Here is a 57671-nt window from a genome sequence, read left to right on the forward strand (position 1 = left end):
ATTGACAACAACATAACTACACTTGATTTAGCGTATAACCTGAGTCACGTAAGATTCTGTTCTCTTTAGATTTTCTTTACGAATCAGCTCTAAGTCGCAAAGCCACGTATAAAGCCTGTTCGACTTCTGAATTCAACAACTTTGACTCCTGAATTCTGCTGTATATTCTGAGAGCAACATCTTGAGTGGGTTCGCGTAGCGTCCGCCTTTGGCACTCTGGCTCATTTGATTTCACGCTTGTCTTGGCTATGTTTTGATAAACTCTTTTAGTGATTTCATCCACTATTACTACACATAGCACTTGGTTGCAATCACTACTTTATATTGATTTCTCTATTTTCTCACAAATGATTCTAGATTGGTATATTAGCTTTACTAACACTAAAAAGTTTTCAAATAATTTTGATAAACTGTATATTTGCTGACTTAGCTGACTTAATGTTACAGTATTGATTGTTTTTATAAAAAATTATGTAATTGTCTAGAAAACGCTATAAAAATAATTAGTTAAATGTAAAGTTTAGATGAATTTTAGGAAAAGATTTGGAATTGAGGTGCGGGAATTACTAAACTTTTGAAAATAGCTAACTGTAACAAAAGTATTCATCAAGCTTTCAGTAACTAGGTTCACTCAAAAAAGTCAGCAGATGTTCGGCTTTATTTCCTTCGGTCTTTACACATACTCGTTCTGTAATGTGAAATTATGAGTACAAATCCATCCAATTCGCTATTAACAGTACCAACTGGGCCACTAAAAATTTCAGAGTTGCCCTCTAACCGTATGGGTACTATTGGTGAACCTATCTATCTTTCTCTAGTCATTCCTACTTATAAAGAGCGTGACAACATTAAGAATGTGGTCAGCATATTGACTCAGTTACTGGATGAATCTATTCCAGGAAACTATGAACTGATTGTGGTAGACGATGATAGCCCAGACCGAACTTGGGAGATAGCACAATCCTTGACGCCAGAATATCCTCAGTTGCGGGTGATGCGACGCCAACAGGAACGGGGGCTGTCCTCAGCGGTGATTCGTGGGTGGCAAGCAGCTACGGGGAATGTATTGGGGGTGATTGATGGAGATTTGCAGCATCCACCAGAGGTGCTGATGCAACTGTTGCGTAGTGTTGAGCAGGGAGCAGATTTGGCAGTAGCCAGCCGTCATGTCGAAGGAGGCGGCGTCAGTAGCTGGAGTGTTGTCAGGCGTTTCTTGTCTCGTGGCGCTCAACTGTTAGGCTTGGTGATTTTACCGGGGGTACTGGGCAGAGTTTCCGACCCCATGAGTGGTTATTTTATGGTGCGCCGAAGTGCGATCGCCAATGCAACACTCAATCCAGTCGGATACAAAATTCTCCTAGAAGTAATCGGGCGGGGAAAAGTACACCAAGTTGCCGAAGTTGGGTATGTGTTTTGCGAACGCAAACAGGGTGAGAGTAAGGTGACATGGAAGCAATATATAGATTACATCCACCACTTAGTCCGGTTGCGGCTTTCCACAGGGCGAGTCGGACGATTGAGTAGAAAAGTCAATTTCCCCGTTGGTCGATTCCTCCGCTTTGGGTTGGTTGGCTTTAGTGGTGTGTTTGTAGATTTAACGGTGTTTTACTTGCTGCGTACTGTGATTCATTTAGGTTTAACTCGCAGTACGATTCTTTCGGCCGGAGTGGCAATCATAAATAATTTCCTATGGAATGATTTATGGACTTTTGGTGATATTTCTCAGAGGCAACGTAATCCGCATCAACGCTTCAAGCGATTCTTGAAGTTCAGTGCGATCTGTTTGGCAGGAGTTATATTACAAGCTTTAATAATTAACTTTCTCTATAATGTCTTAGGGATAAATCAGTATTTAGCTAAGTTGATCGCGATCGCAGTTGCTACCATCTGGAATTTCTGGATTAATTTGAAACTTAGCTGGCGGGTCACAGACGTGAAATAATCACAACGAGGGATTTGAGATTTTGATTTTTGTTTTTAGATTTTAGAACGAACTTAAATCTCAAACGTTGAATCTACAAATCTATTCGTGTGAGGCTCGGCAATGAGAGTTCTTTTCCAAGGTGCATTTTATTTTTACAAAAAAATTATCTCGTTGCTACCTGCATCGGCTATCCATTTTCTGCCCATAGTAGATACAAACTCTAGCTCACAACAAAAGCATTGGCATCATTGGCATCATTGGCAAACTCGCCTCCCTCCTTCGTGGGTTGGCCCCTTGCTAAACTTGATGTGGTTGCTCATCGGCATCAGCTTACGCCTAACCAACTTAACTGCAAAGCCTCCTTGGACTGATGAGTTTTCCACCTTGGTGTTTAGCTTGGGGAATACTTTTTTATCAGTACCCTTAGATCAAGCGATCGCACCTGATGTTCTGCTGTCACCACTACAACCAAACCCGGCGGCTAGTGTTGGTGATGTCATTCATAACTTAGTTACACAAGATACCCATCCACCACTGTATTTTGTGCTTGCTTACCTGTGGATGAAATTATTTCCTAGCGAAGGAGGATTAGTATCGCTGTTTGCTGCGCGATCGCTACCAGCTATAATCGGTGCTGCCTCCATTCCATGTGCTTACGTATTAGGTAGGGTAGCGTTTCGTTCGCCATTAATCGGACACTTGGCTGCTGCCATGATGGCAGTATCACCCTACGGCATCTTTTTAGCACAAGAAGCACGGCATTACAGTTTGGCAGCTTTATGGGTAACTGCTTCCCTCACCTGCTTAGTAATTGCTACACGTCATATTCAAAATCGCACACCTTTACCCATGTGGGTAGCATTTTCCTGGGTGGAAATTAATGCTTTGGGTCTTGCTACTCATTACTTCTTCACCCTTACCGTCTGCACAGAAGCTGTAGTTTTGATTTTTCTTGCTTGGCTTCAATTGCAGACCAGCACCAAATTTTCTCTTTTCTTCTCTCCTCCCTGGCGGCGCATCTATGCTGTTGCTATAGGTACTTCTGTGGCGGGTTTAATTTGGCTACCAATCTTTTTAGAGAATAGAAATCGTAGTAATTTGACCGAGTGGATTCAAGGTTCACGCGTCGGACTAGATTGGTTAAGCCCAATTTTTCAAGCTTTAGGCACATTGATTGCAATGATTTCCCTCCTGCCAGTTGAATCTTCACAGATACTGGTTGTGATTCCTTCTGGACTGGTGATGCTGATTTTCTTTATTTGGGCAGTACCAATTTTGCTGCGTGGAATCAAGATTCAACTACAGCAACCAGAAAGCCGGATTATGATTCAGGTGTTTATTGGAGTCGTGATCAGCGCGATCGTTTTATTCTTTATCTTTACGTACTTTTTGGGTATTGACCTTACTAGGGGTGCTAGATATAACTTTGTTTATTTTCCCGCGATCGTTATTTTACTAGGAGCAAGTCTGGCAGTTTGTTGGCATCCTCCCAAGGAATTGATCGGAAGAGAACAAGGGAAAAATGGCATAAAAGAGATAGGCAGATGGGGAATAAACGGGAAAAAAGCCGTGATATTAATTTGGTTAATGGGATTTGTCAGCGCAATCACAGTAATCTGCAATCTCGGCTATCAAAAATATTATCGCCCTGACTTGTTTGTGCAACTAATCCAACAAATATCCCCAGTACCAGTACTGATTGCCACCAGCCACAAAACTCATGTACACACTGGGGAAATGATGGGAGTAGCTAGGGAGTTGAAAGTTGCAAATTCATCCCAAAATCCTCTGTTTCTCCTTGCCCATCAAGACCAAGACCCAAATACTTCCACCATTGCTCTGGAAAATACTTTAAAGAAATTACCACGACCTTTTGACTTGTGGTTGGTAAACTTTCACGCCCCCTTAGCAGAAACTGTCAAAACATGCGTTATGTCTAATACTCAATCTTTGCCAAGGGTGAACGGCTACGAATATGAACTTTATCATTGCCAATAAGCTCAAAAGTGCGAGATGAGGGGACAAGAATAGGACTTACGCAAAAAACCTCTCAAACTCTTATTCCTCCGTGTCGCGCCAGTTGCTAAAGAGCGGGAACGCTAAGAGTGAACAAGTCGGGGAACCGCAAGGGCGCACTGGCTTCTCTGCATACTTTGTGGTTCGATTTTCCGTTGCTTGTGCGTAAATCCTGAAGAAGACAAGGGGACAAAAGTTAGAACTTGCAACAAGTCTTTCCCTTCTCCTTGTCCCCAATTCTCTTTGTCCCCAAGTCATCTTCCCAATGCCCTGCAAAAGCCTTGGACAAAACTTTTGAATGAGTGACTTTTAACTTTTGACTTTTGCCTTGCGGTAATGCATCTTGTGGAAGTTCCTCAAATATCGATATCCATAGCAGACTAGAGAAAGAAGAACAAAATATATCTGACACGTTTTCAAGCAGCTAAGACTGTAAGTAGTTAAGGAGGATTTATGCGTGCAGTACTGATGGCAGGCGGTTCAGGAACGCGGCTTCGCCCGTTAACTTGCGATCTTCCCAAACCGATGGTGCCCATTCTAAATCGACCAATTGCCGAACATATTATCAATCTCCTCAAACGACATCAAATTACAGAAGTTATTGCAACATTGCATTATTTACCTGATGTCTTGCGAGACTACTTTCAAGATGGTAGCGATTTTGGCGTCCAGATGACCTATGCCGTGGAAGAAGATCAGCCTTTGGGTACAGCAGGCTGTGTGAAAAACATCGCCGAACTCCTTGATGAAACCTTTTTAGTTATTAGCGGCGATAGTATCACAGATTTCGACCTCACGGCAGCGATCGCATTTCACAAACAAAATAAGTCAAAAGCTACTTTAATTTTGACCAGGGTTCCCAACCCAATTGAATTTGGGGTGGTGATTACCGATCAGGAAGCACGGATTCGGCGATTTTTAGAAAAACCCTCTAGCAGTGAAATTTTTTCCGATACCGTCAACACTGGCACTTACATTCTCGAACCAGAAGTTTTGGAATATCTGCCAGCAAACACTGAATCCGACTTTTCCAAAGACTTATTCCCCTTACTACTAGCAAAAGATGAGCCAATGTATGGTTACATTGCTCAAGGTTACTGGTGTGATGTTGGTCACTTAGATGCCTACCGTGAGGCTCAGTATGACGCCTTAGATCAGAAAGTGCAACTGGATTATGCCTATAAAGAAGTTTCCCCTAAGTTATGGGTGGGTCAAAATACTTACATCGACCAGACGGCTGTGATTGAAATCCCAGCAGTGATTGGTGACAATTGCCGTATCGGGGCAAGAGTACAGATTGAGGCAGGAACCGTAATTGGTGATAATGTGACTATTGGCGCTGATGCTAATCTCAAACGTCCCATAGTCTGGAATGGGGCATTCATTGGCGAGGAAGCAGCTCTTTCTGCCTGTGTAATTTCCCGTGGTACTCGTGTAGACCGCCGCGCTCAAGTATTAGAAGCTGCTGTTGTCGGTTCGCTTTCTACGGTGGGAGAAGAAGCTCAAATTAGCCCTGGTGTGCGCGTTTGGCCCAGTAAAAAGATTGAATCAGGGGCAATTTTAAACATTAACTTGATTTGGGGGAACACCGCTCAACGGAATTTATTTGGGCAACGTGGTGTGCAAGGATTAGCTAATATCGACCTCACCCCAGAATTCGCCGTAAAATTGGGAGCTGCTTACGGTTCTACTTTAAAACCTGGTTCTAAAGTAACGGTTTCCCGTGACCAGCGTAATGTCTCTCGGATGGTGACGCGATCGCTGATTGCTGGTTTGATGTCAGTTGGTGTTGATATTCAAAACCTTGATGCTACAGCTATCCCCATTGCCCGCACGGTTATACCCACAATGTCAGTAGCTGGTGGTATCCATGTGCGGGTACACCCCGATCGCCCCGACTACATTTTGATTGAATTCATGGATGCCAAGGGGATTAATATCTCCAAAGCCCTGGAAAAGAAAATTGAAGGGGCTTACTTTAAGGAGGATATGCGGCGGGCGCTAATTCATGAAATTGGCGACGTGTCTTACCCCAGCCAAGTGATTGACCGCTACTGTACAGCCTTTGAGAAGCTTTTACATGTTGCCACACTCCGCAACAGCCGGGCAAAAGTGGTGATTGACTATGTTTATGCTGTATCAGGGGCAGTTTTACCCCAAATGTTGGATAAATTTGGTGCTGATGCAGTAGTGCTGAATGCCAGTGTGAATAAAACGGCGATGTCAATCACTGACCGCGAAGGACTGCTGACTCAGTTAGGTCATGTAGTGGAGGCATTGAAAGCTAACTTTGGCGTCCAAGTCTCGGCTAATGGAGAACAGCTGATTTTAGTTGATGAATCAGGCTTCCCAATTCGTGGGGAAATTTTAACAGCACTGATGGTAGACATGATATTAACAGCTAACCCCAGAGGAACAGTAGTAGTGCCAGTTCATGCTTCTAGTGCGATTGAACAAGTCGCCCGCCGCCATGATGGCAGAGTGATTCGCACCAAAGCCAACCCTACAGCCTTAATGGAGGCTTGTCAGAAAAATCCAAATGTGGTGCTGGGAGGTAGTGGAGAGACTGGTTTTATTTTCCCGCAACTGCATCCGGGATTTGATGCCATGTTTTGCATTGCTAAAATAATTGAGATGTTGACTATACAGGAGCGATCGCTTGCTGCTGCTCGGTCAGAATTGCCCCGTGTAATTCACAAAACTTATACAGTACGCTGCCCGTGGACAGCCAAGGGTGCTTTGATGCGTTATTTAGTCGAAACTCACCCAGCCCAAAACCTAGAACTCATCGATGGAGTGAAAATTTGTCAACCCTACGATGACAGTTGGCTGTTAGTTTTACCAGATGCCAGCGAACCGTTGGTGCATTTGTATGCAAATAGCAATGATCGCGATTGGGTAGATGAGACTATGAGGAACTACCGCACCCGTGTCCAGGCGTTTGTCGAAAGACAACAAGAATATCAACCCGCCGAAGTGTAATTCGTAATTCCTAATACTCGCCAAAGGCGAGAAGCAAGCTACGTAATTCGTAATTTAATTTTTTAATTACGAATTACGAATTCTGTTGACCACTCGCCCAACTATCAGAAGGAAAGTAGGCTTTCACCTTTGCCCCTGTAGTGGACTCAAAGTATTAAAACTTAACTTATCCCACGACTACGAAAACATTGCTTGTCTTTCGACACGCTGCGCGAACGCTCGTTTTATTGAATTGCCGTGGCGATATCGAAGTCCTGCCGTCATTAGTACCAATGACCAAGGACGGCAGGACTTTGGAGGCGGGCGGCTATCCCTCCCACTCCTCTTGTTGGGATGGGAGGGATAGCCGATTTTCTTTGACTAAAAATATTGATAATTTCTATATATAAATTGTCCAATTTAAAACAATACCAAAGAAAAAATATAGCAATCCTAAATTATTCATCAAAAGTTAGATCCCGAGAACTTTTACGAAGTCGGGGATCTGGACACCGCGAATTTTCATAAATCAAATAGGATTTAGGACTCAATACGGTTCAGTTAGCGCCAAAAACCTTTCAGGACTTACGGAAAAACTCTCTGGAACTCTTATTCCTTTGTGTCCTTTGCGACGGCAGTCGCTCATGGGGGAAACCCCCATCGCCTTTGGCGTCTCCCTTTGGGAGAAGACCGCGCTGCCTCCCCTTTGTGGTTCGTTTTTCTTAATTTTCGGGTAAGTCCTGCTCTTAACCCAAGCGTATTGATTTAGGACTTACGCATCAAGTACGAAGTGTAGGGGCAATTCATGAATTGCCCCTACGATAAATCAAGGCTTTCACTGCATTTCGGCGTAAGTCCTGGGATTGCTATAGCTGAGTCTCCCAGAATGATTTTAGAGGGGTTCTAAATTCTTATCGAGGACATTCTGGTAAACTTTTTTCAGCGTAATTGCAATCAAAATTAATTAAAGCTTCCCTACTAGAGGTGAATGTTCTAGTTGTGTAGTATGGGTAACTTTTTGGACTTGCTTCATTTAACCAAATTTTTAAATAGTAACCACTACTATCATCGTTAGACCATAATTCATAACGGTAATTACCTCCTGATCCCTCACTATTTAAGTAATCAGCTAGTGCTATATTTGATGTAGACACAAAGCTAAATACAGTCAAAACAGGAATTACAGCTACTTTTAGTATTTGGATTAATTTCATATATCCACAAAAATTTTACTTTCTAGCTTCCTTTACCGATGTGATTTTTTAAATCAGTAATCATGAGGAATATTCTGTGAAGATATCGTAAGGCACTTAGTACAACTTTGCCCAAGTTCGTAGCGAATGGACTCAACTAGCTTTGCGCTCATCTGCGCTATACTCTCCCACTGTTGCTTGCGCGTCTCCCCTAGGAGAAGTTCAGAGCGGCGTAAGCCGCTCCGATTTCTTTGTGCGTTTAAACTTAAACCCTCAATTGGCCCATCGGTGAGAGGTTAAGATAATCTTACTTTTGTCAATTAGAAATTATGCTGAAAATTTGGGATAAACGGAAGTATTAAGTTAACTTTGTACTCAATTTGGAACGCGACAATGAATGATACGGATCAAGATTATGCGATTGCCTGCCTAACAATTCTGTTTTCGACCCCAATTTTGGCAATATTATAAGTACGATTGCTTATTGACAAATGGTATATGACCTTAACCTCTCACGAATGCAATTGGCCTAATTAAGCTACGAGAATTCTTGCTGCCTCCTCTAGTTTTCGGTTTGTTTCCTGAAATCCTTTACAAAAGTTTACTTACATTAAATCATAAAAACTTTTAGTAAGTCTGATAGTATATTTTCAGGTTTCTTGAGATAAATACTCATTAAATCAAAAACGCAAACCTGCTCAAGGGGAACTACCGGAAAATATGAAAACGGCTAAGTCTTGGAGCGAGTTTAATGCTGGCTGGACAGTGGGTAGCTGCGGAGGAGCTTTGTTTGCCTTCCTGCTGTTAACCAATAGCAGTTTATTTTTCTAAGTTGAATCAACTTGTGTGAGGTTTACGTACAGGACGAATAGCTATTATTGCATAAGTCCTTTTGATCACACAACGATTTATTTATCAGGTGTCAATATGTCAAAAAAAATTGGTTTGTTTTACGGTACCCAAACTGGTAACACTGAATCTGATGCTGAAAAAATTCGGGATGAGTTTGGTGGTGATGCTGTAACATTACATCCCATTTACGAAGCGGATACTACTACTTTTGATGAGTATGACTTGCTGATTATTGGCTGTCCCACTTGGGATATTGGTCAACTTCAGAGCGATTGGGAAGGCTTTTTCTCCGATCTGGATAATATAGATTTTAATGGTAAGCAGGTCGCGTATTTTGGTGATGGAGACCAATATGGCTATAGCGATAACTTCCAGGATGCAATAGGAATTCTAGAAGAAAAAATTTCCCAACGGGGCGGTAAAACTGTTGGCTACTGGCCAACAGAGGGGTATGAATTTGATCAATCTAGAGCTGTGAAAAATGGCAAGTTTGTCGGATTGGCACTTGATCAAGGTAGTCAATCTGAGTTAACAGACGAGCGAATTAAAACTTGGGTTGCTCAGTTGAAGAAAGAATTTAATTTGTAGAAAGTACGAGATTACATCTGTGCATCTGTGTCAACTGAAAGTGACAACCACTAAGGGATAAAGCTTTGAGAGATTGCCTGATTAAGAATCTTCGACTCTTAATCCCCACCTGATTAGTGCTATTGTCATTACCCACATTCTTGTAACAGTCAAATTGTTGCCAAACCCATAGTCTGCCTGCGATTCAAATTCTGGGCTGCATAGCATAAGTCAGTTTTAACTGACTTTAGTTAACTCAATTGAGTCGGTTGAAATGGACTTTTGCTATTAGCTTTGGAATTTCTTCCCAGGCTAATAGCAAGGAAGCAAGAGATTGAAAAGATGTGGGTAATGACGAGCCTAATTAGCGACAGAGCCGTAATAAAAGGCATTTCCACGTATAACCTGGAAATGAGATTTGTTCTGGTGTTTTAGCTGAAGTTGACACCAATAACAGATGTAATTTCTTATTCAAAATTGATGATTCAGAAATTATAGGTATGACAGGAATTTATGTCTGATTCATTTGATGTTCTGTGGTTAAATGCTAGTCCTGTATTGAAGCGTTTTGATAAACCATTACTTCAATACTTATCTGGGTATATGAGCATCGCCCAGTGGGAATACCACCAAACTAAAGATGAAGCCAGTTCCATAGATCAAGCTGTGGAGTTGCTGTATGACTTTTTAGAATGGCGCGATCGCCCTGTACATCTGGCAGGTCATAGTATGGGTGGTGCGATCGCCTTAAGCTATGCTCGTCGATTTCCCCAGAAAGTGCGATCGCTCACGCTGCTGGCTGTAGCATGTCAACCCGCCAACAATTGGCACGCTCACTATTACTTTCAACGACAACTTTTTAGCATCAGCCGTGAACTAGTTTTGGCAAGCAACGTTCGCAGTCTTTTTGGAAATCAATCGCCTCATATCACTAAGAAGTTAGTAGCTGCCTTAGATAAAGATTTAGAACAATCTCCCTCGCTACACTCTTTGTTTAAGTTGGTTTATTTACCTAAGGGTGGAGTTTCTATGCCAATGATGGTATGTGGTAGCAAGAGTGATCCGGTAGTCAACCCACCTGCATTGCATGACTGGTTAAATTGGTTTAAGCCAGAAGATAAACTCTGGGAATGCTCAGAAGGGTATCATTTTTTTCACTACTTCTATCCTCAACAGGTTGGTGAACAGATTTTGAGTTTTTGGCAACGCCACCATCCGCATCTACTGGAAGCATCTCCACTATCCCTAAGCACTTCTACATATTCATAAAGCCAGAAGGCAGAATAACCCACACCACGCTTAAAGGGACTTCCAAATAAAAAAATCCCATCCCTGCGGGACGCTACGCGAACGCTCTGAGGGCAGGGGAGCAGGGAGCTCTTAGCAGAGCGAGGAAAAGTCGTTTTGAGTCTAGAAATGGGATAATTTATTTTTTGGAGTTCCCAAAAACTAATATTTGCTTGCAGCCAAGAGTAGTTCGAGTGGTGATAGTTAGCATTGTCGCTCCACTTGTGCTGCCTATTTTTCTTCCAGCTTTGATGATTACATTTTGTAAAGACATCAGCTAAATAATAATTGTTTTCAATAAACTAAATTTGTAATCTCAATAATTGGTAATTAGCTTCAATAAGTAGCGCATGTGTAAAGAAGTCATATCTGACCACAATCGGTAACGCCTGCTGTGAATTAGAAGAAGCCTTTCTCCTTTAGGTAAAAGCTTGGGTTCTACACATGTGCTAGCTGATTTGTTGGACTCACGCGACATTTCACTGCTGAAATAAGAACTAATTAATTGAGTATTATTAGCAACAATTACTAATCAGCTTAACAATGCAGACATACGGTAATCCCAACGTCAAATTTGATTGGTGGAATGGTAACGCCCGCTTCGCCAACCTTTCTGGCTTATTTATCGGCGCTCATGTGGCACAAGCAGCGCTGACGACGCTCTGGGCTGGGGCGTTTACATGGTTTGAAATCTCTCGCTTTAATCCCCAAGTACCTATGGGCGAACAGGGGCTGATTTTGCTTCCCCACTTAGCCACCTTGGGTTTTGGTGTGGGTGCAGGTGGTCAAGTAGTTGATACTTACCCTTATTTTGTTATCGGCGCTTTACACTTAATTTCCTCTGCTGTGCTTGGTGCAGGGGCACTTTTCCACACTTTCAAAGGTCCAAAAAACTTAAAAGACGCCACTGGTCGCCCTCGGAAATTTCATTTTGAATGGGACGACCCGAAAAAACTTGGGTTTATCTTAGGACATCACCTAATTTTCTTGGGATTAGGTGCTTTACTCCTGGTAGGAAGAGCCATGTTCTGGGGAGGACTGTACGACTCGACAATTCACGATGTTCGAGTTGTCACCGACCCTACCCTCAATCCCTTGGTCATTTATGGCTATCAAACCCACTTTGCCAGTGTTAACAACTTAGAAGATTTAGTTGGTGGTCATATCTATGCAGGCTTGTTACTCATTGGCGGCGGTATTTGGCACATCCTCATAGAGCCTTTACCTTGGGCGAAAAAGCTTTTAATCTTCTCCGGTGAAGCCATTCTTTCCTACTCTTTAGGCGGTATTGCCTTAGCTGGATTTGTTGCAGCTTACTTTTGTGCAGTGAATACTTTAGCTTATCCTGTGGAATTTTATGGTCCTATCTTGGAAGTAAAACTCGGAGTTAGCCCTTATTTTGCTGACAGCATTAAGTTAGCTAACGGTGGTTACACTTCCAGAGCATGGTTAGCAAATGCCCATTTCTTCTTAGCTTTCTTCTTCTTGCAAGGTCATCTGTGGCACGCCCTACGAGCAATTGGCGTTGACTTTAGTCAAATTGAAAGGGCAATAAATGCCATAGGTAGCGAATCATAACAAATGCTGAGTTAGGAGTTAGGAGTTAAGAGCAGAGCCGGAGACGCTCCGCCTCCGGTTAGAAATTAGGAATTCTTCCCCTACTCACGACTCCCCACTACCCACTCAGCACGGGCTAAACGCTCCGCTACCGCTAACGGCACTCAGCACTTTTAAAGGTATTTAACTATGACAATTACAACTGATAGAACCTTAGCAGAAGACACAAATTTATCGTGGTTAGTGGGTAATGCCCGTTTAATTGATTTGTCTGGTCAATTATTAGGCGCTCACATTGCTCATGCAGGCTTAATTATGTTTTGGGCAGGAGCAATCACAATATCGGAAGTTACACGCTTTATTCCTAGCGTACCAATGTATGAACAAGGATTGACTTTGTTACCCCACTTGGCAACTTTGGGCTGGGGTGTAGGTGCTGGAGGTGAAGTAGTCGATACCTATCCCTATTTTGTAATTGGCATTTTGCACTTAGTTGCATCTGCTGTATTGGGTGCAGGTGGACTTTTTCATGTTTTTCGTAGTCCGGCGATTTTATATAGTGCCGGTGGACAGGCAGCGAAATTTCACTATGAATGGAATGACCCCAAGCAATTGGGTTTGATTTTAGGTCATCACCTAATTATTCTGGGTTTGGGAGCCTTTTTGTTAGTGCTAAAGGCAACGATTTTTGGCGGGATTTATGATACTAACGTGGAAAATGTCCGCCTGATTAGCAATCCAAATTTAAATCCACTAACAATTTTTGGCTACTTAGTTGGTCTGAAAGATGGTAGCTGGAATCCTTTAGGAATGGCAAGTGTTGATAACTTAGAAGATGTCATAGGTGGTCACATTTGGATTGGCTTTATCTTAATTGCTGGTGGGGTATGGCATATTCTTGTACAGCCTTTTACATGGGTAAGACGAATTTTGCCAATTGAAAATGGTGAAGAAATTCTTTCTTATAGCTTGCTGGGTTTAGCTTTGATGGCTTGGATTTCTGCCGTGTTCGTGGGATATAACACGACAGTTTTTCCGAGAGAATTTTACGGTTATGAACGTCTAGGATTGGCAAATATTCAGTTCTTCCTTGGTGTAGTAGCCTTCTTGGGTTTTGTTTGGCACTATTGGCGATCATCGCATCAAGCTAATAGTTAATTAGATTTCGCTCAACCTTAGCTAAATAAAGTCCTATGCCTGCCGTTAACAGCAGTGGACTGCGGGCATTTTTTTAGAATTTTTCTGAGGATAACTAATGTTAAGTATGATTTTGTGCGCCTTTTGCACTTGGACAATAATGATTCTATTTATTGGTAGTGTCTGGTTAACCCTAAAAAAAGGGATAATTCATTTAAAAACGCTGCATGAAATTCCCTGTTCTGGTTGCGAATATTTCACCAACGACTACCGCCTTAAATGTACTGTACACCCAAAAAAAGCTTGTTCTGAGGATGCGATCGCCTGTATTGATTTTGAGCCTAAAACTTCTGCCTGTAATGCTTGCCAAAAGGGACGGCGAAAGCTTTGTTAAATTTATTTGATTAATTGTTGAGTAAAATACAAGAGTGCGATCGCTAATTAAAGTAAAGATTTTTTGCTATCAGGCACTACGACTCGACTTATAGTTAGGAATAGTCCCGAAAAAACGACTATCACGACATGGGGTTAAGAGCGCCAAAAGTAGAGCATTTAGCCCCTGATTAAGTTGGTGCAGGTAGGTTGAATAGGGTGTGGTGCGTGTAGTAAGTAGATTTTGAGTCGGTTGTTACTTCACACTATAAAATAATCATTTAAAATACTATACGACTCATATGTGATTTTTGAAATATACGTAGGGTGTGTGTTTGCCGGGAGTACAGCACCAAAACCTTCGGGTGGTGCGTTATCGAAGCCGTAACACACCCTACAGATACTTGGATTTTTTCATGCAATCAAATCAATCCGATTGCTATATTGCTGAATTAAGTTACATAATTCAACAAACCTGCTTTATGATTATGTTGTGAGCCAATAAAAGCCATTCAACCTCTCGATAAGTCTTTACTACTTTACTTAATCCTCGCCTTCTGAGACAAAAAGATGAAAACCCCTAACACAGTAGAAGACATAATCACTCGTCGAATTGACAGTAGCGACCGTGATGTCTTTGTGCGTAAGGATTTTGTAGACATTGCTAGCTACACTCAAATTGGGCGTAGTCTTAAGGAATTAGTAAAAAAAGGTAAAATCGTTAAAATCGGTTACGGGCTTTACGCTAAAGCTGCATTTTCTCCTTTGTCAAAGCGTATAGTTCCCCGTAGAGGGTTACGTGAACTAGCTACTGAAGCTCTAAAGAAACTACAAATAGAGGTTGTTGCATCAAGCTACGATCAAGCTTATAGTCAAGGACGTACAACGCAAGTTCCAACCGGGCGAGTTGTTGGCGTTAAAGGACGTGTTTCACGTAAAATTGGTTACGAGGGCTTTACAGTCTTTTATTGCTCAAGGAATGGATCAATCACCAGAAGTTCCTTTAATAGCTTGTGTTTCACCCATAGAAACAGCAGCAGAGAAATTAAGTGCTTTAACTTGGCGAGTGTTATCTAGAAACAGAGGTAGTGAAAAAGATGATCCATCTCTTATTCGCCATTTATATGATTTAACACCATTACGAAGCTTAATTTTTAAATATTCAAATTTTTCTGATTTAGTCGTTAGTGTGATAGCAGAAGATATAGAGCGCCGCAGAAAAAAAATTAAATTGGCTAACTCCGAAATAGAATTGTTGCAAGAAATGGTGCTAACGCTAGAAAATGATTCTTTGTACGGTAATGAATACCAGCAATTTGTTACAGGAATGTCTTACGCCGTAGAAGACGAATGTCCCACTTTTAGTGAAGCTATAGACGCTGTTAAAAGCATAATTAGTATAATTAAATGAAAAAAATAACATTTTAGTTGAACGTGACACTCGACACTATTTAACAATAAAAATCTTATTTTTTGAATGCACTATATAGTTTTGAATTCATCTATTTTATTTTTTATAGCATTATAAGCTTCTTCTTTTGTTGATAAAAACTCTCCTAAAAGAATTGAGTTATAATTTCCTTTACTATTCTCTTTTGTAAAATCTAAAATACTATAGCAAAGTTTTTGAATTGCTATAGAACTCCAATCTTTATCAATTGAGTCAAGAGAAACTATGATAGTCCATCCTTTATAATGCGCCATATGGTTATTATAGATATGCCCAATATTTCCTTCAAACTCTATTAGCTCATCTTCTTCCCACTCTTCAGGCTCTAGTTCTTTATAATCTTGTTTGTTTAAATACTTTTTAAACTTTTGCAAATCATTTTCGGAAGTAATGCTCATACAATTTCTCTGAAGCAAGAAATTATTAGGTAGATAGGAAAGATAATCACCTGTTTGAGGATCATAATTATGTATAGCAATTTCTCTATTCTTAAAAATTCTCAGATCCAGAGGTTTTTCTGCAAAAGGATTTACAAGGATATGTAAACCATCTACAACAGTTTCTTTATAGTCTGGTCTTAATTTTAGGAATGGATAAAGTCCGGCTTCATTGTCCGATTGAATTGCTCGACAGCCGTGAAAGAATACTGGGTATTTACCATTTAGGGTTAAAGCACGTACCTTACAGAAGGTGGCTCTATTGTTAAAGATTACTGCACTTACCTGCTTTAATTTAGCATTAGTGAATAATCCAACATTAATATTAAAACCAGGCTTTTTTTGAACTCGATAGTTAAAAGATTCTCCAATTATAGTAAAGTTTCCATTTGAATTTTTTCTCAAAAGAACTTCCTCATATCCGTAAAGTACTCTGACAATTGCTAGAGAATCTTGCAAGAAAAAGAATGGTTGGTCAAAGGGAGCAACACATATTACAAATGGTTTATTTTTAACATGAGGAAGCTTAGAGTATAACTTACGGTATTTTTGAAACTTTTTATTTATAGAGAATTCAAGCCTAATTGCTGATAATCTTAGTATGTCTTTTGTGCTAGTTTTTTCTAACAAATCGTAATCTTTTTCCCATTCTGGTCTAAATCCTTCAGGATGGCTTGTTATTGCGGCTTCAGCAATAAAATCACCATAGGGTGAACTTACTAGAAAATCTGGAGTTTCATGTGAAGTATCTACACTACATCCGAGTTCTTTAAAACAGGCAAATAAATATATTTCCCAAAAAGCAGAATTAAACTTTGTTTGAAATTCTTCTACAAGCTGTCCATTCCGATCTATAAATCCATCAGCCCAACTTTTAATAACTTCAATCTCAGGTTCGCAAAATCCTGGTTCTGTAATGTAGAGAAAATGCTTATGTCGCTTCTCTGGAGGAACAATAGGTGTAAATAAATCCATATATATATGAAAAAATTACTTCTGAAGCTGTATAAAAAAACTAGTATACACTGATTTTATTTAGACCTAACCGAAGTGTAAATTAAAACCAATACTTTTATGATATAAGCAATAACCCTAAGTTTAACTAACTAACTCAAGGCATAAGTTATGAAATTTTTTACTCCAACCAGACATGATATGAGTCCTCACTAGAGACAGGTGCATTGGTCACTGTTGATCAAACCCAATCCAGAGTGCATATTCTACCAATTAGGCGCGGATAGTCTTAAGGAAATATCGCTAACTCAGTTTCTGGGTCAAAAAAGTGAATTTTTTCTAGATTTAGCGATAACCAAAGTTGTTCGCCAATTTGGACAAATCGCTCTGGTGGTATTCGCACTTGTAGATAATTGCTAATAGATTTAGGTTGAGAACCCGGTTCAGCAATCCTAACAGATAGAAAGGAATCGTTACCTAAATTCTCTACTAAATCCACTTGCACTGGTAGATTTTTAGTGGCAGGTAGACTCAAATTTAAGTGTTCTGGACGAATACCTAAAATTAGAGTTTTCCCATCATATTTTTGTAAAGCTTTTCCCCAGACTTCGGGCAGGGTGAAACGAAACTGGGAATGAGTAATCAACTGCGGGGCATGAAATTCTACAGAAATAAAATTCATTGGTGGTGAACCAATGAATTCTGCGACAAAAAGGTTGGCAGGACGGTTGTAAAGTTCTAGGGGAGAAGCAACTTGCTGAATTTTACCCTCAGACATAATTGCAATGCGATCGCCCATTGTCATCGCTTCTGTTTGGTCATGGGTAACGTAAATTGTCGTTGTCCCCAGTTGGCGCTGCAATTTTACAATTTGGGCGCGGGTTTCCGCCCGCAATTTGGCATCTAAGTTAGAAAGCGGCTCATCCATTAAAAACACTTGGGGGTCACGCGCGATCGCCCTTCCCAATGCAACCCGTTGTCTTTGTCCCCCAGATAGCTGCTTGGGTAAGCGATTCAACAATGTTTCGATTTGCAACAGTTGGGCAACACTACGCACCTGCTCATTCACCGCCCGTTCTTTGTCAGAAATGTAGCGCAGTCCTTTAGGTAACTTTCTTGTCGCCCCCACAAAAAGATTTTCAGCCCACGTCCGAAGATAAAGAGTATTTTCTCCTCTGCTCCTCTGCTCCTCTGCTCCCCTGCTTTCCCTGCGACGTAACCCAAAGGCGATGTTGTCATACACCGTCATGTGGGGATAGAGGGCGTAATTTTGAAACACCATTGCAATGTCGCGTTCCTTGGGTGGTAGGTCATTGATCAAGCGATCGTCTACCCAGATATTGCCGCCAGTCATCACTTCTAACCCAGCAATTAACCGCAGCAGGGTGCTTTTACCACAACCGGAAGGGCCCACCAACACCATAAATTCACCATCTGCGATCGTCAGGTTAATCCGTCGCAAGACGTTGACACTTCCTGCACGCTCTTGCACTGCATCAGTTTTATCCCCAAGCGTGAGGGGAGATTGGATTTGTGAAGTCACACTTTCCCCTTTACGCGAGGAAAAACTTTTATAAACGTTTTCTAAAATAACTTGGGACACAACTAGTTAATTATTGTCATTGGGCATGGGGCATTGGGCATTGGGCATTGGACAATATGACTAATGACTAATGACTAATGACACTTTAGCGCTCATAATAATACACGTTCAGGGTAAATACGAAAAGTTAAAAAACAGCTTGCACTATTAAAAGCAAACTATTCTAAATTTTAGGGCTGTCAAGAGGTGTTGTTATGACTACCGATATACCTAAAAATCTTTCCCAAGACCCAAGCGTTAACCCTGTCCATGACATTGTAGACGTACAAACCACAGATTGTTGCATTGTGGGTGGGGGGCCAGCAGGAGCAGTATTGGCGCTGTTGTTAGCGCGTCAAGGCATTTCTGTGATGCTGCTGGAAACACACAAAGACTTTGATCGCGACTTTCGTGGCGATACGATTCATCCATCGGTGATGGAAATTATGGAGGAATTGGGACTAAGTGCAGCTTTGCTAAAACTCCCCCATGCTAAGATGCGCCAAATTAGTATTCAAACTCCTCAAGATACTGTCACATTCGCAGATTTTAGTCATCTGAAAACCCATTATCCCTACATTACAATGCTTCCCCAGGTAAAATTCCTGGAGTTCATTACCCAAGAAGCACAAAAATATCCTAGTTTCCATCTGGTGATGGGTGCGAATGTGCAGGAATTAATTACCGAAAATGATGTGATTCAAGGTGTCCGCTATCGAGGAGGCGGTGGTTGGCATGAAATTCGGGCAATACTGACAGTTGGTGCAGACGGTCGCCACTCACGTTTACGCCATCTGGGTGAGTTTGAGTCGATCGAAACTTCGCCGCCAATGGATGTCCTCTGGTTTCGCCTACCGCGTCAGCCAGAAGACACAGAGGGAGGAGTAGGGCGCTTTGGTCAAGGTAAGCTAATCGCTATGCTTGACCGTGGTGATGAGTGGCAACTTGCCTATATTATTCCTAAAGGAGGCTATCAACAACTGCGGGCTACGGGTTTGGAGGAATTAAAAAAATCTTTTGTGGAAGTAGTGCCAGAATTCCAGCAACGCATCCAAAATTTACATGATTGGTCACAAATAGCTCTTCTCTCAGTGGAGTCCAGCCGTGTCAAACGCTGGTATCGTGAAGGTTTGTTACTCATCGGTGATGCAGCTCATATAATGTCCCCCGTTGGTGGAGTTGGCATTAATTACGCGATTCAAGATGCTGTAGTTGCGGCGAATATACTCAGCAAACCGCTCAAAAACCGAGAAGTACAACTTAACGACCTAGCAAAAGTACAGCGTCAACGCGAGTTGCCTACACGTATCATTCAGGCGTTTCAAACTTTTATCCAAAAGCGGGTATTGACCCCGGTTCTCACCTCAAATCGCACCTTTGTACCACCTGCGTTTTTGCGCTTACCCATCTTGCGCGACCTACCAGCCAGGTTAATTGCGTTGGGTGTTTTTCCAGTTCACGTCAAAACTTAATTTTTGCTGAGAATTTTTGATATTCCCTCAATAGGTGGTACAATTATACTACTCTATGCAGAATTGAATGCTCAATTTAGTCAAGCGAAGGTAGCGAGTAGCATACTTAATGCTGTTCAAAGCGATCGCTTGGCTTTTATGCTAGAAAGGACTAAAAATCAGAGTGGATGTAGAAAATTTGTTCAAACATTATTAAAAAATGCAAACAATTAAACATATCTAGATATTAATTGACACTACATAGAAAAACCCCTCTTTTTCAATCAGTACTTTTTGCAGTCAGGAGTAATTTTAATGAACAGCTGCGTTTTGATGGCGGAAATTGTTAACGAGCCGCAACTCCGCTATACAGCGGATAATCTAGGAGTCACAGAAATGCTAGTGCAGTTTCCCAATTCCCAGAAACCAGAAGATCCGCCAGCCACCCTGAAAGTTGTCGGCTGGGGGAATTTAGCCACAGAAATTCAGCAAAACTACCACCAAGGCGATCGCGTCATTCTGGTAGGACGTTTAAGTATGAATACTGTTGATCGTCAAGAAGGTTTTAAAGAAAAACGCGCAGAATTGACAGTGCAACAAATTCAATCTGTTGGAGGTAGTTTTAATACTGATCCATTGCCCTCAGCAACCGTAACTCCATCATTCACTGAAACTGCTCCCCGACAACCATCTTCAGCATCCCGTCCTCCCCAGAAAGACGTTCCCAGTTACGAGTCACCACGGGGAGCACCTACCCCAGCGACAAATCCTGTTGGCGTTACTCCCCAACCGACAAGTTACGAACCCGTACCTCAACCTACAAATTATGAGCGAACCACTTATCCAGCAGTGAAAGAGGAAGAACCAGATCCAGATGATATTCCGTTCTAAAGTTGGTAGTTGAGCGTGTATTCAATTTGCTAACTAAACATTACGATTAGACAATTTCTGCAAATAGCTATCCTTGAGGATGTGCTATTTTTTTTGTCTGCGTTTGAGAGATCGCTGACTTTTGCTATCCGGCGAGTCATGGATAGAGAACGATATACTAGACTTCTTGCAAAAGTCAAAAATTAGGAATGTCATTTTGAGCGGAACATAAGGGATAGAAGAATTTAAGCAGATGTTTTGCTCCCCTCAAAATGACAATTGAATTAGTTCTACGGATCTAATTGCGGATTAACTTCAAAAGGCTTACGATTGCGTGCCATTAGCCCTTCCCATCGCATAATCACTATGCTGCCTCTTTCTTGCTGTTGTTTTGCCCATAGCGATAATAAATCAAGGCAAGAGTGGTCTATGTAAGCCAGGTTTTCTAGATGGACATATAAGTTCTTTTCTGGTGGCACTTGTTCTAGAGTTTTCGCCAGTTCTGGTAACCTAACAAAAGTTGCTGCTCCCTGTAGATAAATATCTACTTGCTGATGATTTTCCTCATTTTCTACAACTTGGATACTCAGTTGGGACATTTTATAAATTAGGGTGCATGAGGTGAGAACGATACCAATTAGCACACCTGAAAGAAGGTCGGTGGTGACAATTCCTATGAGAGTGGCGAAGAATATCGCCATAGGTAAACGACCATAATTTCTTAACTGGCGAATGTGTTTTACCTCAATTAACTTGTAGCCTGTATAAACTAGAATCGCCGCCAAGCAAGATGTCGGAATCAACCTCAGTAAGCTAGGTGCAGTAACCACTAAAACTAACAGCCATAGGCCATGAAGTATTGCAGATAATCTCGTTTTTCCGCCTGCTTCTACGTTGACAGAACTACGAGCAATAACTCCTGTCATTGGCAAAGCGCCTAGAAAGCCGCAAACCATGTTGCCAATCCCTTGTGCTGCTAATTCCCGGTCAAAATCACTTCTTGGCCCGGTTTGCAGTCGATCAACTGCTACTGCAGAGAGTAAACTTTCCGCACTGGCAATAAGTGCGATCGTGAATGCTTGTAGCAGAACTGGTGCATCTAGAAGGCGTGGTAAGCTAGCAAAACTTGGTAGTTGAACTGCTTGGAGCAAGTTTGTTGGTACGTCAACATAGTTAACTGGTAAGTCAAATACTGTAGCAAGGGTAGTAGCTAAAACTACACTTATGAGAGCACCAGGCAACAGTTTCAAACGGCGCGGCTTAAATTTATCCCAGAGGATCATAATTGCGATTGTCATTATACCAAGTAGCCCTGCAATCTCGTACAGGTATCCATCCTGGGGGGTGACAGCTTTCTGGATAGCACTAGGAATTGCCAGTAAATTATCTAGCCCATGTGTATGAGGTGAGTCATCTAACATGACATGAAACTGGGAAGCGATGATTAATATCCCAATACCTGCTAGCATTCCGTAGATAACGGCGGGAGACATAGCGCGAAACAACTGGCCTAGTCTAGATATACCTGCCAAAAATTGGATCAGACCTGCTAATACCAGAATTGGCCCGACCATTCCAATGCCGTATTTTTGAACGATTTCTACAACAACCACTACTAATCCGGCTGCTGGCCCACTCACTAGCAAAGGAGAACCAGAAATAGAACCGGCAACAACTCCACCTACTATTCCGGTGATTAAGCCGCGTGCTGGAGGAACACCAGAGGCGATCGCTATACCCATACACAGAGGAAGAGCGACAAGAAACACGACAAACGATGCTGATATGTCCTTGGTAAATGAGGGTTTATCTCTACTCATGTTTATCATTAGTTAATCAATCCTTAGATAAAAACTCTTCATTCTCGACATATTCAATTAACCGTAACTATCTATGTATTAACTCAATTTGCTAGTTATCAGAAAGTGCTTTTTTATTATAAGTACAAAATTTATGTTCTTGGTATTTAACAGTATTTAATTCAGAAGTATGTGTTTTTTTATACTCTTATAATCATTAAATAGCAATTTAAGTTGTTAGAGTCTGCTTGGATTTACTCTCAAAAACCTTTAAATTTAAATAGTTTTATTGATTGCTGATTTAAACTTGATTAACTAATGGTTAGGTAAATATTATATCTAAGGCATTTAAGTCTAAATTTTACCTTGTGTATATAAAAATATCTTAAATAAAATTAATTATATGTTACTTAAATATATATAGCAATATTTATTTAAAATATTTGTCAAGTAGCATCCGTGACAGGTTAAGAAAATTGTACATTCCATAGGGTGCAAGAAAAGGCGACAAATCCAGCTTTGAGACTGGCTTTCAGAGGTATTTAACCCATTTAAGTCTTGATTATCTGGAGCGGCAAAGTATTTAATGGGGTCATCGCTTTTACTTTTGCCTTTATTAGAAGCAGCGACGCTTTTTAACCAATTTACGGATTTGCTCTCCTGGCTCTTTTGTTTGTGGTGGCAACTTTCTGTGGTTAATGATGTGATGGAAACACAGAAACTCTGAAACCAGAGGATACCATCAGCCGATGACGATTTGCAGAAATCACAGGCAGTTCAACATCGCAAATGCGTGTATATTGTGGTTGAGGTCTAAGCAGGGAAAAACTGCCAAGGAATCTGAAAACCAAATTTACCCACATATACATCAAAACTATTGTTAAAATCAAATAATTTTAAGTTAATATTCCTACCCAACTCCTATGAGAGAAACTATCCTAGAGGTTCGCAATCTCCAAGTTGAATTTCCCAGCGATGGCAACATTAACAGAGCTTTGGATGGTATTTCCTTTGCGCTGCATCGAGGTGAGACTCTAGGAATAGTAGGAGAATCGGGAAGTGGTAAATCTGTGACAGCCCTAGCGGTGATGGGTTTGTTGCAAACTCCCGGTATGGTTACTGGCGGTGAAATCTGGTTTCGTCCTCAGGAGAATGCCAACGCAATCGATTTGGTAACATTGCCTCCTGAGCAAATGCAGTTACACCGGGGTGGCGACATCGCCATGATTTTTCAAGAACCGATGAGTTCGCTCAATCCAGTTTATAACATTGGGTTTCAGCTAACAGAAGCGATTATGCGGCATCAAAATGTGTCAGCAGCCCAAGCACGACAAATTGCGATCGCAGGTTTGCAAGAGGTAAAACTTCTACCTAGCGATGAGGAGATACAGCAGCAGTATACCGAAACTTGGCCTCAAACCAACAGCAATTCATCGAAACCAGAACCATCAAAGTTGTCACAGTTGGTTAAAGAACACAAAGAAGCCATGCTGGAACGTTACCCCCATGAACTTTCTGGGGGTCAGTTGCAACGGGTGATGATTGCAATGGCAATTTCTTGCAACCCCTTAATCTTAATTGCCGATGAACCAACCACAGCTTTGGATGTGACGGTGCAAGCAACAATTTTGGAGTTAATCCGAGAATTGCAACAAAGTCGTGACATGGCAATGATTTTCATCACCCACGACTTGGGGCTAATTTCGGAAATAGCTGACCAAGTAGCGGTGATGTATAAAGGCAAAGTTGTCGAATCTGGTGCTTCTGAGCAAATTTTTAGCAGTCCCCACCATCCATATACTAAAGGTTTGATAGCCTGCCGCCCTACACTTAACCGTCGTCCTCAGAAATTACTCACTGTTTCTGACTACATGAGTGCAGAAGAGACACCAACGGGACAAGTAGTAATTCAGGCGAAAGAACCCGCACAAGCTACAGAAGTCACTACTGAAGAGATTGCTGCTAGATTGGCAAACTTCAATCAGAAGGAACCCCTGCTGCAAATCCGCAACCTGAAAGTTGGTTTTCCGGTGCGCGGAGTGTTTGGTGGTACAAAACGCTACAATATGGCAGTTAATGGCGTTTCCTTTGATGTCAAACCAGGGGAAACACTAGGTTTGGTGGGAGAATCTGGTTGCGGTAAAACCACCCTTGGTAGAACCTTACTGCGATTAATTGAACCGATGAGTGGTCAGATTATCTTTGAGAAACAAGATATTACTAGCCTTAAAGGAGAACCGTTGCAAAAACTGCGGCGGGAAATGCAAATAGTCTTCCAAAATCCTTTCAGTTCCCTCGATCCACGGATGAAGGTTGGGGACACGGTGATGGAACCATTGTTAATTCACTCCGTTGGTAAGACAAAACAACAACGACGCCAACGGGTAGCCGAACTTTTAGAACGGGTGGGGTTGAGTCCAGATGCGATTAATCGCTATCCCCATCAGTTTTCTGGCGGTCAACGCCAGCGGATTTGCATAGCCCGTTCTTTGGCGTTAAATCCTAAATTTATCATCTGCGATGAATCAGTTTCAGCGCTGGATGTTTCAGTACAAGCGCAGGTATTAAATCTTCTCAAAGAATTACAAGAAGACTTTCAGCTTACCTATATTTTTATTTCTCACGATCTAAGTGTAGTGAAATTTATGAGCGATCGCATTTTAGTCATGAATAGCGGTCAAATTGTTGAACAAGGCACAGCCGAAAGTATTTACCTGGAACCTAAAGAGGAATACACACAAAAATTAATTGCTGCGATTCCTACTGGTAGTGCCGGACGTGTGCGAAGTCGTCATTTGAAAGCTTTATAGAAAGTCCTCAAACTTTCCAAACATCCTCTTAGAAAAGCACTGCTCAATTTAGCAACATTAATTTGTGAATATACAGTAAGAATACGGCTTCTGCTTTTATTGAGCTTATTCTCGTCGATCTTGATAATCTTCAGAAGACTTTGGATCTAACTCCCAGCGATCGCTGTCACGGTCTTCTAAAATATCGTTGGTATGCAGAAACTCAGAGTCATCCATTTCTAGCCCCACTGCTGCTTCTAACTCCTCAGTTACATTTTTATCAGGAGTGGAAGTACTACCACCAACAGCTTCATCCCCAACTGCATCTGCATCTTGCCAATAAGCATCAACATCGCCACCAGTGAGTTCAGGACTAGTTTCTGTATACTCGCGCCTTTCGTCCTGCATGGAGCGCCCGCCAATATTGTATCCTGGCAAGTCTTTTACACCAGTGCCGTAGGATTCGGTAATTTCCTGCGGCAAATCATTGGTTTTAATTTTGTCATTATGATTTTTTTCTGCCATGATGCTAGCCATTTTCTGCAATCTCACAATAACCTTTTCCTGCCTGCAAGTTGTCTAACTAGAGATGTATCTCACCATTGGCGTAATCAAACTCGAAAATAATTAATTCCCAAACAATGCATGAAATTCTTACTATATCTAGCTTTGGTGTTTTTAATCAAAATATAAAGCTTGCACTTACCCGATTTTCACAAAAAATGTCAATCGGAATCTAGATGTGCCGCGTGCATTAGCAAAGCTTACCGTAGGTATCGCACTGCGGACTGTCCAAGCATCCATTGGCTATATGGCAATACGCCTGGGTTAAAGTCAAAAACCTTAACCCACGTAAGTTGGGGAGCCACTGCGCCCTTGCAGTTTCCCGAGTTGTTCGCTCTTAGCGTTCCCGCCATGATAGCAAGTAGCGTTTGAGGGACGTAGACGCCCTCCGGGCGTCTACCCGTTCGCGTAGCGTCTCCGATAGGAGAAGGATAACCCAACATTTTCGCGACTTTGTTGGGTTTGACTACGTACCCCTACTAGACAAGTAAGCTACAACCCAACCTACAATTATCCTTAACCCCAGCGTATTGGGCTATATCGACAAAGGTTGGATGCGTTTAATCCTTTTGCTGTATGGCTTTTAACCATTTTGATTAATTTTTTATTTCCAGATATCGATTATACCAACGATGAGATGTCTAGCTTTAGAAATAAAATAATCTATCCCCTTGGAACGAAGTTAAACTAGCGATCGCACCATAGGATTGTGAATAGGAATTCATGATTGAGCAACTTGTAGTTCCAGTTTTTAATTATGAGTTAGGAGTTCTTAAACAGAAATTATTCAGGAGCCAACTTTTAACTCATAATTAATTTTAATTATTTGGCAAAGAAGAAAAATTTAAGTTTAGCCATTTTAACTGTTGTATTCATGCTTTTAACTGCCTAAATGCTAAACAACAACACACTCAATCAAAATTTTTTGTTTAGACTGTCCTAATCGATGAATATTGTAGGAAGTTAAAGACTAGAAAAAACAGGAAACACCATCTATGACTGACTATAACAATTATTCCGCTAATAAAAAAGTTGCCATCCTAATTGAACAGGCAGTAGAGGATGCAGAATTTACAGTTCCCTATAATGGACTAAAACAAGCAGGAATGGAGGTAGTAGTCCTCGGTTCCCGAATGAATGAAAAATATAACGGTAAACAGGGCAAACTTAGCATACAAGCTGAAGGTACTACGACAGAAGCGATCGCAGCCGAATTCGATGCAGTGGTTATTCCTGGTGGTATGGCTCCCGATAAAATGCGGCGCAACCCTAACACAGTACGCTTTGTACAAGAGGCAATTCAACAAGGAAAATTGGTAGCTGCCGTTTGCCACGGCCCACAAGTTTTGATTGAAGGCGACTTGCTTAAAGGTAAACAAGTTACTGGCTTTAGTGCTATTGCCAAGGATATTATTAACGCTGGCGCAAATTATCTAGATGAGTCGGTGGTAGTTGACGGGAATTTGATTACATCTCGTGAACCCGGAGACTTACCAATTTTCACCACAGCTATTTTAAGCCGTTTGGGTTATGGTGGCAAAGATGCTGCATTACCTAATGAGAAAGACACAAGTGCTGAATGGTGGAAGCTAGCTGATGCTTGGGGTGGCTCAACTAAAGGTGATATTGCTAAAGGTTTAAATACTGCCCTTACTGGTGAACGTTATTCGCTAGAAGCATCTGAGAAGTACTTGGAAAAGGAATCAGATAGCGAAGTAAAATCAGTCTTTCAAGAAATCATTGCTAATAAACAGCGCCACATTGAAAAACTGGAAACCTATCTTCAACAATTGGGTGAAAAACCCTCTTTAGGGGCAAATATTGCCAATCAGTATGCCAAGGTGAAAACTGCCTTGACAGGAAGTGATGACATATATCAGTTACGTTCTGCTTTAGGAGATGTGCAAACTGGTATCGGCGATATTGGCAATTTGTCTGTAATGTACACCGACCCAGTAGCAACTGCTATTTTCAAAGAAATTTACCAGGATTTATCTAAATACGAACAGCAATTAGTAGAACTATATCGCACGCGGATAGGCGCTCAAATTCAGCCTCCCAAGCCGACTACAGGGGCTGCTGTGTCAATGTAACAAACCGCAGAGGCGCATTTGCGTCTCGTAGACAAGAACGCAGAGAGAGAAACAAGAGAGTATTTGCGTCTCTGTGGTAATTGTACTGTAATGGAGAGAGAAAAAAGTGACTTCAACATCAGGTGATAAACTGACTAACAGTCAGGGTGAAGCTAGTGAAGTAGAGCGTTGGGCATCTCTCATCGGTGGCGGTGCTATGGTGCTGATGGGTTTAAAGCAAGGTTCATTGCGCGGAGTGCTGACGGCTTTAGCTGGTGGCGGTTTGATATATCAAGGTGCAACTAAACAAAGCACAATCCAGCAAGCACAGGAAGCAATAGGTATAAACCAACCGATCAAAGTTGAAAAGACGATAACAATTAATAAACCAGCAGATGAACTGTATCGCTTTTGGCACAACTTTGAGAATTTGCCCACATTTATGAAGCATCTCAAATCTGTAAAGGTGTATAACGAAAAACGTTCTCACTGGATAGCCAATGCACCTTTGGGTAACAGCGTAGAATGGGATGCAGACGTTCTCGAAGACCGAGAAAATGAATTTATTTCTTGGGCTTCTGTAGAAGGTGCAGACGTTGATAATTCTGGTTTTGTCCGCTTCCAAAAAGCACCAGGCGATCGCGGTACGCAAGTTAAGGTTGTTTTGGAATATAACCCGCCTGGCGGAGCGTTGGGAGCTACCGTAGCTAAACTTTTCGGTGAAGAACCAGAACAGCAAATTGGTGATGAATTGGGCCGCTTCAAGATGCTAATGGAAGCAGGCGAAATTGCCACTACAGAAGGTCAATCAAGTGGACGAAAGTAGTTATTTGCCCGATAACTAATAACTCCGAAAAAGTGATCGCTATTGATCGCTTTCCTGAACGCCTGGAAATGGCGAAAAAGTTTGCCAAAGCAGAAGTGATTAACTACCAAAAAGTTAATCGTGGCGAAGCGTTGAAAAAGATAACTGGTGGTTGTGCCCCCGATGCTTGCATCGATGCCGATTTGGTGCAGCCTTCAACAAGGGACTAACCTTTAGGATGGGACAAATGCATGGACAAAAATATATACATTTTTGATTGCAGATGATTTTGGATGGAAAATTTGATCTATTCTTGGTTGTTACCCATCAATTCCCTTTAGAGTCAGCACCCTACGAGTACCAGATTTTTCAACAAAAAAGGACAACTGCATCAAAGTTGTTCTTAAAGCCTGAATGGTGAATAGTCATTCAACGTTTTGAATTGTACACCCAACATAATGCAATGAGGTTTTTTATGAATCGAGTAATTTCATGGCTGCGAAATATTCGTATTTCCCAAATACTTGTAGTTTCTCTGGTAGGATTAATGTTTTTATTAGGTCAGGCTTTTAGCGATGTTAGTATCGCACAAGCCGATGTAAAAACTCCAGAGGGTACTTATTATAAAGCAATACCCAATGAGCAAGGTGAAATTAGAAACGATACCCAAATAAAAAATACCCAAAATCCCATAAAGGGCGCTGTTGATAATATCCGCGAGAAGCTAAACTTGGATGAAGAAACTCCTCGCTCTACAAAAGAGTTTCTTAACTCTACAAAAAATAAAGTTGAAGACACAGTTGAGCCATTGACTGAAACTAAAGAAGGTTATTACCGAACTCCTTCTCGCAAATAACTAATAGATAGAAGGTAGACTTGTAGCAAATTTTGAGTCTAAATTTTTGACTCATACTTTGTTGTATAAGTTTTGAGCAGTTACTGAGACGCGATAATTATCGCGTCTCAATATCAGAATAAATCCAGTATTTATCTTGATATTAGCGATCGCGCGGTTGTTTTCTTCACTATCTCCTGCGGTAATTGCTTTCAAAGTTTAAAAGTAAAAGAGGCAAAAATATGTCTGATACATCTGATACAACCGTTATCAAAGTAGACTCTAGCCATTCCCCTAAAGGTGAACTTGGTCAGAAATATCTTGCATCTGGCAAAAGCATTTCTATGCGTCTGTGGGAAAATGAGCAACCGAATGAACCTAAAGAGCCAACAACGCGAGAATATGAAACTGTCGGTTATGTAATCACTGGTCGTGCAGAATTGCACATTGAAGGGCAAACAATTTTGCTGGAGCCTGGCAGTTCTTGGGTAGTACCAAAAGGAGCCAGTCACACCTATAAAATTTTAGAATCATTCACTGCTGTTGAGGCAACCAGTCCACCCGCTCAAGTTCACGGGCGAGACGAAAACTGATTTGCAGTTATCTGAAATTTTGTGATTGCTAAAAACTTATAGCCGCTTTCAATTACATGGAATATAGAGGTTTTGTAGGGGAACAACATTTTTGTTACCCTTTTTATTGTGTTTTTTGATTGAGAAAGAATTCTACAAACTGTCAGGCGATCGCAAGGCTTACTTTGACTTGCTATCTAGTTTAGTAAGGTACAAACTTGTAATAAAATACCCGTAGTTGAATGGCACTAAGAAAAGATGAAACTGATAGAGCTAATTATTAATCTATGCCACATTCAAAAACACTAAAGGAAAGACAAGATGACTAATGGGACTTAGACAAAAACACCGAAAAAAGAGCGTCAAATCTATATACAGAAGGACTTTAACATCGTTTTGCTTAGTTTGTTGATATATCTGGGTTTGGGCTATTTTTGAGCCTTTGGTGTATTTTCCTTACCCTGCATGGGTTTGAGGCTTATTTTCCCCTCAAAAATGTCTAAGTCCCACTAATCAAACGAACCTCGGCGGCAGTTTTACACTCCCAGGCACTTCAATGTCTCTGAAATCACGCCCGGCCGCTGGGGCAGGTGCGTCCGAGCGTCAGCCTTTCGTAGAGAAGCGGTTTGTCATCAGACATCTGAACTTTGGTGACTCAGCACTGTTTTGGTAATGCGATCGCTTTCACTAATTTCTCAATAAACCTCATGCGGTGCAGAATATGTGCTATAATATTCATCCACCGCTTCCTACTGCATTGATTGCAGCCTCCAATGCGATCGCTACATGAGTCCAATGAGTTCCCCCCTGGCAATAAACCACATACGGCTCACGCAAAGGCCCATCTGCTGATAATTCCAAGGTACTCCCTTCAATAAATGTCCCCCCAGCCATAACTACCTGGCTCTCGTACCCCGGCATTTCATCTGGAACAGGGTCTAAGTAGGAACCTATAGGAGAATGCTGTTGTATGGCTTTACAGAAGGCAATTAGCTTTTCGGCAGAACCGAGTTTGATTGCCTGAATTACATCCCCACGGGGAGCCAGAGGTGCAGGATTGACTGGATAACCGAGTTTGTCAAATACATAACCAGTAAGATAAGTCCCTTTCATCGCCTCTCCTACGATTTGCGGCGCTAGAAATAGTCCTTGGAACAGCAGGCGATTTTGGTCAAAAGTAGCACCGCCATAACTACCAATACCGGGAGCAGTGAGGCGACAGGCCGCGGCTTCTACTAAGTCGGCGCGACCGGCGACATAACCGCCAGCGCTGACAATGGTGCCACCAGGATTTTTAATCAATGACCCTGCGATTAAATCAGCACCTACGGCTGTAGGTTCCCTGGTTTCAATAAATTCGCCGTAGCAGTTATCCACAAAGCAAACGGTGTTCGGGTTTTGCTGTTTGACTAAGTGGACGATTTTTTCAATATCAGCAATTGATAAACTAGGACGCCAAGAATAGCCACAAGAACGCTGAATTAACACTAAACGAGTGTTTTCAGCCACACTAGTACTTAAAGCTTGCCAATCTATAGTTCCTTCGGGCGTTAGCTCTAATTGACGGTAATTTATGCCAAACTCAATAAGGGAGCCTTGACCTTGACCTCGTAAACCAATGACTTCTTCAAGCGTATCGTAGGGAGAACCGACTGCTGCTAACATTTCATCTCCAGGACGAAGCACACCAAACAAAGCACAGGCGATCGCATGAGTTCCCGAAACAAACTGCACTCGCACGGCCGCAGCTTCCGAACCCATAACTTCAGCAAAAACTTTATCTAAAGTTTCTCGTCCTAAATCATCGTGACCATAGCCACTTACACCAGCAAAGTGGTGTGCGCCCACATGGTGATTACGAAAGGCATCTAGCACTCGTTTTAGATTATGCTTGACCTGAGTGTCAATTCCAGAAAAAAATTCTAACAGTGCCTGTTCTGCTTGCCGCAGCTGTTCTAAACTGTTCATCAGTTCCTCGTTCAAAAAAATTATAGATATGCGGATTTTTAGATCGCACAGACTAGGCTGGAAAATTCAAATTCAGGTTACTGCATGACAATTGCTACCTTAACTAAACCTCAAATTAACTGGGTAAATACCCTGTTTTTCATTGGACTGCACATCGGCGCTTTGTTTGCCTTTGTTCCTGGTAACTTTAGCTGGACAGCAGTTGGTGTGGGTTTCTTGCTGTACTGGGTAACTGGCGGTTTAGGCGTTACTCTGGGATTTCACCGCCTTGTCACCCACCGTAGTTTTCAAACTCCCAAGTGGCTAGAGTATCTCCTGGTTTTCTTCGGAACACTCTCCTGTCAAGGAGGTCCAATTGAGTGGATAGGGACACATCGGATTCATCATTTAAAGTCTGATACTGATTCTGATCCCCATGATTCTAATAAAGGCTTCTGGTGGAGCCACATGGATTGGCTGATTCATTCTTGTCCGGCTCACGCTGAAGTTCCTCGTTTCACCAAAGACATTGCCGAAGACCCAGTTTATCAGTTTTTAGAAAAATATTTCATTTTGATCCAAGTTGCTTTAGGTATATTGCTTTTGCTTCTGGGTGGCTGGCCTTTCGTTGTTTGGGGAATTTTTGTTCGCATTGTCTGGGTTTACCACTGCACTTGGTTGGTGAACAGCGCCACTCATAAATTTGGCTATCGGAGCTATGATTCTGGTGATAGATCGACTAATTGTTGGTGGGTAGCCGTACTAGTTTTCGGTGAAGGCTGGCATAATAACCATCATGCCTTTCAATACTCAGCTCGTCATGGACTGGAATGGTGGGAAATCGATTTAACTTGGATGACAGTTCAATTGCTGCAAGTGCTTGGTCTGGCGACTAATGTGAAGTTGGCAAACAAAAATTAGTGATGAGTTAGGAGTTAGGAGTAGAGACGCGATTAATCGCGTCTGTACAGGAGTTAGGAGTTAGGAGTTGGGAGTTGCGTGAGAGTGTGATTCAGGCGTTGAAATCTTTATGTTACCGTCGATTTTTCTCAAACCATAATTTTGAAACCCATAAATCCTTATGGGACAAGGAGCGTTTCTAATTCACATCAGGCGTGAGTTAAGAATCTAAACTTCTAACTCATAACTCATCACTTCTAACTCCTCACTTTTCAAAAGTCTATTTACGGGTGCGCTTGTGTCGGTTAGGTTGCTATAATCCGAAGCGCTAATGTTAAGAAATTTTGCGGCAAGTTGCTTTTTAGTGACTTGGTTGAGGAGTTTGTCGTTTTTCAGGTGTCCATGACTACATCAATAATTAACAGCCAGAAACTAAGTGACGAGCCTGGTAATTCCGATCTGAGGCTCAAAGATATTGTCAAAACCCTGCCACGGGAATGTTTTCAGCAGAACCGTCGCAAAGCTTGGACACAAGTAATAATTAGTGTCTTGGCAGTTGCCTTGGGCTATTACAGCCTGATTATCACTCCTTGGTTTCTTTTGCCCCTAGCTTGGATTTTTACGGGTACTGCTTTAACAGGTTTTTTTGTAATTGCCCATGATTGTGGTCACAGGTCTTTTGCCAAACGTCGTTGGGTAAATGATTTGGTGGGGCATTTGTTCATGATGCCGTTAATTTATCCTTTTCACAGTTGGCGGATTAAGCATAATTATCACCATACTCATACCAACAAGCTGGATGAGGACAACGCTTGGCATCCAATCAGACCAGAAGTGTTTGAAAATTGGGATAAAATCCAGCAGTCTGCTTTTGAACTGTTCATGCGTAAACGCTTCTGGTGGGTAGGTTCCATTGGACATTGGGCTGTGGTGCATTTTGATTGGCGGAACTTCAAAACTAAAGACCAATCCAGTATCAAGCTTTCTGTGGCTGTAGTAGTTGTGTTTGCAGCGATCGCTTTCCCGATTCTCATTGCTACAACTGGTATCTGGGGATTTGTCAAATTTTGGCTAGTGCCCTGGATGATTTACCATTTTTGGATGAGTACTTTTACTATTGTTCACCATACTGCCGCAGATGTTCCTTTTGTGACAGCGAACAAGTGGGACGAAGCTCTAGCACAACTATTTGGCACTATTCATTGCGATTATCCGCGTTGGATAGAAATTCTGTGTCACGATGTCAATGTTCATGTCCCTCATCATATTTCCACTGCGATTCCTTCTTATAATTTGCGCCTAGCTTATAGCAGCATCAAAGAAAATTGGGAGCCTTATCTGCATGATGAGTGTCAATTTTCTTGGTCTTTAATGAAGCAGATTACAGACCAGTGTCAACTGTACACAACTGATGTTGGCTATAAGACTTTCAACGAATATTACACAAAGTAATAAATAGCGCTTTGATTTCGCTTACGCTCTTGCACCAACGAGAGCGTTTATTGTGCTGTGTTTAAATAGAATCTGGCAATTCTTTACTGACTAAAATTTTAGGTAAATTGCCAGAATTTATCCGATTGTATGTTAGCGATCGCTACTTTCATGGGCATCCTAAAGGTGGGATTATCTTGTCCCAAATAAAGTTCCGATTTCTATCCAACAAAAGAATCCAGTGCAATCAAATATTATCAAGGTCAACAATCCTCTTGGCAGTGAAACGTCTGAAGATACGACTAAATTACCTTTCACTCTTCAGGATTTAAAAGCTGCAATTCCTGCTGAATACTTTCAAACCTTCCCTGGTCTCGTGGAGAAGATTGGACTTTCCTGAAAGGTGCGATTTCTAGCATTGACCATGATTATAGTTTGGTTAATCATATCCATCATGATATCGGTACTCATGTTGCTCACCATATATTCCTTAACATCCCTCACTACAATTTGCTGAAGGCAACTGAGGCAATAAAACCAGTGATGGGTGAATATTTCCACAAATCGGAAGAACCAATTTGGAAGTCATTATGGAATTCATCTATCAACTGCCATTTTGTACCTGATATTGGTAGTAAGGTTTACTACACATCCAATAATAAGTTAGCTAAAGGCTAAAACTCAGATTCCCGACTTCTTTAAAGAAGTCGAGAATCTTGTATTTTCGTCAGTGTTTTCTGACTATTTACCGTTGAGCACTCCCTGATTAAGATAAACTCTTATAATAATTGCATTAAAGATTACCTAAATACCTTAAGCAACTTACCTTTTGAGGAGCGATCGCATATTAGATTATTAGTGCTTCTAACTCAGTCAGTATTTGAGCGTCCTTAGCCTGCGGTAAATTTCAACTTCCTGGCTTGTAAGGTTCTTAAAATACAGAGGTAAAATAAAATAGATAGCTGACCTTTGCGGATTCTTGCCCCTACTCTACAGGAAGATTTATTTTCTCTAAACTCTTGCTGTCTCGGTGGGTAAAGATTAACATATCTGTGGACAGAGGCAATATCTGGTCAAACAAACCCTGATAACAATGAAAAATCCTTGGGGTGTATACTTTTGATTCGTTTAGCATCAGTTAAGTTTATCTGCATGTAGTGACTTCAGACCATTACCTGCTAGGGTTATAAATCAGCACAGACTATACTATAGACAATTTACCCAAAACTCTTTCCAGCTTTTAAATCAGAGGTATCAATGATTATAACTAATTTTAGCAAACAAACAAATGAATTTAAGGAATCTAAAGTACTCAAAGCTAAACCACACTGGCAAGGGCAAAATTTAAGCGATACTGCTGTCAAAGATAAAGATACCAAGAAGATGCAAGATACTGCACATGATAGTTCAATTTTCAATAGCTTCAATCGTGGTCGAGTTGCTATTTTTATTGATGGCTTAAGCCTATTTCATACAGCTTTACAACTCGGTATAGAAATTGACTACGTTAAATTGCTTTGTCGTTTAACCAACGGTTCAAGACTATTGCGTGCTTTCTTTTATACTGGGGTTGATATCAGCAATGAAAAGCAACAGGGTTTTCTATTGTGGATGCGTCGTAATGGCTATCGTGTAGTGGCAAAAGAACTCGTTTTGCCAGCAGAGAATTTCAAAAAATCAAATCTGAACGTAGAAATTGCTGTAGACATGATAACTTTAGCTCCTTATTATGATACTGCGGTTTTAGTCAGTGGGGATGGAGATTTAGCCTATGCTGTGAACGCTGTCAGCAGAATGGGGGTTCGGGTGGAAGTGGTGAGTTTGCAAACGACCACTAGTGAAAGCTTGATTGATGTTGCTGACTGCTTCATCGACCTCGATAGTATTAAAGCACACATTCAAAAAGATTCTCATCTGGGCTATAGTTATCGCACGCCATCAAATTCAAACCTTTAAAACCCTATTTTAAATCTCTCAAAATCTATACTGAGCTATTGCTTGCCTGTAGAAGGTTTATCAGGTTGGGTGGGGTTTGAATCCCCATCCATACCCATCTTAGTCCCCAGTCCCTAGTCCCCAGTTGAATCTGCGTATTTTGCTCGATTTTAATTGAAATGGATATTTTAATAGTTGAAGATGAACCAGAAATTGCTCATTTAATCGAACTCTCTTTAGAAAAAGAAGGATTTTTTTGTCGCATTAGCCGCGATGGCATAAATGCTTTACGGATGTTTCAAGAGCAACCACCTGATTTAATCATTTTAGATTTAATGATTCCTGGTTTGGATGGGTTGGAAGTTTGTGCCAGAATTCGCCAGAAACCAGGTGTAAAAGATCCTTACATTTTGATGCTCACGGCTAAGGGTGAGGAAATTGATCGCGTTATTGGTCTATCTACAGGTGCTGATGATTACATGGTCAAGCCCTTTAGCCCCAGAGAGTTGGTAGCTAGGGTGCGGGCACTATTGCGGCGTAGCCTCCGCCAAGGGGGACAACATCAAGTCAATCGTACCCAACACTTTATTGTAGATGCAGACCAGCGCACTGCCAGTCGTCAGCTGAATTCCAAAGAAGTTGAAATTTTAGATTTAACTACCCTAGAATTTAACTTGCTAACCACCTTTGTCAGCAATCCTAGTAGAGTTTGGAACCGCACTCAACTAATTGATAAACTTTGGGGAGATAACTTTTTTGGCGATGAACGAGTAGTAGATACTCATGTAGCTCGGTTGCGAAAAAAGATTGAGCCTGATCCGGCAAATCCCACTTTTATTAAAACTGTTGTTGGGGTGGGGTATAAATTTGAAGATCCTCTGGTGGCGTAAATGTTATGAAGATGGGGCTGAGAGGGCGCCTATTTTTCTCCCATTTAGTAGTAATGATTGTGGGGGTAGCTAGTCTGGTGAGCATCAGCAAAATCTCTTCCCCCCGGTTATTTGTCTTACATTTGGAACGATTAGAAAATCAGGGGTTTGACTTAATTGATGTCCGTACTGAATTGGTTACAGGATTTGAACTTGCTTGGCAGCGAAGCACTCTTTGGTCAGTCTTAGTCGGCACCACCGCAGCCGGAGGATTGAGTTACTGGGTGTCCAGACGGATTATGCAGCGGTTGACCGAGATGGAACAAATCACCCAAAAATTTGCTGCTGGTCAAATGGATGCGCGACTACCTATGTCTGACATTCCAGAACTCAGTGGATTGGGTGCTAGTTTCAACCTGATGGCAGCCAGTTTAGAAGGGGTAGAAGCGCGGCGGCGAGAAGTGATTGGAGATATGACCCATGAACTACGAACACCGTTAACAGTTGTGCGCGGTTACTTGGAAGAACTGGCTGATGGGGAAATTGAAGCGTCTCCTGAAATTTATCGGCGTTTAGCTAGAGAAACTAGGCGCTTAGAGCAGTTAGTGAACGATTTACAAGAATTGTCTAAGGCAGAAGCTGGTTATCTACCAATTAATATACAACGGGTAAATCTGCGTCCGTTGTTAGAGTCATTAGTGGAGAAATTTAGTGACCAACTGTTGGAAGATGGGCCAGTTCTGCTCTTGCAATGTCCATCTGTGCTACCTCCTGTATTGGCAGATATTGACCGCACAGAACAAGTGTTGGTAAATCTGCTAGGTAATGCAGTACATTATACTAACGAAGGTTCAATTACCATTCGGGCTGGGACTGAAGCTTCTTTTCTCTGGATTGCGGTTATGGATACAGGTATTGGTATCGCTCCAGAAAATTTGCCCCATGTGTTTGAGCGCTTCTGGCGAGCTGACCAATCGCGCGATCGCCATTCAGGAGGTACTGGTATTGGCTTAACTATTTCCCGTCGTTTGATTGAACTACAAGGCGGTCAGATTCAAGTAGAAAGCGAATTGGGAGTTGGCAGTACGTTTCGCTTTTTTCTGCCTTTGGCTTAAGTTGAGTAAAACCCTTCAGATACAAGGCATTGACACAAGGTAGTCATGGCTGTGTCATACCTAATTGCTAATTTTAAAGTATCTAAAATCTTGTTTTTTGATCGATGCCAAGATTTTGGAAATGCATAGAGTATAATATTATGTCTACTGTTATTCTGGCTGCTTTTTTGGTTAGTTTGGTTAGTGTTTCAGGTTACGCTGCGATCGCCTACCTGTTCCCTCAAAATCGTTCCTAAAATTGAGCAAATAACAATCTCTTGCTATTTTGGGTTATTAGCAGGTGATTATTTTGATGTTAAGAAAAAGGCAAAGAACGCAGTGCAATTTAGATAATCTTAGAGCCATCAATATTTTCCAACAAGCGCTAGATCACCCTGGTCGGGAAGTGACCATACTTCGACTACGCTCAGTAACCTCCAAGCTTAAAGAGCGATTCCAAAAATTCAGCAATAAATTCACGGATCTTGGCTCAATACCCTATTGGTCAGCGGTGATAATCGCGATCGCAAAGCCGTCGTATCCTTTGCTGCCCACGGTCTGGATTGCCGTGGCGTTGACGCGCGGCTCAGAGGCAAGCAGTTCGTTGAAGCGACGCACCCCCTGGACGCTAGGATCGCTGCTCGTAGCATCAACCACCGCTCCGTCACGCACAACATTATCGGCGATGATCAGGCTACCGCGACGGGAAAGCTTAAGCGCCCACGCGAAGTAATCTGGATTGTTTGGCTTGTCGGCGTCAATGAAAATCAGATCAAATGGGCTGTGACCCTCGGCGGCAATCTGTGGCAGCGTAGAGAGTGCCTGTCCGAGGCGCAGGTCAACGATGTCGGACAGACCAGCGTAGGCGATATTGGCGCGGGCGACTTCGGCGTGCTTTGGGTTTGCCTCCAAGGTGATCAGACGGCCGTTGCTGGGTAGCGCCCGCGCCAGCCAGATAGTACTGTAGCCGCCCAGCGTGCCAATCTCCAGGATAGTTCGTGCCCCTTGGATCTGCGCCAACAACAGCAGCAGCTTGCCCTGGTTCGGCGAAACGTTGTGCGGTGGCAGTCCGGCTGCGGCGCTGGTCTGGAGCGCTGTATCCAGCGCGGGGTCTGGCGGTACAAGCAAATCGGTGAAGTAACGGTCAACCGCAGTCCATTGCTCTTGAGTCATAGATTCTCGCTTTTTACCCTATCTATAAAATACTCAAGATTAGGTGTCGGAGATTGCTTCGTTGGAGAGGATTGTAATGATTTCATTCAGTGAACGATCGCGATCGCATTCTTCTGGTGTTTCCTTACCCAAAGAGGTTTCTTTCACTAAGCGGTAAACGTCGGCTGCTCCATGAAAAATGTGCTCAGTCAGACCTAACTCTTTAAAGGTTTCTGCAATCTCTTCCATTTCTCCTACCCAACGATGCGCTTTCGGTGTCATCGATGGAATCGAACGGGTTAATATGCTAGCAAGTTCCTTTTGGCTACTAGACACTTCATCCCATAGTTCCTTATCCAACCCTAAACGATGGGCTGCTATTAGTAATTCTGTGCCGATTGCTGTAAGTCCTTTTGTCAGGGCTGCGTAGGACATTTTCAACCCGGAAGCCTGACCAATTTCATCACCAATCACCCGTACATCCAAGCCATGATCCCGCAGTTGTTGGAGTTGACTGGCCTGTTTTCCCGAAGTATAAATGCGGGTGCGATTGGGAACTCGCGGTGGTGGGCCAATAATTGATGCATCTACGAATGTTCCCCCAACTGATTCGATGAGTTGAGCGATATTTATGACTTTTTGGGGTGCGATCGCATTACAGTCAACGTAGAGAATGGGTTTATCAACATTGCTGATCACTTCAGCTACTTGCTTTGCTGCTTCGGTGGCTGCTGCGGGGACTAAAACTGACAAGACTACATCAGATTCAATTACCAGTTGTTTGAGGTAACCCACATCTTGGATGTTGGCTGCGGCTGCTAATTGCTGAGTTCGTTCACTGCGATTGTCTAAAGCCGCAATAGTTTTCAATCCATGTTGATTGAGGACAGCTGCGATCGCCTGCCCCATATCACCTGGACTTAAAATACCAATAGTTTGGATACGCATGGAAAGTTTTATATTTACTTTGTGGCTAACAAGTTAATTCAGGTAATTGAGTCGTCAATAAATTACGTTAAATTGATATAGCTGCCGTATTTAAATCAAACCACGGATAAGTTTAACAAGCAACCTATCTGTCGAAAGATACAGCACAAATCTTGAGTCTGGAGTCAAACAGTCTTCACATATTGCTTTGAAGTCTAGGTTGTGTACCTCACTCTTGTTGGAAACTGCTATATATCTAGTACAGCACACGGCGTAAATCCAGCTACCATCTCAATTAACAAGACTTGAGGCTTAAGCTTTTTGTTAAAGCAGAGCTGTTTAATTCCCTAGAAGGCGCTAATTTACAAGCGTCTAAAACCAAAAAATCAGGTGATTAAAAAATCTGATTGGACAATTATCATAGCGATGCCTTCTGTGCGACAGGTAATGCCTTTGGCAAAGCAACTTTTGGAGACGCTACGCTACAAGCTAACCTACAATTATCCTTAACCCAAGCGTATTGACTTATACTCTTGACAAAATCCCTACTTTAGTAAATAAAACAGCCCTGCCTTGTTAAAGTTAGGCAAACTTCCGTCGTGCTGTACTAGTGTGAATCACTCACTTTCAACTCTTCTGAGTTAATAAGTTCTTGAGTATTGATATGTTAAGTATTAATCGACTTAGACGTGCATTTAGTGATCACTAATTTTTAGCTGGTTCCTGCTTAAGCGCCACTTCTCCCTCGATGTCATATAACCACCATTATCCGACTTTTTCTCCATAAAAAAGCCCCACCAAGTCATGGGAATGAAAGCAAATACCATGAACCTTTTAAGCAGCATAATCAATCTTGTCACATTTGCGTCATGAATTTGTCATAGATTTGTCAAACAAATGTGCGACTCTCAGCGTGAATATGTTTATTCATTTGCATAAGGTAGGGTTACATGCCTTTTACTTATCTTTAAGTTATTCTCATCACCTCACCACGTATTCTAGAGGCTTTATTAATTTCCCCTGAATATCTTATTTTATCATCCTAACCCATCTATGATACAGAGTTTTTGAGGGCTTGATTTATCAAAATCAGTACGAGTAAAACGAAATTGTTGCCTCAATTAAAAGTCTGTGAGATAATGCAAAACTGATACTGATGAAATTACTGAAGTGAGTAAATCATATTCAGGATTTTTGGGTTTTTTATAATACAAGCCAATGAATCAACAGATTATTTGCTTTTAGAGAAATAAATAAAGCCAAGGTATTTCAAAAGGAGGAAACTGTAAACTTAGCACAATTGAGTTGAGTTTGTGAGTTTATTCAGTAAAGTATCATGGACATACAAAATAATCGCTTTAGGTCGATTGGTTTTGCTTTTATTCCCCTCGTAGCTTTAATAATATTTGTGGTAATTTTTGTAGGGAGAAAGATACAAATAAAACTACTTTGGGATACTGTCGAAGTTGCTCAAGAACAAAAAGACAGTACAGCAAGAATTGAAGCGCTGGAAAAACTGGTTAAGGCTGATAACACCTTGAATAATATTCCATTGAATGATGTCGATTTCTCCAGTGTCAACCTTGAAGATGCCGACCTTGAAGATACTGACCTCAAGAGTGCCAATCTCGAACGTACCAAGCTAGAACGTGCCAATCTTAAAGATGCCAAGCTAACCAGTGCCAACCTAACTAGTGCCGACTTAACCAGTGCCAACCTAACCAGTGCCGACTTAACCAGTGCCAATTTAATCAATGCCAACCTCAGCAGTGCCAACCTCAGCAGTGCCAATCTCAGCAGTGCCAATCTCAGAGAAGCCCACCTTCAAGGTGCTAACCTCAGCAGTACCAACTTCAGTAGTGCTAATCTTCAAGATGCTAACCTTCAAGGTGCTAACCTTCAAGGTGCTAATATCACGAGTGCAAAACTCAACAATGTCAACCTTCATGGTGTCAATCTTGAAGGTGTCAACATCAAGAGTGCCAACCTTGAATATGCCAACCTTGAACATGCCAACCTTGAAGATACCGACCTCAAAAGTACAAATCTTCTAGGTGCTAATCTTCAAGGTGCTAACCTTGAAAATGCCAACCTTCAAGATGCCCAAAATCTAACTCTTCAAAAGCTCAAAGCAGCTAAAAATTGGGAGAAAGCTTGTTACGACCCAGAATTTCGCAAACAACTAGGCTTACCTCCAGGAAATCCTAGCCAATGCTGACCAATTTTCTTGTGCAGTAGAAATTGTGTCTGAAGACAAAAGCTTTCATACATTACAAATATCTTTATAATCCCAATGAATCAACGAATTATTTACTTCTAGGAAAACAACTGAGTAAGTGGGCAAGAATAAATTAAATTATGTTATGCAATCTAAGCCACTTACTACAAACCTTTAATTATTCACGCCCACTTACACTTACTTAAATCAAATCAAGGTTAGGACTTACGCATCAAGTACGAAGTGTAGGGGCAATTCATGAATTGACCCTACGATAATTCAAGGCTTTCACTGCTTTTTTGCATAAGTCCTGAAGGTATTTCAGCAGGAGAAAGCTGCAAACCTAGTGTAATAAAATTGAGTTTGTGAATTTATTTAGCAAAGTATTATGAATAAAAAAAATAATCGCTCTAGGTCAATTCGTTTTGGTTCTGTTCTCCTCGTGGCTTTAGTAATATTTGTGGGAACTGTTGTATATAAAAAGATACGAATAAAACAACTTTTGGATACTGTCGAAGCTATTCAAGGACAAAAAGACAGTACAGTAAGAATCGACGCGCTAGAAAAACTGGTTGAGGCTGGTAAAACTCTAAATAATATTTCATTGAATGATGCCAATCTTGAAGGTGCCGAGCTTGAAGATGCCGATTTCTCCAGTGCCGAGCTTGAAGATGCCAATTTCTCCAGTGCCAAGCTCAAAAGTGCCAACCTCAAAGGTGCCAACCTCAAACGTGCCAACCTCAAACGTGCCAACCTCAATAGTACCGACCTAAGTAGTGCCGACCTCAGGAGTGCCGACCTCAAGAGTGCCAACCTTGAAGATGCTGACCTAAGCAGTGCCGACCTTAAAAGTGCCGACCTCAATAGTGCAAATCTTGAAGATGCTGACCTCGAACATGCCAATTTTGAAGGTGCCGACCTCGAACGTGCCAACCTCAAAAGTGCTGACCTTAAACGAAGTACCCGAATCGAAGATACCGACTTATTTGATGTCAACTTTGAAGGTGCTAACCTCAAGAGTGCCAATTTCTCTAGTGCCGACTTCTCTAGTGCCAACCTCAAAAGTGCTGACCTCGAACGTGCCAACTTTGAAAGTGCCAAGCTTTCCAACGCCAACTTTGGAGGTGCCAAGCTCTCCAACGCCAATCTGGAAAATGCCAACTTTGAAGGTGCCAAACTCTTCAACGCCAATCTGGAAAATGCCAACCTTGAAAATGTCAACCTTGAAAATGCCAACCTTGAAAATGCCAACCTTGAAAATGCCAACCTTGAAGGTGCCAAGCTCAAGAGTGCTAACTTAAAAAGCGCTCGTCACTTAACTTTTCAAAAGTTAAAAGCAGCTGAAAATTGGGATCAAGCCTGCTATAATCCAGAATTTCGCGAACAACTGGGCTTGCCTTTAGAAAATCCAAACCAATGCTGAGTAATCAATGTATTCGGTCGTGGCGGCTAAAAATCATGATAAATTGGGGAAGTTGTAGATGTCTTCAGTTTCAATCCCTAATAGGGATTTAGATGAATTGCAATACCTGCTAAAGCCAATCCTCCAGCTATGTGATCCCGTTTCAATCCCTAATAGGGATTTAGATGAATTGCAATTCAACAAAGCTGGATTATCAGCCAAAGGAATTAGCACTGTTTCAATCCCTAATAGGGATTTAGATGAATTGCAATTCTAAGGCTTGCCCAGCAATACGTTTTGCCTGATGTTTCAATCCCTAATAGGGATTTAGATGAATTGCAATTGAGTTGCTAGGGGGCGAGCGAAGCTTTGAGAGTTTCAATCCCTAATAGGGATTTAGATGAATTGCAATAGTTCAACTGGACAAGGGAATGTTTCTTTCTTGTTTCAATCCCTAATAGGGATTTAGATGAATTGCAATCTACTCAACTCGGTTGTTTCTACCCCGATTTTTTGCGGTTTCAATCCCTAATAGGGATTTAGATGAATTGCAATTCTATTCCTCCGGTAGTGCTAGCAACCAATAGGAGTAAGTTTCAATCCCTAATAGGGATTTAGATGAATTGCAATCCCCCTGATGTATCTAGCAGTCAGAAGGGGGAGAAAGGAGTTTCAATCCCTAATAGGGATTTAGATGAATTGCAATTTTTGTCACTTGCGGGCTAGAATCCATATTTGTCAGTTTCAATCCCTAATAGGGATTTAGATGAATTGCAATCATTTATCCTTAGTAAGATAAAAAATCCGCCAACTTGTTTCAATCCCTAATAGGGATTTAGATGAATTGCAATTAAGTCATGGTAGCTATTCAGAGAGTGAAGTATGAGTTTCAATCCCTAATAGGGATTTAGATGAATTGCAATATATTGCAGATATCCCCTATTCCAAGTTTGGAGCGTTTCAATCCCTAATAGGGATTTAGATGAATTGCAATCACAGCGTGAGACAGGTAGCGCCAATAAGTTTACGGTTTCAATCCCTAATAGGGATTTAGATGAATTGCAATTTTTCGAGTGCCCTAGTATCAAATGATTCTGAGTTCCAATCCCTAATAGGGATTTAGATGAATTGCAATGGCGGGAGCCTGAAAGTCCAGCTATATTTAGTTTTAAAGGTGCGGTTGCGCGGTTCAAGAGCAATCATAGCATTAGAGAATTTGTTTGGGAAGAGTGTCGGGAAAAGTTGAGGCTAAAACCCACTTTTTGTAAGCATTTCAGAGATTGCGCGGATAACTATTTGGCGATTAGTGGGGTGAAATGCTTGCTGGTGTTGAGATAGAAGCACTTTTTTCGGCTGTGGAATTTGTACACCTACCCTTTGGCGCATTTGACATACAGGAACCTAACCACAAAGGGACTCATAAAGAACAAATGGTTTGAAACCCTATAATACCAATCGCCGCAATGCGGGAAAAACCTTAGACACCTTACTCAACACATAATCACCGTATGTTCCGCGAAAATCATGAACGTTAGCTTTATCCCAGCGATCGCCTATATTATTATTCGCTACTATATTATCTAATTCAATCGGCTTCACTTCTACATCGAAATTGGGATCGAAAAAGAAAGGGAACGAAAGACGATGATTTTGGGACTGGTTCTGCACACGATGAGGTGTAGAACGATACAAACCTGCCGTCATCTTGTCTAGCATATCGCCAATGTTGCACACAAAGGAACCGGGAACGGGAGGCGCAGCAACCCAACCTGACTTGGATTTAACCTGTAATCCGCCTGAGTCGTCCTGTTTGAGAATGGTCAAAACGCCATAATCAGTATGTTCGCCAACGCCCCATATCAGTTCACCAGCTGACGGTAATAAATTAGGAGGATAGTTGAAGATGCGAAACAGCACTAGCGGATCTGAGGTGTAACGGTCAGCAAAGTAGGATTCTTCTAATCCCAAACTTAGGGCTATACCAGTCATCAGAGTGTGTCCCAAGTTTGTCATTGCCTGCATATATTCAAGCACTGTTTCGCCAAATTGGGGGATGTTGGCGGGGAAGAGGTTGGAACCATGCATAGGAGTACCAGCTTGCACTAGTGGGTGTTCCTCTTCCAGTTGGGCGCCAAAGTAAATACCTTCTTTCAAGTCGGGTTTACCAGATGTCAGTTCGCCACCAACGGGGAAATAACCTCGCCATGCAATACCTGCCAAAGCCATGCGGATTTTAAGTTTAGTTTCCAAATCCTGGGCGAAAAACTGGCGGCTGAGTTCTTCGAGTCGCTGCTGCAAACTTTCGTCTACACCATGCCTGATAATATAGAAAAACCCTGATTCTCGACACGCTTGTTTTATTTGTGATGCAACGGCATAAAGATCGCCTTTTCCAGAAACCAAGGCGCTGATATCAATAATCGGGACGGATGAAAACCCTTTTTCCACAACTTGCAAGTTTTTCATGTTCAGGTTGGTAATAATATATATTTTTAGCTGCTTTATTTTTGTTATGGCTGAAGCCGAACGCTGTTTCTAAAGAAATGTAAAGTGATCAAAATCAAGCGATCGCCTTCAAATGAAGATTGATTTTGAAGCAATACAGTAGTCATTTCAAAAATGAAAAACGGTATCTTTAAGTGGGTTATCATCTGTGCTTTGTGTGCTTTTTTAGCAACTTCGCTCCCCGCCTTTGGTCAGGGTAAGAGCATACACAGTTCCTTTACAAACGAAGCTCTCAAAAACCAAATCGCAAAGGTGTTTCCCAATTTTCCCTTGGTATACTTTGGCTCAGGAAGGTTTAAGGAGGTGGGCAATCCCCAAAATCAACTGGTGTCCACGTATGAGTTCGATATAAGGCAGGGTATCAACCGCGAACTCGCCTACTATATTGACAAGGAGGTTCTGATCTACAACGTATATGACCTCAACCCATCTGATGGTACAGCCCCTGACAAAGAGTACTTCATCCAAAAAGATCCGAACACCGGGGTGACCACCTGTACTCTCAACCCCTTACCACTGCCTAATGTTTTCAGTCGCAACTGGTGGTTAGCCAACAACATGGTTTACAAGGGCACAACAACCATCAATGGTTTCGCTGTTGATTGCTGGACGGGCGTTATTCCCGGAACGAAGATACCCGTTCGGTTCTGCAATCGCTCCGACAAGTACCCCGAGTTTGCTCCTATTCTCAAGAAAATTGGAACCTTCGAGTTCTACGATTACTACGGCGAGTCTAGGGAGAAATTCAGCTACCCCACCGACTTTTTCAAGGTGCCGAAACTGTGCGATGCCAACAGCCAAAAACATTCTTGATTGTCTAGGCAACCAAGTGCGATCGCCTTTAAGGCAAGCGCAGCACGAATGATGCCTCTAGCACTGAGAGTCCATATCCATGCGTGGGTTTACCCATGATAACTATTTCTTATAAGAGGATTCCTAATGAAAAATAGTACCTCGCGTCGCAATATTTTGCAAGGTTTGATTGTTAGTGCTGTTGTCGTTGGATTTGATCCAGTCAATCGTTCGTGGATAACATCTGCTAACGCAGCACAGTCGTTTGTTGACCTGCCGCATTTAGATGGAGTAATTTACACTGATGATGCCACACGCGCAAATGCAGCTGATGATTTTGGGCATTTAGTGTATCGTCTGCCAAAAGCTGTACTCAAACCAGGTTCAATTCAGGATATTGTCCGTATTATCCAGTTTGCACGACAGAATAACCTCAAAGTTGCTGCCCGTGGTCAGGGTCACTCTTGCTACGGTCAAGCACTATTAGAGGCGGGTTTGGTAATTGATATGAGTCCGTTAAACAAAATTCATCACCTTAGTGCAGACCGGGTTGTTGTCGAAGGTGGGGTAGTATGGAGCCAGCTATTGCAAGCAACCTTGAAGCAACAATTGACACCACCTGTTCTCACTGATTACATCGAACTGTCAGTTGGAGGAACGTTATCATTGGGCGGTATTGGCGGCGCCAGCCATCGCTATGGTGTCCAGGTCGATAATGTCTTGGAACTTCAGATAGTGACTGGTAAGGGTAAGTTGGAAACTTGTTCCCCCTATCAAAACTGCGATTTATTTGAAGCAGTGCTGGCTGGTCTGGGTCAGTGTGGAATCATAGTAAGGGCAACGATTCGGTTGATCAAAGCTTTTACTAATGCCCGTGTGTTTCATTTGGATTACGATAATTTGGATACCTTTACTCATGACCAACGCTTACTAATTGCTGATCAACGGTTCAATTATGTCGAAGGTCAGGTAGTATCCGATACTAAGGGAGGATGGCGTTATATGTTAGAAGCGGCTAGCTTTTACACCCCACCCAATCAGCCAGACAATACTAGTTTACTTGCGTCTTTGAGCTACACTCCGGGTACAGAACAAATAGAGGATAAATCTTACTTCGACTTTCTTAACCGCTTGGCAGAAACTGTTGCTTACCTGAAGTCCATCAACATTTGGTCTAACCCTCATCCTTGGATTAACCTCTTCGTACCGGGTACAGCAGTTAAGCAATATGTTGGCAAGATTGTTTCTACTTTGACACTGGCTGATACAGGAAATGGTCCAATTCTGCTGTACCCTGTCAAAACTGATCGTTTTAAGCTGCCTTTATTTCGGACACCCAGCGAGCCAGTTGTATTTCTTTTTGCTATTCTACGAACTGCACCGCTTGATGATGCCACAGTTCGCAAAATGCTTGATGAGAATCGGAGATTTTTTGAGAAAAACCGTGATCTTGGCGGTACTCGCTATCCTGTAGACGCTATTAAATTTTCTCACTCGGATTGGAAGCAGCAGTTTCGTCCCGTTTGGGACAGGTTGGTAAGCGCTAAGCGACGCTACGATCCTGACAATTTGCTGACCCCCGGTCAGGGTATTTTTTAAAACTTATCATATGAGGCTAAACGGAGAAAAGAAGCGATATTGGCGATATTATGCCCCAAAACTGAGGAAGAGAAGATTTAAACGCAGAGGTTAACGCATAGGCGCTTCGCCTTCCCGCAGGGTAGAAGCGCAAAGTAAAAACTAATTATCAATTACAGTTGGAATTAAAATCGCTGACCTGTAGTAACTTCAAATCTAATTTCTCTTTGGTCGCTAATTCCTAAGTCGCCTCGAATTAGCCCAAAGGATGACTTGACTCGCAATCCTAAGCCATAACCAAAGCCACTTCCAGGTTTATCTCGCAGCACTCCTGGTTCTCCTAGCACGGTGTCGCTAGACCCAAAATCTGAGGCCAAGTCAGTAAAGAGAACTCCTCCTATTGAGTGAAAAATTGGGAAACGATATTCCACCGAAGCTAAACCATAACTTCGACCACTGGCAACTTTACCATAACCGTAACCCCTAACAGAATTTAGTCCGCCAATATTAAAGGCATCAGCTGGTGGAAAGTCTCCAATAGTTGTGCCAATTTGTAAATTAATCGCCAACATTTCGGGATTGTCGGTTGGTCTACCATTACCTATCCAACTGATTGGGAAATACTGAATATAGTCTCCCCGTAAGCGGTTGCTGGAAATATTACCCAGTCCAATGGGAATCGCTTGTTCTGTGCTGAAGGTGAGGATTGATCCTTGAGTCGGATTGTCTCGGCGATCGCGTTGATCTTTGGATATTGCAAATGATACTGTAAATAGGTCATCAATGCCAGTACCGCTCACAGATAGGGGACTCCCTAATCTATCGACCTGTGCAACGTTATATTCTTGATCGCGTAGGCTAATTCTGGTATAGTTGAGTGCTACAGATGTATCCCAGTCATCAAAAGCTCCTAAAAGTCCCACAGAACCGCCAAACCTTCCCTCCCGCACTTTGTCGCCGTTAGATAATCTGATATCTTCGTTGAAGGTTCCCGATATATCTCGACGACGAAAAGCTCTAATACTATAGCCGAAGCGATTTGGTTCTTCAGGACGATAACGACTAGTGAATTGACCATTAAACTGGACATCTTTACTGCTGAACTGCACAGTTGTATCTAATTTATCGTTCAGACCGCTGATATTTGCATCTCTATAACCCACCCGACCGTAAAGCCCAACATCATCGTTACTACCGCCTCCTAAGATTAGAGAAGGGAAAGCACGCTCTTTGATTTCATAAATAATATTAACGCTGGAAACATCTTCTTCAGGGTAAACATTGACTTGATTAAATGACTCTAATCTCCTCAATCGTTGCAAGTCCGCTTCAAGTAAATCCTTACGGAATACTTGACCAGGCTTGAGTTTCAGCAGACCAATGATAAAATCTTTCTGAGTTCGCCCTTTAATAGGCTGACCTTTGTCATCGAATAACTTACCTTTTCCATTAATAAAACGAATCTGGATATCTTTGACAACTTTTTGAGAAAATTCCATCGTCTGGGCATCTACTGAAGTCGCTCCTACATAATTACCATATTTGGCATATCCTCCCTCTATCTGGATCGTAGCTTCCGGTGTCACAATACTACTAGCCCCATCTTGAGTAGAAGATTGCAAGTCTGCAAGGGCCTCCCGATTTTCCGTACCCACTAACATTACTGCGATCGCAACTACAGTTATTTGAACTCGCATATTGAAAATCCGTTAGTGTTATTAAGTTTACGACACAGAATGGACGGGAGGTTGAGAGAGCTAACTGACAGCATCACCCTTTATTTGGAATTTTCCAATTTTCATACAACCTCGGCAAAGCATCATTGAAATCTTTTCAACTTTTGTGCAATTTGCTGGCGAACGCTTCAGTCATTGGGCGACGGAATCAAATTTGCGTCGCAGCATCCAAAGTTGTCTAAACCACACGCCACAAGAAACTTCTGAATATTTTTGGCAGCTTCCCGAAACTAAGTCTTTAGCTAGGCAACATCTCATAGCTTATTTGCAAGAACCTTGCTATTGGGTATCCCAAAAGACGGTACTAATTTCGTCAGTTCTCAGTATAAACTGTCAGGTTAGAGGCAGAGTAGCACTGCAAGCAGTTGGCAGACTCCGAGGTTACTAGTTTCGCCAGTTCTCAGTATAAACTGCCATAGAACAACTTTATGTAGAAGTTGCTTTGCAGCTAGGAGAAGGCATAGTCTGGGAAATAGAACCTCTTCTCGAAAATTATGACCAAGAAATACTCAAATTTTAAGCTCTTGTTTGGCTTTTTTATAGATAATTACAGTGGAGAATTATTTAATAAATCCACTTCCATATAAGAAGCCATGAGAGAAAAACCTAAAAAAATGCGTATATGGGCGATGCTGTGTCATTTCTCGGCTTTATTAGGGTGGATATTATTGTTTTTTTTGGTATTTCTTGGCATACCTCTATATTTACCCCTAAATCTTTTGGCTCCACTGATGATTTGGCGATTTAAAAAATCACAATATCCCTGGATTGATTTCCAAGGAAAGGAATCATTAAATTTTCAAATTACTTGGACATTATATACCTTGATTGTCATGGCAATCTCATTATTTTTAGTATTAACTAGCTTTAGTCTAGCAGTAACTACCAATGGTTCAGTTAATGAAATTAAAATAACTCTAGACAGTTTACTAATTGTGTTTATGTTATTAATATTATTAATTTTAATAGTACAATCATTTATAGTGACTTTTGCTGCTATTAAAGCTTATAATGGTGAGCATTATCGTTACCCTTTGACAATTAGAGTTCTGCGATAAAAAATTATTAAGCCTCAGTTGGTTAATACTTACGATAGCTTTATAAAAATAGACAACGGCAGCCTGGACTTTTTCCACAAATCAATTAAATATGGGAATAAAAATTATATGATTGGAGTTGCGATCGCAGGCACTGGATTTGGTCAAAAAGTTCACATCCCTGGATTCCAAGCACATCGTCAAACTGAGGTAGTTGCTGTTTATCATCGAGATATAAATAAAGCCAAAGCCATAGCAGAAGCCCATAATATTCCCCACGCTTACGACTCACTTACAGCTATTGTGGCATTGCCAGAAGTGCAAGCAGTCAGCATCTCTACGCCGCCTTTTTTGCATTATGAAATGGCAAAAACCGCACTGGAAGCTGGGAAACATTTATTACTAGAAAAACCCACAACCTTAAATGCAGTTGAGGCTAAAGAACTTTATCAGTTAGCTAAAGAAAAAGGCGTGATTGCGACTGTAGATTTTGAATTTCGCTTTGTACCTGCATGGCAGTTATTTGCTGAATTATTGTCAGAAAACTATGTGGGTGAGTTGCGTCTAATTAAAATTGATTGGTTAGGTTCTTCTCGTGCTGATACTTCACGCCCTTGGAATTGGTATTCTGACAAGGATAAAGGAGGCGGTGCATTGGGATCTTTAGGTTCCCACGCCTTCGATTATATTCACTGGTTATTCGGGCCAGTCCGTAGATTAAGCGCCCATTTAACTACTGCTATTTCCACACGAGTTGATCCTATTAGTGGGGAATCCAAGCCAGTGGATAGCGATGACAACTGTATAGTAACGCTGGAATTAGCAAATGGTACACCTTGCCAACTTTCTATCAGTGCGGTTGTTCATGCACCAAGAACCCATTGGATAGAAGTATATGGCGATCGCGGTACATTAATTGTGGGCAGTGAAAATCAAAAAGATTATATACATGGTTTTCGTGTTTGGGGTTCCCAGTCTGGTAAACCTTTAACGGAAATAGAAATACCGAATCGGTTAATTTTTCCAAAAAATTATGCTGATGGGCGCATTTCTGCATTTATCCGCGTAGTAGACGAATGGGTGCAAGGAATTGAGCGCAATCAGAAAATTACACCATCACTGCGAGAAGGAATTTATTCTCAGTTGTTGATGGATTTATCCCATGAATCTGATAAAAAAGCAAGTTGGATAGATGTACCCAGCTTGGAAGGATTTCTTAGCAACTAAGGAAATGAGCAAAACTCCCCGCATTCGTATCCCGCCGTCAGTAAAGAAATATATTTTTCAACGTGACAAATACCAATGCCGAAGCTGCAGTAAAACTACTAGAGAAACTAACCTTAGCATTGACCATATCATTCCCCTCGCTCGTGGCGGTCAAAACGATATCAGCAATCTCCAAACTCTCTGCTTTACCTGCAATCAGCAGAAAACAGACAACATTGATCCCCGCTTCCAACGCCATTTTGATTTATGATGGTTCATACCTCGTTCCTAGTCTCCGACTAGGAATGTTTTCTATGAGGCTCCGCCTTTCTTACTCGCGGCAGAGCCGCAATGAGGATCATTTCCAGCCAGAGGCTGGAAACGAGGTTTTGGCTTAAGTTGACACCAATGCACCGCTGTGCGCCCCTACATCTATCTCAACTGATTTGAGATCATGCTGACATCAACGGCTAACTTTTTGCCCAACTTCAGCAACTGAAGACACTGATTATCTCCTTCATTCTCAAGGTTAGTGACACACACCGGCGCTATCTGACTGTGTAGACAACTAAAATATAGCTCTTGCGATCGCTGTAGAGAAATATCAATATTTAATTGATCCCCGACATCAATCAATCGCTCCAATAGTTGGATCTCTGCATTAAAACTATCATTGGCATCGTACAACAATTGCCAGAGCGATCGCGCAATTAACTGTTCTAACATCTGCTTACCGTCGGGAATATTCAGCCGACAACGCAGATGTTTTGCTTCAGTAGCGATCGCCTCCAATTCTAATATGTGATTCCAACTCTTTTGGGGATCAGCGATATCTTGCTCAAGCCATCGCAATGTCATCAGACAGCGATGCCCTAAAGCAATATCTGCTGCTACCTGCAATTCTTGCGGTACTGCTATTTCATCTCGATGAAACGCCATCAGCACACCATAATTATCACGGTAGGCTTGGGTATACAACTGTCCTAAACGTGTCAGTGTTTCCTGACTAAGCAGCCGCATAATCCGGTGGCGTTCTTCAGCAAATAGATTTTGCAAGTTGAAAGCCTCTTCCCCAAATAGCTGTGTCATCACCAAGATAGTATGAGCCGCACTAGCTTGTTGTAGTGCCCCAAACAGCTTTTCTTTTAATTGGCTGTAGTCACGCCGCCCGGTAAACTGTTGAATACAGCAGTGGAAATCCCACCCTCCCAAATGCAGAACCGCAAATACCAAATGCTCACTTTCCCAAGTAATCTCTGATACCAGCTTTAAATTTCCCACAGCCAGAGTTAGCGATCCCATACGTTGCAGTTGGTAATCTAGCTCATTGGCAGCGTAGCAATAAACCTTTTTGTGGTAACGCTGAGACTGTTTGTCCGTAGCATCTTTTCTCGGCAGAGAATTGCGCGTCTCTATTAGTTTCTGATTGCTAAACAGGGAAGTAATCGCGTAATGGGCTGCTACTTGCTTAAAGCCAAGCTGGGCAGTTAACACGAGTTGCCGATAAATTTCCGCACCGTGTTTGAAGTCATCGACATTACTGGGAGCTAAACCAAGACGTTTGACGAAGCCTTTTTCCAACTGCACACCAGCCACTTCCCCCGCCAATTCCAAAGCACGGGCGGCGTAGCGCAGAATTTGTGTCCCCTCTGGACGGGAAATTTCTTCAAAAAACCAACCGCAACTAGTGAACATCAATAAAGCGTGACGCTGCATTTCCAACAGGCGCAGGGCATCTACTTGTTCGGCTGCTGTTAGTTTGTGGGTTTGATGACGGGCGAGGAAACGGTTGACATTGCCAGCAGAGCGATCGCGCATTACTTGGATATATTCATCTCGTGCTTGCCAGGGATCACGAAATAATTGCCTACCATGTTCTGCATACACCTCAGTTAGCTGATCCCGCAGCCAATTTAGAGCATTCCGCAAGGGACGACGCCATTTTTGATGCCAAATACTGCCTTCCCCACCGCAACCACAGTCATCTTCCCATCTGCCGACACCGTGGGCGCAACTCCAGGCTGTAACTGACTTTAATTCCACTTCCCAACTGGGAGAATTTAAGCTCAGGTAGTGGGCAAAGTTCGTCACCGTCCAACCTTGCTGAGGAAATTCTTTGGTAAAGGCGTAGGCTAAAGTTTTCTCTGTTCCCTTCTTGTGATGTCCGAAGGTTTCCCCATCTGTCGCCACAGAAATCAACTGTGCTGGACGATGATCCCCACGTACTGCTGAACCAATACGTCCGGCAAAGTGAGTGGAATTATAAACGACATCACTAAAACCCATGTCCCGCGATATCGGCCCATCGTAGAAGAAGATATCAATATAGGGTAATTCTTCTGTACCACTCTCCTTGGGACTAGTGGCGATCGCCTCCAACGGGGCGTAGCCCATCGCACTCAGAGGTGAAAATGAACTGCCTAGTGTGGGCTTTAAATAACAACGATAGGGACGGGTGGAATCAATCTGACTACCGCCAACTTCGATCCATTCCGGATTGGGATGATCTTGAGTGGGGAGGGGACGGCAACGCAGTGCTTGAGACGGTGCAAGGATAATGAAGCGAATACCCTCAGCAACAAGAGCTTCTAGGGTGGCGTAATCTACAGCAGTTTCCGCTAGCCACATGCCTTCGGGATCGCGGCCAAAGCGAGAGCGGAAGTCTTCTTTACCCCAGCGAATTTGGGTATATTTGTCGCGTTCGTTCGCCAGAGGCATGATGATGTGATTGTATACTTGCGCGATCGCATTGCCGTGACCATGCAAGCGTTGGCTACTCTTCGCATCCGCCTCTAAAATCCGCTGATAAACCTCCACATCGTAGCGTTCTAGCCACGACATCAGCGTTGCCCCAATATTGAAACTGAAATACTCATAATTGTTGACGATCCCCACTACTTCGCCTCGGTCATTTAAGACTCTGGCAAAGGCATTCGGGCGATAGCATTCCCAATGAATCCGCTCATTCCAGTCATGGAAAGGTGCAGCGCTCGGTTGGCGTTCAATTGCGTCCAGATAAGGGTTTTCCCTTGGTGGCTGGTAAAAATGACCATGCACCGTCACATAAACACCATTAGCCTTTCTCAGGGGATCGGTTTCTTTGGTGTTATTGGGATCTGAATCTAATGTTAACGTTGAGCCACTAGCTGGCATTTGGTCAGCAGAAGTCATGTATATTTATCCAAAACAAAAAACTTGCAGTTGCACCGAAAAGTCTGTGCATAAACCTTTCTCCAATGGTTTGAACACAAAATCCGGTATGAACAACAACTATGGAATCCAACCCAATTTTTGACAAATCTGTCTTATTGTAATGGGAAATCTGCGTTATCGCACAGCGCAAAGTCCGTTGGGGAGACAGCGCCGTGGGCGGGTTTCCCGACTTGAGGCGACTGTCGTCGGCTCTGCCGACTTAAAGGAACTTTGCAAGACAGCCCTTTCCCAAAAGGCTCAAAGTCATTATCCATTGAACAAGGCCTCAGTTAGGGGTTTTCTCTTCTTGGGCGCCAATCAAAATTTAATTGTCTTTTAATATATTAAACCCCATTTTTGGTGTAATATTTTGGCTCAAATTCATAGTTTTGCAACAAAAGATTACGAAAACTTCTTAAATCGCAATTTTATTTTACATACACAGTAGTGAACTGAAAACAGTACAATTTCTGAATTGCTCTACAGACGGTTGAGAGTATCCTATGGGAGTGCTGAATTGAAAATAACTTTCAATTCAGCACTCCAAATTTAAAACTTAGGATTCCTCGCTGTGGATGATACCCTCAACTCAAGACAACAAATGTCAACAAAAAACATTATTCTTCTGGTTTTATTGCTGTTTATCCCGGTTTCCCTGGCAGCCCACTTTCTGGAGTGGGGAGAATTGATAGTTTTCATTACAGCTGGATTAGCAATTCTGCCCTTAGCAGCTTGGATGGGTACAGCCACAGAAGAAATTGCTGTCGTAGTGGGGCCATCATTGGGGGGCTTGTTAAACGCTACCTTTGGCAATGCTACAGAACTAATCATCGCCTTAATCGCGCTGAACGCTGGGTTAATAGATGTAGTCAAAGCTAGTATCACGGGATCGATTATTAGCAACTTACTACTGGTGATGGGTTTTTCCATGCTTCTGGGAGGACTGCGCTACAAAGAACAGACATTTCAGCCAATTGTGGCGCGGGTGAATGCTGCTTCCATGAATTTGGCGGTGATTGCCATTTTGATGCCAACGGCGATGAATTACACTTCTCAAGGAATTAACCAACAAACGCTGCAAAATCTTTCTATTGCTGTTGCCGTTGTATTAATTCTGGTTTATGCTCTAACGCTGCTATTTTCAATGAAAACCCACTCCTATCTATACGATGTGGGTTTAGCGGAGGCAGAAGCAGAAGCAGAGGAAATATCAATATCTGATGCTAAACCAAATATGGCATTGTGGGTTGGCGTGCTGCTTCTCTGTACTTTATTGGTAGCAATTGAATCAGAATTACTAGTAGATTCTCTAGAAGTGGCCACATCTCAGGTAGGTTTGACGGCGCTATTTACAGGGGTAATTTTGGTTCCCATCGTCGGTAACGCGGCTGAACACGCTACAGCAGTCACCGTGGCGATGAAAGATAAGATGGATCTTTCCCTTTCGGTAGCTGTGGGATCAAGTATGCAGATTGCCCTATTTGTCGCGCCCGTGTTAGTTATAGCAGGGCGGATATTGGGTAAACCAATGGATTTGGATTTCAAACCCTTTGAATTAGTAGCTGTGGTTGTGTCAGTGTTAATTGCAAACACTATTAGTTCCGATGGTAGGTCTAATTGGCTGGAAGGCACTTTATTATTAGCTGCGTATACAGTGCTGGGGTTTGCCTTCTACTTCCATCCAGTTATGGATGCAGTGGGGTA

43 protein-coding genes, 4 pseudogenes and 1 CRISPR repeat array (1 of these 48 running past the window's edge) are annotated in these 57671 nt (G+C 42.0%); of the genes and pseudogenes, 35 read left to right on the forward strand and 12 right to left on the reverse strand.

Features of this window, described 5'->3' with window-relative positions; translation table 11 throughout:
• Window positions 1-703: 703 nt before the first annotated feature.
• From V7L29_RS27115 to V7L29_RS27125, 3 genes are all read left to right on the forward strand, one after another.
• Window positions 704-1942 (forward strand): glycosyltransferase family 2 protein, encoded by a 1239-nt coding sequence (locus tag V7L29_RS27115; RefSeq protein WP_334737389.1) that lies wholly within the window; start codon window positions 704-706, stop codon window positions 1940-1942.
• A 102-nt stretch (window positions 1943-2044) separates the two neighbouring features.
• Window positions 2045-3922, forward strand: coding sequence for a glycosyltransferase family 39 protein (locus V7L29_RS27120; protein WP_334737390.1), 1878 nt, complete (start codon window positions 2045-2047; stop codon window positions 3920-3922).
• A 471-nt stretch (window positions 3923-4393) separates the two neighbouring features.
• On the forward strand, window positions 4394-6922 hold the full coding sequence (locus V7L29_RS27125) for a mannose-1-phosphate guanyltransferase (protein WP_334737391.1): 2529 nt from the start codon (window positions 4394-4396) through the stop codon (window positions 6920-6922).
• 890 nt (window positions 6923-7812) lie between these two features.
• On the opposite strand, the gene V7L29_RS27130 is transcribed toward V7L29_RS27125, so the two are convergent.
• Window positions 7813-8115, reverse strand: a complete 303-nt coding sequence (locus V7L29_RS27130) for a hypothetical protein (RefSeq protein WP_334737392.1) — start codon at window positions 8113-8115, stop codon at window positions 7813-7815.
• Between the two features lie 678 nt (window positions 8116-8793).
• On the opposite strand from V7L29_RS27130, the pseudogene V7L29_RS27135 reads away from it, so the two are divergent.
• The 8 genes and pseudogenes from V7L29_RS27135 to V7L29_RS27170 all read left to right on the forward strand — a co-directional run.
• Window positions 8794-8925 (forward strand): annotated as a pseudogene (locus tag V7L29_RS27135) (photosystem I reaction center subunit XI); the annotation flags it as partial.
• A gap of 96 nt (window positions 8926-9021) precedes the next feature.
• On the forward strand, window positions 9022-9534 hold the full coding sequence (fldA, locus tag V7L29_RS27140; RefSeq protein WP_334692453.1) for a flavodoxin FldA: 513 nt from the start codon (window positions 9022-9024) through the stop codon (window positions 9532-9534).
• 492 nt (window positions 9535-10026) lie between these two features.
• Window positions 10027-10782: an alpha/beta fold hydrolase gene (locus V7L29_RS27145; RefSeq protein ID WP_334692452.1), complete on the forward strand. Its 756-nt coding sequence runs from the start codon at window positions 10027-10029 to the stop codon at window positions 10780-10782.
• 561 nt (window positions 10783-11343) lie between these two features.
• Window positions 11344-12378 (forward strand): chlorophyll a/b binding light-harvesting protein, encoded by a 1035-nt coding sequence (locus tag V7L29_RS27150; protein WP_334737393.1) that lies wholly within the window; start codon window positions 11344-11346, stop codon window positions 12376-12378.
• Window positions 12379-12546: 168 nt separating this feature from the next.
• Window positions 12547-13515: a chlorophyll a/b binding light-harvesting protein gene (locus tag V7L29_RS27155; protein ID WP_334737394.1), complete on the forward strand. Its 969-nt coding sequence runs from the start codon at window positions 12547-12549 to the stop codon at window positions 13513-13515.
• A 97-nt stretch (window positions 13516-13612) separates the two neighbouring features.
• A complete protein-coding gene (locus tag V7L29_RS27160; protein WP_334737395.1) occupies window positions 13613-13888 on the forward strand; it encodes a hypothetical protein in 276 nt (91 codons plus the stop codon).
• 548 nt (window positions 13889-14436) lie between these two features.
• Complete coding sequence (locus V7L29_RS27165; protein ID WP_334737396.1) at window positions 14437-14943, forward strand: DUF6088 family protein; 507 nt, start codon at window positions 14437-14439, stop codon at window positions 14941-14943.
• Complete coding sequence (locus tag V7L29_RS27170) at window positions 14846-15277, forward strand: nucleotidyl transferase AbiEii/AbiGii toxin family protein (RefSeq protein WP_334737397.1); 432 nt, start codon at window positions 14846-14848, stop codon at window positions 15275-15277. Before V7L29_RS27165 ends, V7L29_RS27170 begins: the two co-directional genes overlap by 98 nt.
• 71 nt (window positions 15278-15348) lie before the next feature.
• Here V7L29_RS27170 and V7L29_RS27175 read toward each other — a convergent pair whose 3' ends face one another.
• A complete protein-coding gene (locus V7L29_RS27175) occupies window positions 15349-16728 on the reverse strand; it encodes a hypothetical protein (RefSeq protein ID WP_334737398.1) in 1380 nt (459 codons plus the stop codon).
• Window positions 16729-16996: 268 nt separating this feature from the next.
• On the reverse strand, window positions 16997-18310 hold the full coding sequence (locus V7L29_RS27180) for an ABC transporter ATP-binding protein (protein ID WP_334737399.1): 1314 nt from the start codon (window positions 18308-18310) through the stop codon (window positions 16997-16999).
• Between the two features lie 194 nt (window positions 18311-18504).
• Here V7L29_RS27180 and V7L29_RS27185 point away from each other — a divergent pair, with 194 nt between their 5' ends.
• Window positions 18505-19761: an FAD-dependent oxidoreductase gene (locus V7L29_RS27185; RefSeq protein WP_334737400.1), complete on the forward strand. Its 1257-nt coding sequence runs from the start codon at window positions 18505-18507 to the stop codon at window positions 19759-19761.
• A 294-nt stretch (window positions 19762-20055) separates the two neighbouring features.
• Window positions 20056-20631: a single-stranded DNA-binding protein gene (locus tag V7L29_RS27190; protein WP_334737401.1), complete on the forward strand. Its 576-nt coding sequence runs from the start codon at window positions 20056-20058 to the stop codon at window positions 20629-20631.
• Window positions 20632-20900: 269 nt separating this feature from the next.
• Here V7L29_RS27190 and V7L29_RS27195 read toward each other — a convergent pair whose 3' ends face one another.
• The gene (locus tag V7L29_RS27195) at window positions 20901-22430 is read right to left on the reverse strand and encodes a SulP family inorganic anion transporter (RefSeq protein ID WP_334692439.1); all 1530 of its coding nucleotides are present in this window, start codon (window positions 22428-22430) and stop codon (window positions 20901-20903) included.
• 902 nt (window positions 22431-23332) lie between these two features.
• On the opposite strand from V7L29_RS27195, the gene V7L29_RS27200 reads away from it, so the two are divergent.
• A complete protein-coding gene (locus V7L29_RS27200; RefSeq protein WP_334737402.1) occupies window positions 23333-25219 on the forward strand; it encodes an ABC transporter ATP-binding protein in 1887 nt (628 codons plus the stop codon).
• 105 nt (window positions 25220-25324) lie between these two features.
• Here the strand turns inward: V7L29_RS27200 and V7L29_RS27205 are convergent, their stop codons facing one another.
• The gene (locus V7L29_RS27205) at window positions 25325-25723 is read right to left on the reverse strand and encodes a DUF6335 family protein (RefSeq protein WP_334737476.1); all 399 of its coding nucleotides are present in this window, start codon (window positions 25721-25723) and stop codon (window positions 25325-25327) included.
• 1034 nt (window positions 25724-26757) lie between these two features.
• Between V7L29_RS27205 and V7L29_RS27210 the strand changes: the two genes are divergently transcribed.
• From V7L29_RS27210 to V7L29_RS27225, 4 genes and pseudogenes are all read left to right on the forward strand, one after another.
• Window positions 26758-27855: a DJ-1/PfpI/YhbO family deglycase/protease gene (locus tag V7L29_RS27210; protein ID WP_334737403.1), complete on the forward strand. Its 1098-nt coding sequence runs from the start codon at window positions 26758-26760 to the stop codon at window positions 27853-27855.
• 106 nt (window positions 27856-27961) lie between these two features.
• Complete coding sequence (locus V7L29_RS27215) at window positions 27962-28660, forward strand: SRPBCC family protein (RefSeq protein ID WP_334692436.1); 699 nt, start codon at window positions 27962-27964, stop codon at window positions 28658-28660.
• Window positions 28661-28683: 23 nt separating this feature from the next.
• Window positions 28684-29053 (forward strand): annotated as a pseudogene (locus V7L29_RS35665) (zinc-binding dehydrogenase); the annotation flags it as partial.
• 61 nt (window positions 29054-29114) lie between these two features.
• Window positions 29115-29495: a hypothetical protein gene (locus V7L29_RS27225; RefSeq protein ID WP_334737405.1), complete on the forward strand. Its 381-nt coding sequence runs from the start codon at window positions 29115-29117 to the stop codon at window positions 29493-29495.
• A 51-nt stretch (window positions 29496-29546) separates the two neighbouring features.
• Here V7L29_RS27225 and V7L29_RS27230 read toward each other — a convergent pair whose 3' ends face one another.
• Window positions 29547-29690 (reverse strand): hypothetical protein, encoded by a 144-nt coding sequence (locus tag V7L29_RS27230; RefSeq protein WP_334737406.1) that lies wholly within the window; start codon window positions 29688-29690, stop codon window positions 29547-29549.
• Between the two features lie 26 nt (window positions 29691-29716).
• Between V7L29_RS27230 and V7L29_RS27235 the strand changes: the two genes are divergently transcribed.
• Window positions 29717-30067, forward strand: coding sequence for a cupin domain-containing protein (locus tag V7L29_RS27235; protein WP_334737407.1), 351 nt, complete (start codon window positions 29717-29719; stop codon window positions 30065-30067).
• Window positions 30068-30781: 714 nt separating this feature from the next.
• Here V7L29_RS27235 and V7L29_RS27240 read toward each other — a convergent pair.
• Window positions 30782-32014, reverse strand: coding sequence for a methionine gamma-lyase family protein (locus tag V7L29_RS27240; protein WP_334737408.1), 1233 nt, complete (start codon window positions 32012-32014; stop codon window positions 30782-30784).
• Between the two features lie 84 nt (window positions 32015-32098).
• On the opposite strand from V7L29_RS27240, the gene V7L29_RS27245 reads away from it, so the two are divergent.
• The 7 genes and pseudogenes from V7L29_RS27245 to V7L29_RS27275 all read left to right on the forward strand — a co-directional run bounded on the left by V7L29_RS27245 (window position 32099) and on the right by V7L29_RS27275 (window position 38243).
• Window positions 32099-32914, forward strand: a complete 816-nt coding sequence (locus V7L29_RS27245; RefSeq protein WP_334737409.1) for an acyl-CoA desaturase — start codon at window positions 32099-32101, stop codon at window positions 32912-32914.
• 381 nt (window positions 32915-33295) lie between these two features.
• Window positions 33296-34345, forward strand: coding sequence for a fatty acid desaturase (locus V7L29_RS27250; RefSeq protein ID WP_334737410.1), 1050 nt, complete (start codon window positions 33296-33298; stop codon window positions 34343-34345).
• Between the two features lie 220 nt (window positions 34346-34565).
• The gene (locus V7L29_RS27255; protein ID WP_334737411.1) at window positions 34566-34724 is read left to right on the forward strand and encodes a hypothetical protein; all 159 of its coding nucleotides are present in this window, start codon (window positions 34566-34568) and stop codon (window positions 34722-34724) included.
• Window positions 34685-35002, forward strand: a pseudogene (locus tag V7L29_RS27260) (fatty acid desaturase); the annotation flags it as partial. The gene V7L29_RS27255 and the pseudogene V7L29_RS27260, both read left to right, overlap by 40 nt.
• Window positions 35003-35581: 579 nt before the next feature.
• Window positions 35582-36280, forward strand: coding sequence for a LabA-like NYN domain-containing protein (locus V7L29_RS27265; protein ID WP_334692428.1), 699 nt, complete (start codon window positions 35582-35584; stop codon window positions 36278-36280).
• 158 nt (window positions 36281-36438) lie between these two features.
• Complete coding sequence (locus V7L29_RS27270) at window positions 36439-37149, forward strand: response regulator transcription factor (protein WP_334737412.1); 711 nt, start codon at window positions 36439-36441, stop codon at window positions 37147-37149.
• 5 nt (window positions 37150-37154) lie between these two features.
• On the forward strand, window positions 37155-38243 hold the full coding sequence (locus tag V7L29_RS27275; RefSeq protein WP_334692426.1) for a sensor histidine kinase: 1089 nt from the start codon (window positions 37155-37157) through the stop codon (window positions 38241-38243).
• Between the two features lie 477 nt (window positions 38244-38720).
• Here V7L29_RS27275 and V7L29_RS27280 read toward each other — a convergent pair whose 3' ends face one another.
• Complete coding sequence (locus V7L29_RS27280) at window positions 38721-39395, reverse strand: O-methyltransferase (protein ID WP_334692425.1); 675 nt, start codon at window positions 39393-39395, stop codon at window positions 38721-38723.
• A gap of 39 nt (window positions 39396-39434) precedes the next feature.
• Window positions 39435-40322 carry an NAD(P)-dependent oxidoreductase gene (locus V7L29_RS27285; RefSeq protein ID WP_334737413.1) on the reverse strand — a complete coding sequence of 296 codons (888 nt, stop codon included), beginning with the start codon at window positions 40320-40322 and terminating at the stop codon, window positions 39435-39437.
• Window positions 40323-41637: 1315 nt separating this feature from the next.
• Here V7L29_RS27285 and V7L29_RS27290 point away from each other — a divergent pair.
• On the forward strand, window positions 41638-42519 hold the full coding sequence (locus V7L29_RS27290; protein ID WP_334737414.1) for a pentapeptide repeat-containing protein: 882 nt from the start codon (window positions 41638-41640) through the stop codon (window positions 42517-42519).
• A gap of 388 nt (window positions 42520-42907) precedes the next feature.
• Window positions 42908-43942 carry a pentapeptide repeat-containing protein gene (locus V7L29_RS27295; RefSeq protein WP_334737415.1) on the forward strand — a complete coding sequence of 345 codons (1035 nt, stop codon included), beginning with the start codon at window positions 42908-42910 and terminating at the stop codon, window positions 43940-43942.
• A gap of 67 nt (window positions 43943-44009) precedes the next feature.
• Window positions 44010-45056: direct repeats of the CRISPR family, unit length 37 nt; unit sequence GTTTCAATCCCTAATAGGGATTTAGATGAATTGCAAT.
• Window positions 45057-45364: 308 nt separating this feature from the next.
• On the opposite strand, the gene V7L29_RS27300 is transcribed toward V7L29_RS27295, so the two are convergent.
• Complete coding sequence (locus tag V7L29_RS27300) at window positions 45365-46387, reverse strand: isopenicillin N synthase family dioxygenase (protein WP_334689709.1); 1023 nt, start codon at window positions 46385-46387, stop codon at window positions 45365-45367.
• A gap of 153 nt (window positions 46388-46540) precedes the next feature.
• Here V7L29_RS27300 and V7L29_RS27305 point away from each other — a divergent pair, with 153 nt between their 5' ends.
• Window positions 46541-47239, forward strand: a complete 699-nt coding sequence (locus V7L29_RS27305; protein WP_334689708.1) for a hypothetical protein — start codon at window positions 46541-46543, stop codon at window positions 47237-47239.
• Between the two features lie 126 nt (window positions 47240-47365).
• Window positions 47366-48817: an FAD-binding protein gene (locus V7L29_RS27310; RefSeq protein WP_334737416.1), complete on the forward strand. Its 1452-nt coding sequence runs from the start codon at window positions 47366-47368 to the stop codon at window positions 48815-48817.
• 164 nt (window positions 48818-48981) lie between these two features.
• Here the strand turns inward: V7L29_RS27310 and V7L29_RS27315 are convergent, their stop codons facing one another.
• On the reverse strand, window positions 48982-50493 hold the full coding sequence (locus V7L29_RS27315) for a BamA/TamA family outer membrane protein (protein WP_334689706.1): 1512 nt from the start codon (window positions 50491-50493) through the stop codon (window positions 48982-48984).
• A gap of 103 nt (window positions 50494-50596) precedes the next feature.
• On the opposite strand from V7L29_RS27315, the pseudogene V7L29_RS27320 reads away from it, so the two are divergent.
• From V7L29_RS27320 to V7L29_RS27335, 4 genes and pseudogenes are all read left to right on the forward strand, one after another.
• A pseudogene (locus tag V7L29_RS27320) lies at window positions 50597-50868 on the forward strand (sigma-70 family RNA polymerase sigma factor); the annotation flags it as partial.
• A gap of 257 nt (window positions 50869-51125) precedes the next feature.
• Window positions 51126-51590: a DUF4870 domain-containing protein gene (locus tag V7L29_RS27325; protein WP_334689705.1), complete on the forward strand. Its 465-nt coding sequence runs from the start codon at window positions 51126-51128 to the stop codon at window positions 51588-51590.
• A 108-nt stretch (window positions 51591-51698) separates the two neighbouring features.
• On the forward strand, window positions 51699-52796 hold the full coding sequence (locus tag V7L29_RS27330) for a Gfo/Idh/MocA family protein (protein WP_334737417.1): 1098 nt from the start codon (window positions 51699-51701) through the stop codon (window positions 52794-52796).
• Window positions 52797-52800: 4 nt separating this feature from the next.
• Complete coding sequence (locus V7L29_RS27335) at window positions 52801-53046, forward strand: HNH endonuclease (RefSeq protein ID WP_334737418.1); 246 nt, start codon at window positions 52801-52803, stop codon at window positions 53044-53046.
• A 161-nt stretch (window positions 53047-53207) separates the two neighbouring features.
• On the opposite strand, the gene V7L29_RS27340 is transcribed toward V7L29_RS27335, so the two are convergent.
• Window positions 53208-55946, reverse strand: coding sequence for a DUF3536 domain-containing protein (locus tag V7L29_RS27340; protein WP_334737419.1), 2739 nt, complete (start codon window positions 55944-55946; stop codon window positions 53208-53210).
• A gap of 592 nt (window positions 55947-56538) precedes the next feature.
• Here V7L29_RS27340 and cax point away from each other — a divergent pair.
• Window positions 56539-57671: the 5' portion of a calcium/proton exchanger gene (cax, locus tag V7L29_RS27345; protein WP_334689701.1), read on the forward strand. It continues 1 nt past the right edge of the window; only the first 1133 of its 1134 coding nucleotides appear in the window; it begins with the start codon at window positions 56539-56541; its stop codon straddles the right edge of the window (only 2 of its three bases are visible, at window positions 57670-57671).

This window comes from Nostoc sp. (genome assembly GCF_036916575.1).
Lineage (GTDB): Bacteria > Cyanobacteriota > Cyanobacteriia > Cyanobacteriales > Nostocaceae > Nostoc.

Excerpts from the sequence above, each read along its gene's own strand:
- V7L29_RS27175 (WP_334737398.1), bottom strand. The coding sequence starts at position 16,728 with ATGGATTTATTTACACCTATTGTTCCTCCAGAGAAGCGACATAAGCAT.
- V7L29_RS27130 (WP_334737392.1), bottom strand. The coding sequence starts at position 8,115 with ATGAAATTAATCCAAATACTAAAAGTAGCTGTAATTCCTGTTTTGACT.
- V7L29_RS27200 (WP_334737402.1), top strand. The coding sequence starts at position 23,333 with ATGAGAGAAACTATCCTAGAGGTTCGCAATCTCCAAGTTGAATTTCCC.
- V7L29_RS27310 (WP_334737416.1), top strand. The coding sequence starts at position 47,366 with ATGAAAAATAGTACCTCGCGTCGCAATATTTTGCAAGGTTTGATTGTT.
- V7L29_RS27125 (WP_334737391.1), top strand. The coding sequence starts at position 4,394 with ATGCGTGCAGTACTGATGGCAGGCGGTTCAGGAACGCGGCTTCGCCCG.
- V7L29_RS27205 (WP_334737476.1), bottom strand. The coding sequence starts at position 25,723 with ATGGCAGAAAAAAATCATAATGACAAAATTAAAACCAATGATTTGCCG.
- V7L29_RS27225 (WP_334737405.1), top strand. The coding sequence starts at position 29,115 with ATGAATCGAGTAATTTCATGGCTGCGAAATATTCGTATTTCCCAAATA.
- V7L29_RS27270 (WP_334737412.1), top strand. The coding sequence starts at position 36,439 with ATGGATATTTTAATAGTTGAAGATGAACCAGAAATTGCTCATTTAATC.
- V7L29_RS27235 (WP_334737407.1), top strand. The coding sequence starts at position 29,717 with ATGTCTGATACATCTGATACAACCGTTATCAAAGTAGACTCTAGCCAT.
- V7L29_RS27295 (WP_334737415.1), top strand. The coding sequence starts at position 42,908 with ATGAATAAAAAAAATAATCGCTCTAGGTCAATTCGTTTTGGTTCTGTT.
- V7L29_RS27115 (WP_334737389.1), top strand. The coding sequence starts at position 704 with ATGAGTACAAATCCATCCAATTCGCTATTAACAGTACCAACTGGGCCA.
- V7L29_RS27155 (WP_334737394.1), top strand. The coding sequence starts at position 12,547 with ATGACAATTACAACTGATAGAACCTTAGCAGAAGACACAAATTTATCG.
- V7L29_RS27190 (WP_334737401.1), top strand. The coding sequence starts at position 20,056 with ATGAACAGCTGCGTTTTGATGGCGGAAATTGTTAACGAGCCGCAACTC.
- V7L29_RS27330 (WP_334737417.1), top strand. The coding sequence starts at position 51,699 with ATGATTGGAGTTGCGATCGCAGGCACTGGATTTGGTCAAAAAGTTCAC.
- V7L29_RS27240 (WP_334737408.1), bottom strand. The coding sequence starts at position 32,014 with ATGAACAGTTTAGAACAGCTGCGGCAAGCAGAACAGGCACTGTTAGAA.
- V7L29_RS27265 (WP_334692428.1), top strand. The coding sequence starts at position 35,582 with ATGATTATAACTAATTTTAGCAAACAAACAAATGAATTTAAGGAATCT.
- V7L29_RS27250 (WP_334737410.1), top strand. The coding sequence starts at position 33,296 with ATGACTACATCAATAATTAACAGCCAGAAACTAAGTGACGAGCCTGGT.
- V7L29_RS27305 (WP_334689708.1), top strand. The coding sequence starts at position 46,541 with ATGAAAAACGGTATCTTTAAGTGGGTTATCATCTGTGCTTTGTGTGCT.
- V7L29_RS27195 (WP_334692439.1), bottom strand. The coding sequence starts at position 22,430 with ATGAGTAGAGATAAACCCTCATTTACCAAGGACATATCAGCATCGTTT.
- V7L29_RS27280 (WP_334692425.1), bottom strand. The coding sequence starts at position 39,395 with ATGACTCAAGAGCAATGGACTGCGGTTGACCGTTACTTCACCGATTTG.
- V7L29_RS27245 (WP_334737409.1), top strand. The coding sequence starts at position 32,099 with ATGACAATTGCTACCTTAACTAAACCTCAAATTAACTGGGTAAATACC.
- V7L29_RS27165 (WP_334737396.1), top strand. The coding sequence starts at position 14,437 with ATGAAAACCCCTAACACAGTAGAAGACATAATCACTCGTCGAATTGAC.
- V7L29_RS27300 (WP_334689709.1), bottom strand. The coding sequence starts at position 46,387 with ATGAAAAACTTGCAAGTTGTGGAAAAAGGGTTTTCATCCGTCCCGATT.
- V7L29_RS27185 (WP_334737400.1), top strand. The coding sequence starts at position 18,505 with ATGACTACCGATATACCTAAAAATCTTTCCCAAGACCCAAGCGTTAAC.
- V7L29_RS27275 (WP_334692426.1), top strand. The coding sequence starts at position 37,155 with ATGAAGATGGGGCTGAGAGGGCGCCTATTTTTCTCCCATTTAGTAGTA.
- V7L29_RS27335 (WP_334737418.1), top strand. The coding sequence starts at position 52,801 with ATGAGCAAAACTCCCCGCATTCGTATCCCGCCGTCAGTAAAGAAATAT.
- V7L29_RS27285 (WP_334737413.1), bottom strand. The coding sequence starts at position 40,322 with ATGCGTATCCAAACTATTGGTATTTTAAGTCCAGGTGATATGGGGCAG.
- V7L29_RS27325 (WP_334689705.1), top strand. The coding sequence starts at position 51,126 with ATGAGAGAAAAACCTAAAAAAATGCGTATATGGGCGATGCTGTGTCAT.
- V7L29_RS27210 (WP_334737403.1), top strand. The coding sequence starts at position 26,758 with ATGACTGACTATAACAATTATTCCGCTAATAAAAAAGTTGCCATCCTA.
- fldA (WP_334692453.1), top strand. The coding sequence starts at position 9,022 with ATGTCAAAAAAAATTGGTTTGTTTTACGGTACCCAAACTGGTAACACT.
- V7L29_RS27315 (WP_334689706.1), bottom strand. The coding sequence starts at position 50,493 with ATGCGAGTTCAAATAACTGTAGTTGCGATCGCAGTAATGTTAGTGGGT.
- V7L29_RS27290 (WP_334737414.1), top strand. The coding sequence starts at position 41,638 with ATGGACATACAAAATAATCGCTTTAGGTCGATTGGTTTTGCTTTTATT.
- V7L29_RS27145 (WP_334692452.1), top strand. The coding sequence starts at position 10,027 with ATGTCTGATTCATTTGATGTTCTGTGGTTAAATGCTAGTCCTGTATTG.
- V7L29_RS27160 (WP_334737395.1), top strand. The coding sequence starts at position 13,613 with ATGTTAAGTATGATTTTGTGCGCCTTTTGCACTTGGACAATAATGATT.
- V7L29_RS27150 (WP_334737393.1), top strand. The coding sequence starts at position 11,344 with ATGCAGACATACGGTAATCCCAACGTCAAATTTGATTGGTGGAATGGT.
- V7L29_RS27120 (WP_334737390.1), top strand. The coding sequence starts at position 2,045 with ATGAGAGTTCTTTTCCAAGGTGCATTTTATTTTTACAAAAAAATTATC.
- V7L29_RS27170 (WP_334737397.1), top strand. The coding sequence starts at position 14,846 with ATGGATCAATCACCAGAAGTTCCTTTAATAGCTTGTGTTTCACCCATA.
- V7L29_RS27340 (WP_334737419.1), bottom strand. The coding sequence starts at position 55,946 with ATGACTTCTGCTGACCAAATGCCAGCTAGTGGCTCAACGTTAACATTA.